Origin of the sequence: Thermoleptolyngbya sp. C42_A2020_037, assembly GCF_015272455.1 — a bacterium.
In the GTDB taxonomy this organism is placed as follows: Bacteria; Cyanobacteriota; Cyanobacteriia; order Elainellales; family Elainellaceae; genus Thermoleptolyngbya.
This window is the reverse complement of sequence record NZ_JACYLP010000056.1, coordinates 57,672-115,342: the sequence shown is the minus strand read 5'-3', so window position 1 is coordinate 115,342 and position 57,671 is coordinate 57,672. Positions and strand designations below refer to the sequence as shown.

Sequence of the window (57,671 nt, the reverse complement as noted above, 5' to 3'; positions counted from 1 at the left end):
ACCGGACGCTCCAGTGGCCCCCACCTGCACTACGGGGTGTATTACAACAATCAGCCCATCGACCCCAAAGACTATCTGGAGTAGGATTTAGCTGGAAGCAGCGCATCTACGTCTTAAACCACCGCGTCAGGGGTTCTTCGGGTATCTCTGGATGTCATGTTGACTTTCTCAATCAGCCAAACGTATCTGCTTTGATAGTGCAAAGCTGGGTCTGCTGTAGAATTCTGCCTAGAGGAGTCAATTTATTTCGTGCAGAAGTAGAGGGCCAACGCAACTCAGTTTGGGGGGTATTGAAAGATGTTTTTTGCACGCAAGCCAGCGGTTTCATCAGGCTCGTTGACCTATCTGGGTGAAAAGTGCGAGGTCAATGGCGATATTCACCTGGAAGGCAACCTGCGGGTTGATGGCATTGTCCACGGCAATGTGGAAGTTCTGGGTGATATGGAAGTGTCGCACACCGGCTTGGTCGAAGGGCTGGAAATTCGCGCCCGCAACCTGATTATTCACGGTGTGGTCAAGGCGCGTCTCATGGTGGATGGCAAGCTATCGGTTAGCAAAACCGCCCGCCTGGAAGGCGACGTGACGGCTGGCGCGATTGACATCGAAGGTGGCGCATTCTACACCGGACACATGGCCACGACGGATGCCAAGTCGCTTCCCGGAACCGGCCGCTTGCCAGAGCTAATTGGGCGAGAGCAGACTGGGGGGCTTGGGGGTTAGGAATCAAGAGCGTTGCCCGACTCTGTTCCTCGTTACCCGATCACCTCGTCACCCGGTCACTGTGCCCGTCAGCGGCGAGCTTGCGCTGGCGTAGCTTTTCACCGGGATGCGGCCCGAGAGATAGGCTAGACGGCCGGCTTGGGTCGCCAAGCCCATTGCATGACCCATGAGGACGGGATCTTGCGCCTGGGCGATCGCCGTATTGATCAACAGCGCATCGGCCCCCATTTCCATCGCCTGAGCGGCCTCGCTGGGCGCACCAATTCCTGCGTCCACGACAACAGGCACGCTGGCATTTTCGATGATGATTTGAATGTTCGCAGCGTTGCGAATACCCTGACCAGAGCCAATCGGGGAACCCAGCGGCATCACCGTCGCGCAGCCCACCTCTTCTAGGCGCTTGGCCAGCAGCGGGTCAGCGTTGATATAGGGCAACACAGCAAAGCCTTCCTTCACCAACTGCTCCGCCGCCTGGAGCGTGCCAATCGGGTCAGGCAGCAGATATTTGGCATCGGGAATCACTTCCAGCTTCACAAAATGATTGTCCTCCTGCCCCAGCAGCTTAGCCATTTCGCGCCCCAAGCGGGCGACGCGGATTGCCTCTTCTGCCGTCTTGCAGCCTGCGGTATTGGGCAACATCCACAGCGTTTTCCAGTCCAGCGCCTCGCCCAAGCCTTCATGCCCTGGCGCGTTGGTCTGCACGCGGCGCACCGCCACTGTCACGATTTCGCTGCCGCTGGCGGCAATGCTGCGGCGCATCAGGTCGAAATTGGCGTATTTGCCTGTACCCGTCATTAACCGCGACCGAAACTCTCGTCCGGCAATGATCAGCGGCTTTGGGTCAGGCGTTGCCGCAGGCGAAAGGGGAGCTTCGGCGGAAATCGGGTCAGCAGGCATGGCAGCTTGGATCATGGCAGCGGAATTTGAGGATGGGGGAGAGGCTTGGGAGGCAGATGGCTGGGGAACTGGAGCAGACAGCGAGCCAGCGACCGCTTGAAATCGCCGCCAAGAGAAGGCAGCCAGCAGCGGGTCAGCCTGCTGATGACACACCCAGTCGGCAATCAGGCGGGCAGTCATCGGCGTGAGCAAAATGCCGTTGCGGTAGTGCCCAACGGCGAGGGTGAGGTTATCGCAGGGGCCAGGGCCGAGGATAGGCATCTCGTCTGGCGTTGCGGGCCGAAAGCCCCACCAGGTTTCTTGAATCGGGAAGTGCTGGAGGGCAGGATAGACGGCGATCGCCCCTGCCAGCAGATCCCTCAACCCCGCAGGCGTGTTTCCAGGCATAAAGCCGACGGGTTCGCTGGTTGCCCCCACCACAATCCGCCCATCCCGCCGGGGCACAATATAGGCTCCGGGCGCATATAGCACCTGCTGGAGTGGCAGTTCGGCCGTTGCGCTGGCCATTGCACTGGGGGGAACCGCAACCGAAAACATCTGCCCTTTGCGCGGCTGCACGGGCACGGGTAGCAGGGCCCGGCTCCAGGCTCCCGTCGCCAGGACATAGTGGGGCGATCGCCACAGTCCCGCACTCGTTTGCACGCCGACCACCTGCTCCCCGCGCTGCTCTAGCCCCAGCACCTCCACGCCTTCGTGCAACTCTACCCCCAGCGACTCCGCCGCCAGCCGCAGCGTCAGCGTTAGCGCCCGATTGTCTACCTGCCCATCTTCCGCATACCACCAGCCGCCCACGACGCGATCGCCCAGCCCCGGCTGAGCCAGGTGGATGGCCGCAGTGTCGAGATAAGGGGAGGAATGAGGAGAGGGCAGATGGGCGCGTTGGCGTGGGGACGAACCCTCAATGGCGAGTTCTAGGGACAAAATGCCACAGGGCCAGTAGCCTGTGGATTGTCCGGTCAAGTCTTCGAGTTTTTGCGTCCAGTCGGGATAGAGGGCGCGGCTTTGCAAACACAGATCGAGCATCGGCCCGTCGAGATGCTCGGCGTAGGGAGCTAGCATCCCGGCGGCGGCATGGCTAGCGGCTTGCTTAAAGTCGCGGCTCAGCAGCACCACCGACATACCACGCAGTCTTAACTCTACGGCGATCGCCAGCCCAATGGCACCGCCGCCAATAATCAGCACATCAGAGGCCGAGTTCATATCCACAGCAGAGGGAAGGGATAAAACAGTCCACTACCCTACCATAGACCCCTTACAGGTGTCTGCGCTGGCGCGGCTGGGGCAGGTTGGGGCTGAAAGGTCGAGTCTGGTTGTGGAAAGCTGCCAGGATCAGGCGAGAAGCTGGCCTCACCGCCGACTGAGGCAGGAGCCTGCTGGACGGGGGTTTCTCCAGCAGGGGTTGTGGCTTCACCCCCAACCGCAGCAGGGCTGGGAGCGGGCTGAGTCTGCTGACTGGTGCGAAAGATATTGGGAAGCCTGGGCAAAGACAGCGTAGCAGAGGGATTCCTAACCGCATTGGACAATAATAATGTGGCAATCACCCCCAGCACTGCAAACGCAATCAGCCGCACCGCTCCAGTTGCCAGCGTGTTGATCAGGGCACCCAACACCAAGATGATGAGAATGAAACCCACGATAGAGATTGTATTCATGCAGTTAGCCCCCTCTAGATTTCACTCGACATACTCGACATAATTGTGCTGCGTTCCTATCTCGCTTTCTCAAGTCTATGCCGGACGACTGGCTTTCGATAGCTTGCGGCATTACGTCAGCCTCAATTTTGTCGAATCACCACAGCGCTCGAACCGGGCCGCGGCCGTCGTCGTAATAGTAGGTTCCGTCGTAGTAATAGCCCCCAGATGGCCCCCCCACGCCGTCGTAGATGGGGCCATCGCCGTAGATCGGACCATCGCCGTAGATCGGACCGCCCGTATCCTGGGTGCTGCGGCTGGGAGGCTGATTGGTAGCCTGAGGAACGGTTTGGGGATTGACCCGAGTCCGGGTTGAGGGCAGGTTAGCAGGAGCCTGAGCCGCAGGAGGCTGGTCTCGCGTTGGACGCAGGGATGGTGGCGTAAACGAGATGGGCCAGCGGGTCTGGAAAATCGTCAGCGCAAAAAACACCAGCAGCCCAAACCCCAGATAGCGATACCAGTCTTTGGCCAAGATGTTGACCAGGGCACCCAGGATGAGGAAGGCAATGATGAATCCGAGAAACTCAGCGGTTAGTACCATAACCTGCTCCCAGAACTATCCCCTCGGACGCGCCCTCTAATATGCAAAGGGGCGGTATCCAAAGGGGCGATATCCAAAGGGGCGATCGCCATCCAAAATCTGTCATCCCCGACTCGCAAACCGCCCAACTCTCGAATCTGGTACGCTAACTGCAAATCCTTCGTGGGAGAATGGGAAAACAGCGACAGACTCATCTGCCCCGGACAGTTGCAGATTTGCCCTGTTCCGTCTGTCTGCCCAGCACAAGTGCCGCAACAGCCTGGCTCGCAACGGTTGATTAAACTCGTGATCAAGTTGAACCAATTGTTAAGCAGGTCAATCCCCTGCTGTAATAGGATTTGACAGAGATGGGTTCTCTCTCCGCACTTAAACAGCGTTTTTCCGGGAGCCTGGACGGGTAGCATAGGCTGGGCACTGGGAGGCAATGATAGACAGAAAAATGACAGACAGAAATCAGAGAGAACTCTGGTTGGAGCGATGCGATGGCACCTCAACGATTGAGGTCTAAGGAACTGAAAATCTGCAAAATCAGCCGAATACACGAATACTGGAATACATCTGTCCATCTGAACTCTAACATTCCTTTTTAACTTGCATTCACCTCCCCAAGAGAGTCTTTTGAAAAATCTTTTCAAGCCTTTGGGAAATGTAAGGTTTATCTCTCCCAACGCCTAATTCCTGACCTCTAACCCCGAACTTCTCGATGACCACTGCCGAACCCATCTGGATCTACGACACCACCCTGCGCGACGGCGCCCAGCGAGAAGGGCTGTCGCTTTCCCTAGAAGACAAGCTGCGAATCGCCCACCAGCTTGACCAGATGGGCATTCCCTTTATCGAAGGCGGCTGGCCGGGAGCCAATCCCAAAGACGTGCAGTTTTTCTGGCAAATCAAGGAAGAACCGCTGTCTCAGGCGGAAATTGTGGCCTTCTGTTCTACTCGCCGACCGGGGCGCACCGCGGCCGAAGACCCGATGCTGCAACCGATTTTGTCGGCGGGGACGCGCTGGGTGACGGTGTTTGGCAAGTCGTGGGATCTGCACGTCGTCGAGGGACTGAAGACGACACTGGACGAAAACCTGGAGATGATCCGCGATACGCTGAGCTATTTCCGCAGCCAGGGGCGGCGCGTGATCTATGATGCAGAGCATTGGTTTGACGGGTATCGGCAAAATCCTGACTATGCGCTGGAAACACTGGGCGCGGCGATCGCCGGAGGGGCAGAATGGCTCGTCCTCTGTGACACCAACGGCGGCACGCTGCCCCAAGATGTGGCCACGATTACCCGCGCTGTTTCAAAATATATTGTCAATCACCGGGCTAGCCACCCGCTCGACCCCGATCGCCCTGCCCCGCAAATCGGCATCCATACCCACAATGACTCTGGCACGGCAGTGGCCAACGCTCTGGCGGCTGTGGGCGAGGGCGCACGCATGGTGCAGGGCACGATCAACGGCTACGGCGAGCGCTGCGGCAATGCCAACTTATGTACGCTAATCCCCAATCTTCAGCTAAAGCTGGGCTATACCTGCGTCCACGAGGAGCAACTCGCTAAGCTGACTGATACCAGCCGTCTGATTAGCGAAATTGTGAACCTGGCCCCAGATGATCACGCGCCGTTTGTGGGACTCTCTGCCTTTGCCCACAAGGGCGGCATCCACGTCAGCGCCGTAGAGCGCAACCCGCTGACCTACGAACACATCCGCCCAGAGCAGGTAGGCAACCGCCGCCGCATTGTGATTTCTGACCAAGCAGGACTGAGCAATGTGCTGGCCAAGGCCCGCAGCTTCGGGATTGAGCTAGAAAAAGACGACCCCACCTGTCGCCATATTTTGCAGCACTTGAAAACGCTGGAAAACGAAGGGTATCAGTTTGAGGCGGCGGAGGCCAGCTTTGAGCTACTAATGCGGGAGGCGCTGGGGCAGCGGCAGCAATTCTTTGAGCTACAGGGTTTTCAGGTGCGATGCGATATGGCTCCGGAGATGAACAATGGTAGCTCCTACGCGCTGGCGACGATTAAGGTTCGCATTCACGGTAAAGACTATCTGGAGGCGGCTGAGGGCAATGGCCCTGTGTCGGCGCTGGATGCAGCCCTGCGGAAGGCGCTGGTAAATGTTTATCCGGCGATCGCCCAATTCCACCTGACGGATTACAAAGTGCGAATTCTCGATGGCGGCGCGGGAACTTCGGCCAAAACCCGTGTGCTGGTAGAGTCGAGCAATGGCCACCAGCGCTGGACGACCGTGGGCGTGTCTACCAACATCATCGAAGCGTCTTATCAGGCGGTGGTGGAGGGGCTGGAATATGGTCTGCTGCTACAAAATCAGGCGGAGGCAGTGCTTAGCACCTGAAGCAGAAACTCGGTCGATCCGGCAGGAATGAGTTCTATTCCTATCAATCTTCGTCATACTGATGAAAAAACGGGGTTTTGCCTCCATGCCCACGTTGATTTCACTCCAGTCCTGTCGCCACGGGGTCGGCAGAACCAATCTGACGGCAAATTTGGCAGCTTGCATTGCCACCCAGGGCTACCGTGTGGGCGTTCTGGATGCTGATGGCGCTGCGCCGGGAATTCATGCCCTGTTTGGTCGAACGGCTGCGTTGGACGATGTTGCAATTAATCAGGACGTGTGGAGCAACTGGACGAGCGATTCTGCATCGGGCGATCGCCCGCTACCCTTTTCAGATACTGCGATTCCCATAGGCCGAGGCACCGTGCTGCTGCTGGGGGGCGATCTGTGCCTAGTGCCGCCCGACCTGCGGGTGCGAGATGTGCAGCGGTGTCTTCAGCAGGGCTATGATCCCGACCCTCTGGGGCAGGGCCTCCGCACCGTGGCAGAGCGACTGGAGCTAGAGTTCCTGCTCATCGACACCTACCCCGAACTGGACGAAGGCACAATGCTCTGGATGGCAATGTCCGATGCAGTCGTTTTGGTGCTGGGGCTGGATGCGACCGAGTTTCAAAACCTGGCCGTGCGGATGGACATTGCCCACACGCTGGAAGTCCCTCAAGTCTGGCTATTGGCTAACCAGGTGCCGCCTGCCTATGGGCTGGGGGAAGTCTGGCGCAAGTTGGAGCATAGCTATGGCAAGGCCCTGATTGGCGTGTTGCCGATGGTAAATGAAATGCTAGCGCTGGGCAGCAGTGGGCTGTTTTACTCGACCTATCCCGACCATCCGCTCAGTCTTGCGTTAGAGGCGATCGCCCAGCAGTTGATCAAAGCGCCCGCGCCCATCGAGCAGTTGCGATCTGTTTCTGCCGATTTGCTGCCAGATCCCAAATTTATAGATTAAGCACTAATAGGCACTAATAGGCACTAATAGGCACTAAACAGAATCCAGCACGAAACGTACTATTGAAGCGCAAGGGCGATCGCAAATGATCCGTCTGCGCTGGGTTGCAGCGGCTCCACACGCACCACGGCATCCAAATTTAGCGGGCCGTAGACGTGGGGAAAGTGGCGGTCAACGGGCACGCCCGCTACCTCGTCATACTGAAGCGGAGACTGGAGGCGATCGCCCTCAATCCACAGCAGCACCAACTCCGTCTGCCCCACAAAGAAAGTATTCGCCACCCAGTTAATTTGCGCTGCGGTGGAGCAGTGCATAAAGCCCTCTGCGTCCAAACTGGGGGCCCGATATTCGCCCAACGCCTGGGCCCGCTGCCATTGGGGTTGAGTCGTAATGTGGAACAGGAGCATAGGCAGGCACTAGAAAACGTGACAGAAAACCACAGGATGGACGAGTGAGATGCCTTCGAGAACCGAACTCCAAGACTCACCCACGCCCGCTTGCCACCTGAATGACCTGAAACAGCGCCGATTCTTCGACCGCGCCAAACGCATCGACGGGGGTCAGCGGTGCCAGACAGGGAAACACCGTCAGCCCTGGCACGCGGTTGGCAGATTGGGTCGTTTCCGGGGTGAGGGTAATCATCGGCACGGTACTCAGCACCGTATGTTCATAGAGATGGTTGAAATAGTCCGTGGGATCGGGCAGGCTGCCTTCTAGCACAACCACATGGGGCTTCCAGACCCGCGCCAGCAAATCTGCCTGGTCGAGATCACTCACCTCCACCACCCGGTAGGGGTAGCTGTGCAGTAGCTCCGACACGCTGGGGCCATCGGCAGCGAGCGCCTGGGGTGACAGACGCAGATGCAGCACAGTCAGGCGATTGGCAGGAATCGGCGACCACTCATCCGGTGTCTGGGTGGCTTCCAGAATGCTCTTGCGAAGAGACTCAGGGTGGATGGGGTAACTCAGGCAAGCGCTGGCCCCGTAGGCGATCGCCCTCGGTTTTTCCTCCGTGCTGCCGCTCCAGATGACGGGCGTGGCGCGAGTGTCGATGCCGGCCTTGAGCAGCGTTAGCACGTCCCAGCCCGACAGCAGCGGCAGATTCGGGTTCAAAATCACCAGCGCAGGCTGGAGCCGCCGCACTTTTTCCAGGGCTTCGGTGCCGCTGCGGGCGATCGCCACCCGATAGCCCAACTGGCGCAAACCAGCATCCAAAACCTCAATTCGGGCCGTGCCCGACTCGGCCACCAGCACAAGCCGCTGCTGAAGTTTTCGGGATGCGTGAAGCGGCAGCTTGGTCGGACAGGGCTGCAAATCTTTGGGCAGCAGCACCGTAAAGCGACTGCCCTTTCCTTCCTCAGAGAGAAAGGTGATGTCGCCACCGTGCAGTCGGGCAATACGCTGCGTCAGCACCAATCCCAGCCCTGTGCCTTCAAACCGCCGCGTTAAGGGATTTTCAAGCTGCTGAAATTTTTGGAAGATGAGGTGCTGCTTGTCCGCCGCGATGCCAATGCCCGTATCCCAGACAGTAAAAGCCACCCAGTCATCCCAGGTGGCAACCTCTAGCCCGACTTTGCCCGTCGTCGGCGTAAACTTGAGCGCGTTGGAGAGCAGGTTGGTCAGCATTTGCCGCAACCGCAGGTCATCCGCTGTCATTTCGCTCAGCCCTGGCTGAATGCTCAGACTAAATTCTGGTTCTTCGAGCGTCTCGGCGGCTTTTCCAGCTTCAGACACAGAGACTTCCTGATGAAGCTGGCGGGCCTGCTCATAGGCCCGATGACAGAGGGAAGCGATCTCGACCGACTCCAGATTTAGCTCAAGCTGCCCGGTTTCGATCCGGGTCAGATCTAGAATGTCGTTCACAATCAGCGTCAGGTGGCGACCGCTCTGATAAATCAGTTGGGCATAGCGGGCCTGGCGATCGTTCAGAGGCCCAACTAGCTGCTCCTTAAGCAGGCTCGATAGACCCAGCACTGCGGTCAGCGGGGTTTTTAGCTCGTGGCTAATGCAGGATAAGAACTCGTCCTTGAGGCGGTTAAGCTGGGCCAGATCAGCGGTTTTTGCGGCCAACTCTCGCGCCATCTGGTGCTGCTCGGTTACGTCTTGAGCCATCACCAGCCAGAGGGGGTGGAGGTCTGGCGTGCTGCTTTTGCCCAACGAGAACCGGGTGAGTTGCCAGACGCAATCAGGAAAATATTCCTCGTCGGGGCTATCAGAAAGGACATCCTGGGGATGAAGATGGCGCGGCCGAGGCGAGGGTGGCAGGGTAGAAACGCGGTTAGGAGGGGTTGATGCTGGCTCTTTGGGGATTCGCTGGTGCAGCGTATGGGCTTTTTGAGTAGGGCTATGGGTGGGACTATGGGCGGGGCTGTGGGTCTGCCACGCTGCCGAGGGTTTTGGCGATCGCCCCGTAGATGGGCCTGCTCCAAGATGGCAAAACGGCGGCAGCCGCACCTCCACCTGGGCAACCCCGGCCGCCTCCATTGCGGCGATCGCCTCCAGCACTCTCGGTTCTTCACCAATGTCCTGCTGCCAGCCCTGGCTACAGGCGACTGTTCCACGATCCGCTTGCCACAAGAGCATGGGTACAGGCAGCCCCTCGACCAGCCCCCTCAGCCCCGTCCCCAGCGATGTTTCACCCTGAGCAAGCGGAGCCGGGTGTCGGGGTCGCCCTGAGGGTGGCGAGACGGCCGTTCCAACCGCAATTCGCCAGGGGCGATGGCCCGCGCCCTTGCCGGTTCCAACTGCGGGCAGTCTGGAAGCATCCAGAGGCGGCGGTTTGTCGGACTGCGATGCTGGAGCGGTCAGAGAGTCGGGAAAGGCAGACGCAGACTGCTCATCGACCTGCGCGGGCAACACGGCAAAATGTCGCCAAAAGGCGATCGCATCCACTGTGCCTAGCACCTTGCCCGCCTCATCCACCAGCACCCAGGGCGGATCGCTGGCATGGAGCCAATGCCATCCCTCGGTCACCGCCCAATCGGCTGGCAGCACCGTCACGGGTTGTAGCAGCGCAGGATGTTCGATCAGCAGGTCTTCCAGGCTCATGTCTGGCGGTGGAGCCAACTCTGCGGGCAAGTCTAGATGCAGGAGCGACAGGATACGGCTGATTTGCAGCCGACCCAATGGCAACCCCTGCTCATCGATGGCGATCGCCTCGCCGGTCTCTTGCTGCTGACAGTGCGCCATCAGCCCAATGAGCGTCTCTTTTATAGAGACTTGCACCGCTGGTTCCAAAAAATCGCGCAATCGAGGAATGGGCATAGCACCAAGCCAGAACGCCGGGTCGGTGAGCGCTGTAAACTGAACCCACTCAACCCCATAGACTCATTATCGTGGTGTCATCCAGGGATTGAAAACGTTTGCTTCGATAACTAGTGTTAAACTTCTAACATTGGTCTAAATGTTGCGTTTCTCGAAGATCTTGTCCTAAGAATCATTACCTTTTTTACAGAGTTCTCTCAAAACTTTTGACATCCTCACTGACCTGCTCATTGCGATCCCTGACTCAAGCCCTTGCTCTCTCTCTGCGCGTTAATCTACCCCCAGAGCCTGCTCCCTTCACTCTTGCAGGCCTGGCAAAGCGATATGATGGTCGGGGGCGATCGCTCTCGATGTCAGGTCACGTCTTTCCACCAACTCGACCTATTTTTAGACCACGTTCAGCGCGAAAAGCGTCAGATCGACTGTCTGCTGTTTGAGAACAACCCCGACCTCAAAACAGCCCTCTCTCAGCTTCGCCAGAGGAGTATCTTTCTACCTGCCATCGTGCTAGAGCCAGAACCCCTCCAGCCCGTGCCTTCTGCCGATGCGATTTTCGACGAGTTGCTGCAAGAATCAGATGCCATCACCTATCACTCGGCGATCCTGCACGTCCCGGTGACTCAGTTTTCCGAGCTAGAACATCTAACCGAAAAGGCGATCAACCAATTTCTCAAGCTATCTGCGACCCCCTCCAGTCCATCTCTGTCCACCACCAGTCGGGTCAGCACGCTTGCGACCCATTCCTCTCTGATTCAGCAGCAGCGTCGTCTCTCTGAGAAGTTGAGCGAACGCCTGGGATACCTGGGGGTCTACTACAAGCGTAATTCCGCAAACTTCCTTCGACACATGCCCCCCCCAGAGCGGCAGGAATTTCTGGAACAACTGAAGGCCGAATACCGAGAGATCATTCTCCGCTACTTTATAGAAGACTCACAGCTCAACGAAAAAATCGATAACTTCGTGAACCTGGCGTTTTTTGCCGACGTGCCAGTGGCGCAGGTCGTTGAGATTCATATGGAGTTAATGGATGAGTTTGCCAAACAGCTCAAACTGGAGGGACGCAACGACGAAATTCTGCTTGACTATCGGCTGACTTTGATTGATGTGATTGCCCATTTGTGTGAGATGTATCGCCGCTCGATTCCTCGCGAAGCCTGAACCCGCTGAACCTTGCTGGCTCGTTGCAAATCTCGCTATCTATCCGCCCAGGTTTATATCAATATTCTTTATTCGATTGCCTTTCCCATCAACCCATGAGTCCCCTAAGAAAAACCTACATCCTCAAGCTCTACGTTGCCGGGAATACTCCGAACTCCGTGCGGGCGCTGAAAACCCTGAACCACATCCTGGAGAATGAGTTTCAGGGGGTCTACGCGCTCAAAGTGATTGATGTGCTGAAGAACCCCCAGCTTGCCGAAGAAGACAAAATTCTGGCAACGCCGACTCTGGCTAAGATTCTGCCGCCCCCCGTCCGCAAGATCATTGGCGATCTGTCTGACCGAGAAAAAGTCTTGATCGGCCTTGACCTTCTGTATGATGAATTGGGTGAAGAGGAAGCAGAAATCTAGAGTGTCTGGGATTTCTGTAGGGTGCTGGCTGCGTTTTTACCAGACTGGCTGCGTTTTTAGACCGCGTGTGGGATGGGGCATCGCCCGTCTACACGGCTACCCGTGTCTTCTAAAGCTGCCTCCTCAGTCCCCATCGATTCCAGCAGCAAACCTCATTGAATCTTCGTTTCGAGTCTTCAAGGTTTCTAAAAGTTTCTAATTTTCTAATTTTTGGTAGATATCTGGGTATGAACGATTCGAGTCAGACTGGACAGCAGCAGAACGGCGCGGCTCTCATGGGTGTCCAGAAGATTCGCACCATGATTGAGGGCTTTGACGACATCAGCAACGGTGGGCTGCCGGTCGGACGCGCCACGCTCGTTAGCGGCACCTCTGGGACTGGCAAAACCCTCTTTGCAGTGCAGTTCCTCTACAACGGCATTACTCACTTCGACGAAGCAGGCATCTTCGTCACCTTTGAAGAAGCCCCTGCCGACATCATTAAAAACGCCTACAGCTTTGGCTGGGATCTGCAAAAGCTGATCGACGACGGCAAGCTGTTCATCCTCGATGCCTCGCCCGATCCCGAAGGGCAAGAAGTCGTCGGCAACTTTGACCTGTCAGCGCTGATCGAACGGATTCAATACGCCATCCGCAAATACAAAGCCAAGCGCGTCTCAATCGACTCGGTAACGGCTGTGTTTCAGCAATATGCCGCTGTCTCGGTCGTGCGGCGCGAAATCTTTCGCCTGGTGGCTCGCCTCAAGCAGGTCGGCGCAACCACCATCATGACGACAGAGCGCGTCGATGAATACGGCCCCGTTGCCCGCTTTGGGGTCGAAGAGTTTGTGTCCGACAACGTGGTCATTGTGCGGAATGTGCTGGAGGGTGAACGCCGTCGCCGCACAATGGAAATCCTGAAACTGCGCGGCACCACCCACATGAAGGGCGAGTATCCCTTCACAATTACTAATCAGGGCATCAATATCTTCCCGCTGGGAGCCATGCGTCTGACTCAGCGCTCCTCCAATGCCCGCGTGTCGTCTGGCGTGGCAACGCTGGATTCGATGTGTGGCGGCGGCTTTTTCAAAGACTCGATCATCCTGGCAACGGGCGCAACGGGGACGGGCAAGACGCTGCTGGTCAGCATGTTTTTGCAAAACGCCTGTCAGAACGGCGAACGCGCCATCCTGTTTGCCTATGAAGAGTCGCGGGCACAGCTTTCGCGCAACGCCTATTCCTGGGGCATTGACTTTGAAGACCTGGAGCAGCGCGGCCTGCTGAAAATCATCTGCGCCTATCCCGAATCGGCAGGTTTGGAAGACCACCTGCAAATCATTAAGTCAGAAATTGCCGAGTTCAAGCCGTCGCGCATTGCCATCGACTCGCTCTCCGCTCTGGCGCGGGGCGTGAGCAATAACGCCTTCCGGCAGTTTGTGATCGGCGTGACGGGCTATGCCAAGCAGGAGGAGATTACGGGCTTCTTTACCAACACCACAGATCAGTTCATGGGGTCGCACTCGATCACCGATTCCCACATTTCCACGATTACAGACACGATTTTGATGCTGCAATATGTGGAGATTCGCGGCGAAATGTCTCGCGCCATTAACGTGTTCAAGATGCGTGGCTCCTGGCATGACAAGGGCATCCGCGAATATATCATCAGCGAGAATGGGCCAGAGATTAAGGACTCGTTCCGCAACTTTGAGCGGATCATCAGCGGCTCGCCGACACGCATCTCGGTAGACGAGAAGAATGAGCTATCGCGGATTGTGCGGGGCTTCCAGGAAAAGAGCGACGGCGAAGTTTAGAGCAGTTTTATGCAGTTTTACGCAGTTTTAGGCTAGGTATTGCGCGTTGAGCAAATCTTGTGAGCAAGGCTGATCCAAACCGGGTGTTGCGCCTGATGCCGCTGGCGGTGGGCGGGCTAGGCGGCACGCTGCTGCTGATTAACCGACTGGCTACGTCAAATCTGACGGATTTTCAGGCTCGGTCGGACGTGGTGGGGGTGATTTTGAGCGCGGTGCTCATTCTCACGGGGCTGCTGTGGCAGCGCATCCAGCCGCGATCGCCCGATGCGGTCATCCTCAACGGCGAAGAAGGGTTTGACCTGGCAGAGGATTTGCCCGATGCTGCCAAGCTGGAGCTAGCCTGGGCTTCGCATCTGCTGCTAACCAATACGGTGACGCGATCGCTCGTCGTCTGGCAAGATGGGCGCGTGCTGCTGCGGCGGGGCGTGTTGGGCCCCAAACTCATGGAAAAACCTGGCCCCATTGTGCAGCGAGCGTTAGATACGCAAAAGCCAATTTATCTGGTGAACCTGCAACTCTATCCCGGCAAGATTGAGTTTGACTATCTACCCGACAATACCCAGGGCGTGATTTGCCAGCCGATGGGCGATCGCAGCGTGATGATTCTGGCCGCCAACGCCCCCCGCAGCTATACCCGCCAAGACGAAATCTGGATCGCCGGAATTGCTGACAAACTGAGCGAGACGCTCCGCCCATAGCCCCATTGCTGTCGCCATCCTGACTCTCAACCTCAAGATGGCTTCAGACGGCTTCGGACGGCTTCAGACGGCTTCAGAAATGTCGGTCAATCGCCAGGGGTTGGCGGATCGTGAATGCTATACACTCAATGCCAGGGACGAGTTCTCTCACCTCCTGCCTTTGCTGCATGACAGATCCGACTGCACCACGGATTGATCCACCTGAAGACACGATTGAGGCGATCGCCGCCGATTTAGAAAGTAGCCTTGGGGTTCAGGTGTTGCGGGCGATCGCCGAAGTGATGCTGGCGGGTGTGATTGGAATCGCGCTCATCAGGTTAGGGCTGAGTGGCGGCGCGTGGATTTTGGGTGGTGTGGCAGCCGGGGCGCTGGTGTTTTATGGCGATCGCACCTGGTTTCACCGGCCTGCCCTGCCCAACAAAACCCTGCGAAAAATTGGTCAGGTGCTCATTGGCCTGGCGATTGGCTTTTCCATCCGGCAATCTACGCTATCCAGCCTGTCGGCGCAAATTCCTGTGTTGGTGCTGCTGGGGCTGGCGCTCCTGGCCAGCGGCGGGGTGATTGGCTATTTCTATTCCCGCTTAGAGAAATTAGACCTGCTCACGGGCGTACTGGCGACGACCCCTGGCAATATCGGCGTGATGGCCAGCATCGCTGCCGACTATAGCAAAAACACCGCATTCGTCTCGCTGGTGCAGCTTTTGCGCTTCACCACGATCATTGCAGTGATTCCGCTGGTGGCGCAGGTGCCCCACACAACCGATTTACGCAGCACCCTGTCAGCGCTATTGCCCGATGCCCACTGGCTGACGCTAGGCAATGGTCTAGAGCTTGCCGCTGTGCTGGCGGCCGCAGCCCTCGCAGCCCAATTGGGCACGCGGCTGAACATTCCGGTCGCCACCTTCTTTTGCCCCATCCTAGTAGGGCTGGGGTTCGAGTCGTTGGGCTTTGCCGACTGGTTTGCCGACTGGTTTGCCGGACTGCCCAGCGGCGCTGATGCCAGCTTTAGCCTGCCGCCACTGCTCAAGGTGTTGGGTCAGATTTTGCTGGGCACGACGATTGGCGAATATTGGGCAAACAGCCCACGCATCACGCTTGGCACGCTAGCGCGGGCCATCATCCCGGTCACACTGACCTTTAGTGCGGGGCTGCTCACGGCGGCGATCGCCAAAGCGCTGACCCCCTGGGACTGGCTCACTTGCTTGCTGATTGCGGCTCCGGGTGGCTCCCCAGAAATGATCTGGATTGCCCTCTCGCTCCAGCACGATGTGGAGCTAGTCACCGCTGCTCATCTGGTACGCCTGTTGGTCATTAATCTGAGCCTGCCAGGGCTAATCTGGCTGGCCAGCCACCTAGACAGCCGTCTAGCTGCTCAGCAGGGCATCGTCGTCCATCCTCAGCAGTGAAGACATTTCTTGCTGTTTGACCCAGTTAATCACTGTGTTGTGATTAATGCCCGTCAACCGCTCAATCTCGTGGAAGTTGATACCAGAGCGATGCATCCGCAGGCAAATCTGGCGGACATCTTCAGAGTAACCCCGCTGGGAATAGAACTCTACAAACTGGCGACCACAGCACTTGCAGAGATAATTCTGCTTGCCTTGGCGATGACCATTCTTCCGAATCTGGTTTGAACCACACTGGGGACATTTCATAGCGCAATTAATCAACTACATAAGCCTGAGCTAGCACCCGAGCTGGGCTAGCCCATGTTTTCAGTACAGCAACACGGCGCTCCATCAGCAGAGCAAGCCAGCACTCGCTTCAATTGCCGACGCTCAGCACTAAGCCTGTACGATGACCCCGTTGGGCTGATGCAAAAACCTGTGTAGGAACAGCACTCTCTCGAGCCTATAGACCTGCGCCACAGTGCTTGAAAGGGAAAAACCCGACGGGCGATCGCAGACTGGCGTTGACACTTGCCCAAAGCAACTACGTGTTTTACTCGTGTATCTCGCTTATGTATCTCGCCTGGTGAAAAGGGTCTAGAAACGCACTAAGCAGCGCACAAATGACCTATGCCTGATTTGAATTCAGAATTCCAAAACGACAAACAAACGCAGGCAGAACCGTGCTGCTTTCTAACTAACCGACATAGAGTTGAGAAACTGCTTACAAGAGCGTCAAAAGACCACTACACAGAGAAGTCAAACCTGCTCAGAAGAACCAATTCTGAAAACAGCCACACCTAAACACGAACCTTGAAATCCGTAAGAACCTACCTGCCCCATTTGCAAGGCGGCTCCAGATCAAATCACCTCCTTAAAATCTCATCTTTAGGCAAAAAAAACCAGAGCAGTTTGGAAAGTTAAGTTGTCCAGCTTGAGCATTGCCGAAAGATGCAATGTCACCTACATAGAAAAATCTCTATGTTACGATAGATGATTAGGTAGAGATGAACCACGATCCGCAAGAAGTCAGAAAGCTCCGATTGAACTTAATAAAGATTGATAAAGGTTGTCAAGTATAGTTGTCTTCTATCTTGCTCCTGAGGCCGGATACCTGTCCTGGCTTCCACAAATACCTGAATATTTAAGACATTTAAGACATTTGCTGAAGAGTTCGATTAGTCATTACACTGGCATAAAACCAGCGTCGCAAAGCAAAACCTGCAAACTGAAGGCACTCTGAAGTTGCTCTCTCTGAGACGGTGTGCCTGTTCTAAAGGCTAGAGACAGGAGAGAGCGCCAGGTCGCTGATGGGCATGGAAATTGAAAATGTAGTGCAATCATCCCCAAAGGCATAGATAAGTCGCCCATAGTGTTGCTCCTCGATGATGCGGCGAGTCGTCACTAGCCCCAGCCCCAGCCCTTTCCCCGCAGGCTTGGTGCTAAAAAATGGCTCAAACAAACGGCTCTGCTTTTCCTGGGGAAGACCGATGCCATTGTCTTGAATCTGAAGCAGGACGCGCCGCTCCGACTCTTGTTGAATCGTGATCACGACCTCTGGCGTGTAGGGAACCTCTGAGGGATGTTTCTCCAGAAGGTCTAGTTTTGCTTCGACAGCATCGACCGCATTGACCAATAGATTAAAAACTGCCTGACTGATTTGCTCGGCATAGCAGTTTACCAAGGGAATCGGCTGATAGTTTTTGCGAATCTGAATGGTCGTGTCTGTGGAGCGGTTTTCCAGACGATAGCGGAGGAGGGTTAAGACCGTTTCGACCGTATCTTGCAGGCTGATGCGCTTGAGGCCGGCTTCGTCCAGATGCGTGAAGCTACGCAGCGCCGACACGACGGTTTTGATGCGGGCTGCGCCTGTTTTCATCGACTGCAAAATATTGTTCAGGTCATCAACAACAAAATCTAGATCAACCTCGGTCTGGAAGTCGCGGATAGCGGCGGGTGGGTCTGGGTAGTGTTGCTGGTAAAGCTGGGCCAACTCCAGGAGGGTTTGCACGTACTGGCGGGCCGGCTCGACGTTGCCAGAAATAAAGTTCAGCGGATTGTTGACTTCATGGGCAACGCCGGCCACGACCTTTTTCAGGGTGGACATTTTTTCCTGTTGGATCAGGGTTGCCTGCGCCCGTTTGAGGTCTTCCAGGGTTTGCCGCAGCTTTTGGTTTTGAATTTTTTGGGATTCCTGGAGCGATCGCAACATGAGTTGGGTCTGAATCCGCACCAGCACTTCTTCCAGCTGGAAGGGCTTGGTAATGTAGTCCGAACCACCAGCCTGGAAAGCCCGAACCTTATCGAGGGCATCGCTGCCTGCACTGAGAAAAATAATCGGGATGTGCTGGGTTGCCGGATCGGTCTTGAGCCGGGTGCAAAGTTCATAGCCGCTCATTTCGCCCATGTTGACATCGAGCAAGATCAGATCTGGCAGCAAGGCGGCGATCGCCCGCAGTGCCATTGCCCCACTGGTGGCTTTGCGGACTTCGTAGCCCTGCGCCATCAGAAATTTTGACAAAAAGCGGATGTTGTCAGGGATGTCGTCCACGATCAGCAGATCGGGCTGGGGCGAGTCCAGTGGTTGCTCCGACGCTGAGATGAACGACGGGTCTACAGTGGAATCGGGCATAGAGTCTGGCATACTGGTGTGCTGAGCCGTCTCAGCCATCAGGGGATTAGGATTCGGCATTGGGAAGAAGCGGCTGAGTCGCCGCCAAAATTTTGTCGAATTGGAATTCTTGGGCCAGGTGAGACAAGGTTTGATGCAGTTCGGCTTGATCGGAAGAAAGTTCGCCCAGCAGGTCTAAAATCCGCAGATCGTTCCCCTGAAGAGCGGCCTGGTGGAGACTGACAATCCAGGAGACTGGAATCGACTGAAACTGCTCTGGCTCTAGCTGCATGGGGAGGGTGGTGCTGGCACTACCCGCTGCATATTCTGACGGAACATCGTCGTAGACATAGCGCACAGAGAGATGGCGGGCGATCGCCTCAAAAATTTGCTCTCGCCTAAAGGGCTTGCTGATAAAGTCGTCACAGCCTATATTCAGGATTTCCTGGCGCTGCTCTCGAAAGGCGCTGGCCGTGAGGGCGATAATGCAGGTGCGCCCGGCGGTGGGGTCAGTGTCTAACAGTTTCTCTTCTTCCTGGCGAATCTGCCGCGTTGCCTCGTAGCCGTTCATCACGGGCATTCGCATATCCATCAGGATGAGGTGGGGCCGCCAGGCTTTCCAGAGGGCGATCGCCTCTTGCCCATTGGTCGCCTGCTGCACCTCAAATCCATAAATACTAAGCAAGCGGATCAACAAATCTCGATTCACCGGATGATCTTCTACCACCAGCAGGCGGCAGGTGGGCTGATCCGTCGCCAACCCCAAAACCCGTCCTTTCGGCTCCATCGTTTCTGGGGCGCAGAGGGATTCATCCACCGCGTCTGCCTGGATGCAGAAGGTAAACACGCTGCCTCGCCCTAGCTTGCTGTGAGCCGTGATGTCGCCCCCCAGCATTTGCACATACTTGCGGCTGATAGTCAGCCCCAGACCGGTTCCTTCTGAGGCGCTCATGCCGCTGCGAGTCTGCTTGAAGGGCTTGAAGAGCTGGTCTAACTCGTCTTCAGCGATGCCATAGCCTGTGTCTTCTACTTCAAACACCAGATACATAGGCGTGTACTTCTGAGCAACAGCGTTGCCTGATTCGAGATCGGACGGCAAGTGGGATGCTGTTGGGCTGAGTCCGGATTGCGTTGCCAGCTTCGCCGCTCCTTCGGAATGGGCTTCAGTATGGGCTGTAGAATGAGCCGCTGCATCAAGGGAATCTAGATACAAGTCGGTAGGTGAACGGTAGAACGCCAGCAAATCCGAGGCTGTCAAATCGCTGGAATGCAGGACTGCACGAACTCGTAGCGTTACGCTGCCTTCTTCTGTAAATTTGATCGCGTTGCCCAGCAGGTTGATGAGAACCTGGCGCAGCTTGCCTTCATCGGTGGCGATCGCCACTGGCAGATCCGCATCTAGCTCAAACACGAGCCGTAGCCCTTTCGCATTTGCCCGGACTTGCAGCATACTTTGCAAACTGTTGAGCAAATCCTGGAGGTTCACCACGCTCTCCTGAATGGTGAGTCGTCCTGCCTCAATCTTCGACATCTCTAGCACGTCGTTGATCAAGTGAAGCAGGTGTTCCCCGCTGGCTTGAATGGTATCCAAGTCATTTCGATAGTCCTGATGAAGACTGTGATCCAGGCTGAGCAATTGGCTAAGACCCAGGATGGCATTCAGCGGAGTCCGCAGTTCGTGGCTCATGTTGGCCAAAAACTCGCTCTTTGCGCGGTTTGCAGCATCGGCCTGATCTTTGGCCCGCTGCAAGTCATCTGCCTGGGTCTGCGTTTGGGCCAGCAGTTCTGCCTGCTGCACCGCAACCCCTAGCTGGCTACCAACTTGCAGAATCATCTGCACTTCGTTCTTTTGCCACTGGCGCGGAGCGCTGTTTTGATAGGCGGCAAGTAGCCCCCAAAGCTGATTGCGACAAAAGATGGGGACGATCGTATACGCACGAGCCTGCAAGGTTTCTAAAACATTGAGGTAGCAGGGAGAAAAGCCAGCCGTGTAGATATCCGGAACGCAGCAGTAAGCGCCGGTCTTGTGCCGATAGATGCCGCCTTCGGTATTTTGCAGGTACGTATCCTGGATCAGGGTTTCGGTGCCATCAAATTGCTTGACGGTGCAGCTTGCCTGGTTGACTAGCGTGCTGGCCTCCGGAGGCTGATTTATACCCCCTGGGCTGGATAGATCTAAAGAGTTGCGAGAGGCGTTGTGAGAGTGGGGTGAATTCGTGTTTGTCGGGCTGGAAGAAAGCGACGAAGCGTAGTCGGTCACTTCTGATGGCACGACAATCTTGCTCCAGCCGTCGGCGACCGATTCGGCGACCACCACGCCGCTCCAGTCTGGATTGAATCGATAGATGAGGGTGCGATCGCACGCCAGCGTTTGCCGCAGTTCGTGGGTGGTCGTTTCAAAAATGTGGCTGAGGCTGAGGCTCTGGCGCATCCGCTGCACAATACGGGCGATCGCCTGTTCCCGATTAATTGACTGCTGTAGCTTGCGTTCGGCAATGGTGCGCTCTTCGATCTCTTGGCGCATGGCCTCGTTGGTTTTCAGCAGTTCGCGGGTGCGCTCCTGCACGCGCTCCTCCAGCAGGGACTCTGCCTGCTTGCGCTGCTCCACTTCGGCAGCAAGCTGATGGTTTAGCCGCTCTAGCTGCTCAGGGCTTTTGAGGGCCAAAAATTGCGGCACCAGTTCCACCAGTTGCAGCGCCGTATAGCAAGACACCAGTGCAGTTAGCGCCCGTTCCAACCCCGAAAGCCAGTAGTCCGGATGCCACAACGTCCAGATGTCGAACAGGTGCCCAATGCCACACAGCACGATAAACGCGCTGAACAGGAAAAACACCCTGGAAAAGGGCAAGTCTTCGCGCTTGCGGACGAAGTAAATCAGAATCGCTGGAATGGAGAAATAGGCGATCGCCACCAAGGCATCACTGACCACATGCAGGCCAACCAGCGGCGTTTGCCAGAGATAGCAATGCCCGTGGGGTATATATTGCCGGGGTGATAAAAAAGTCGTTAACTGACTAAGCATACTGTCAATATGAAACTAAGCGAATTGGAGATGCATCAACTGCAGAGCCTCAAGGGTGGCAGGAGAGTGGACATCCTAACTCACGATTAAGGCAAGTAGCCCAGGCAATCGAAGTCGCACAGAACGGTAAACGAACGGAGTGAATACCTAACAAACCAGCAAAAAATCCTAGAAAATTCAGCCTTACGGAGGATGAATTTGGTGAAAGGTTGCTAAAACGTGATTTAAGTTACTAAAAAGGCTATCTTTTAGGGATTATTCCCAAAAACCAGGGTACATACAACTTCTAGCACCAGCTTGGATCAAGGGGGGCTTTTACAGAAGAAAGAAGTAAAGCTTTGGAAGGATGAACTAGAGACATGAGCCACTATGCAGAAGCGCTGCACAGGTATCTGACAGGTATCTAAACAGTCTTCAGAATGAATCGTCTTTAGAGATGAACTCTATTGCAAGCGTTTTTTTTGGCGCTTGCCCTCTAGCGATGTTAATTGTTAGAGCAATTGCAAAGGGCAAAGTGAGTTTGCCTATTTGGACAAAAAAACTTACCCTATCATTTAAGACAATTAAGGTAGGGCAGTTAGGAAACTTATGCAGTCAGGTTATGTAGTCAGGAAACTTACCAGGACGGTTCTGAGCTTTTTATATGAGCCTTTCCCAAAGAACTTGCAGGTATCATCAGTATGGGGAAACGACGCGGGGAGCTTGCAACCCCTTGTATGTAGGCGTATGTGTGTATGCGCGTAAGCTTGTGCCAATGTTCATAGGGGTGTAAGTGGAGATGCGGATAGGGTAAGCAATCGCTCACCTACCTTCCGGGTGTCGCCTAAAGATGCTTGAGGGTCATACTTGAAAAACGTAGACCAACAACCTTATGTACTGCTAGCGTTGCGTGAGAGGGCGAAGTAGGGTAGGCCAGAGTAATGAGCATAGATGCAGCAGCGGCTCAAGTAATAGATGCAGCGAAGCAGTCGAAAATGAAACGACGGCGAGGAGTGGTACTGACCCATGCAGGGCTGAAGCGATTGCAGGCGGCGATCGCTGCTGTAGAAATTGCAGAAAATAATGGTGAACGCTTTACCTTAGAAGAATTGGGCGATCGGATTCGGGTGTCTACCAAAACCCTGAGCCGCCTTTGGTCTCTAAACTCCGGACTCGATCGAAGAACGCTGCACCTCTGCTTTACTAGCTTTAACTTAGATTTGCAGCCTGGGGATTATGTTGTCGTCGACGATTTGGCGGAACCTGAGACCCCTGTCAACGCTGTCAACGCTGTCAACGAGCCAAATCGCCTTAGCGCTTCTCCGTTGCCCAGCACCGAAACTAGACAAGTTCCTCAGCCAGCTCCCAGTTCGCCTAGTTCTGCTGTAGCCCCCGCCCCACTGCCATCAGGAGCGCTGCCCTACCCCGACGGGCCCGTACCGCTCGACTCACCGTTCTATATCGATCGCCCGCCCATTGAGGCGCTGGCCTACCAGGAAATTTCTCAACCCGGTTGCGTGGTTCGGATTCGTGCGCCACGCGGCATGGGCAAGACCTCGCTGACGCTGCGCCTGCTGACGGTGGCCGAAGCGCAGGGCTATCGAACGGTGACGCTAGATTGCAATGAGTTTGACTCGGTGCTGCTGGACGACCTGAATAAGTTCTTGCGGAGCTTTTGTCTGCGGCTGGCGCAGGCGCTCCATATTCCGCCCAACCTAGAAGACTATTGGGATGAGGAAATTGGCAGCAAGCTAAGCTGTAGCTTTTATCTGAAAACCTATCTGCTCAAGCAGATCGACGCGCCCGTTGTGCTGGTGCTGAATGAGATCGATCGATTTTTTGAGCATACGACCTTTGCCCAGGACTTTTTTCCGCTGTTGCGCTCGTGGTATGAGGAGTCGCGGCGAGATCTAGCCCTGCAAAAGCTGCGCTTGGTGGTGGTCTATTCTACCGAAGAGTATGTGGCGCTGGATATCAACCAATCACCCTTTAATATCGGCTTGCCGCTGCGGTTGCCGGAGTTTACTGCTGAGCAAGTGCTGGATCTGGCGCAGCGGCACGGGCTGCCCTGGAGCATGAGTGAAGTGGAGCAACTGATTGATCTCATTGGGGGCCATCCGGCGCTGGTGCGGATGGCGCTATATCACGTCTGTATCTATGGACTGTCGCTGTCGCAACTGGTGCAGGGGGCGATCGCCACAGGCGGCATTTTTCGTCCCCACCTCTGGCGACACTGGGTAACAATACAGCAGCATCCAGACCTGCTGGCGGCGCTGCGAACCGTTGCACTGGCCGAGTGTGGGCAGAGCGTGTTGCTAGACCCACTCCAGGCCTATCGGCTGGAGAGCCGGGGCTTGCTGCGCTACGAGGGCGATTCGCGAAACGATCCCTGCGGGAATCGCGTGCTGTCCCGCTGTCGGCTGTACCATCAATACTTCCGGCAGCAGTTTATGTCTGAGTCGCCCTTGCTATGAGATATCAGGTCGGCGGCAGTCTCCGCGCCAGCGACCCGACCTATGTGGTGCGCCAGGCCGACGAACACCTTTATCAGGCGCTGTGTCGGGGCGAGTTTTGCTATGTGCTGAATTCGCGGCAGATGGGCAAGTCGTCGCTGCTCCAGCGCACCAGCGCCCGTCTTCAAAAAGCGGGCTATCTCTGCATCTATCTCGACATTACGCAACTGGGCAGCGAAAACCTGACACCGCTCCAGTGGTATCGCGGCATTATCACGATCCTGCACCACGGCTTAGGTCTGGATGGCCAGCTTAGCTTGAAGCAGTGGCGGGATGACCACGCCGACCTCTCGCCCGTGCAGCAGTTGCACCAGTTTGTAGAAGATGTTCTAGCAGCTCGGTCGGGGCAGCAGCCCATCGTAGTTTTGATTGACGAAATCGACAGCCTGCTGAGCCTGCCCTTTGGCGTGAGCGATTTCTTTGCCTGGATTCGGCATTGCTATAATCAGCGATCGCACAATCCGCTGTTTCAGCAGTTGAGCTTCGCGCTGTTTGGCGTGGCCACGCCCTCTGACCTGATCGACGACAAGCGCCGCACCCCGTTCAACATTGGCACGGCGATCGAGCTATTTGGGTTTCAGCCAGATGAAGTTGACCCGCTAATCGAAGGGCTGGTGGGGATTGTCAGCCAGCCGTCTGCTGTGGTGCGGGCGATTTTGGGTTGGACGAATGGGCAGCCGTTTTTGACCCAAAAGCTGTGCCATCTGGTGGTGCAGACTGCGCTGGAGGCTCCATCGGGCAAGCTCGTGCTGCCACCGGGCACTGAAGCGCTGTGGATTGATCAACTGGTGCGATCGCGCATCCTCCAACACTGGGAATCGCAAGACGAGCCAGAACATCTGAAGACGATCCGCGATCGCCTCCTGATTAACGAGCATTGCGCCAGCCGTCTCCTCGGCCTCTACCAGCAGCTTTTGCAGCAAGAAACTGCCGATACGACTATTCCATTGCTCTCGCCTGTTGCAGAAACGCCCCGCGAACCGGCCATCCCCCAAAATCCAAAACCTAAAATCCAAACTCTACCCGACTCTCCCGAACAAACCTATCTCCTTCTGTCTGGACTGGTGGAAAAGCACAACGGCATCCTGCGCGTCAAAAACCGCATTTACAGAGCCGTGTTTGACGAAACCTGGGTGAATACGCAGCTTGATCGGTTGCGCCCCTACGCCCAATCCCTCAATGCCTGGGTAGAGTCTGGCTTTCAGGACGAATCGCGGCTGCTGCGGGGGCAGGCGCTCCAGGCGGCCGTAGATTGGGCTCAGGGTAAACGTCTAAGCGATTTAGATTATCAATTTTTGGCAGCGAGTCAGGGGCTAGATCGGCGCATTATGCAACAGCAGCTCGAAGCCGAGCGGCTGCAAGAAGTGGAAGCGCGGCTAGCGCTAGAGCGCCAGAGTTCTCGCAGCCAGCGGCAATTGTTGGTGGGCATGAGTATGGCGCTATGCGCTGCGGTGATGTCTAGTTTGGCGGCGCTGAGTGCCTATCAGCGGTCGGCAGTGAGCGAGGTGCGGGCGATCGCCTCGGCGTCTCAGGGCAACTACGCCTCACACCAGCGGCTCGATGCGCTGCTCCAGGCGATTCAGGCGCGTCACAAATTTCACTCGCTGCTATTTCTCGACCCGACCCTGCGCCAAGGCCTGGATGAGAAAACTGACAAGGTTTTGGCGCAAGCGGTTCAAGGTGCGGATGAAACGAATCGCCTGGTTGGTCATCAGGGGGGAGTCCTGGCAGTCGATCAGAGTGCCGATGGCAAGTGGATTGCATCGGGGGGCACCGATCGCACGGTCAAGCTCTGGAAGCCCGACGGAACCCTGGTTCACACCCTGTCTACCAGCGCCACGCCCCACGGCGTTAGCATTAGCCCCAACAGCCAGTTGGTGGCGGCGGCCAATGTGGACGGCACAGTTCAACTGTGGACGCTGGATGGCTCCGTTGGCTTAACGCTGAAAGGGCACACTGCCCCGGTGTGGAACATTTCGTTTAGCCCGGATAGTCGCCTTTTGGTGTCTGCGAGTGGCGATCGCACGCTCAAGCTCTGGCGCGTTGCCGACGGTAGCCTGGTTCGCACCCTGACGGGCTACGATGCGGCCACCTGGCAGGCCGTGTTTAGCCCCGATGGGCAGCAAATTGTGTCGGGCAGCACCGACGGAAAACTGACTTTCTGGACGGTGGATGGCACCTTGATTCGTACCATCCAGGTCAACGATGCGCCTGTCTGGAGCGTTGCCTACAGCCCGAATGGGCAAGTGATTGCCACGGGCAGCGGGGATAGTCAAATCCGGCTTTGGAGTCGGACCGGTCGCCTCTCCAAAACGTTAGACGGTCACGAAGCCGAAGTGTTGCAAGTCCGCTTTAGCGCCGACGGCAGAACCCTCGCCTCTGCCAGCGCCGACCGGACAGTCAAGCTCTGGCGGAGCAACGGAACCCCGTTGAGAACGTTTCAAGGCCATCAGGCAGTTGTTCGGAGTGTGGCGATCGCGGCTGACAACCAAACCATTGCTTCCGCATCAGAAGATGGACAAGTCAAGCTATGGAAACCGTCGTCTCTTTCAATCCCCCTGAGTGGGCTACCAGAAGTGGTGAGTCAAGTTGCCTATCAGCCTCAAGCACCTGGAGAGCCACTTTTGTTTGCGACTATCTCTGGAACGCAGGTTCGCTTCTGGCGATCGGATGGGGCATTAGTCAATCAATTTAGATTGCCAGAGCGGCTGAATGCTGGCGCATTTGCCCCGGATGGCAAAACCCTGGCTCTGGGCAGTGCAGATACCAATCTTTACTTACTTGACCTACAAAGCCGCACCACGACCCAACTCTCAGGCCATACGGCTGCGATTATGAGCGTGCAATATAGCCCGGATGGTCAGTTTATTGCCTCCGTCGGAGACGACGGCACCCTGCGGATCTGGACGCGCCAGACAAGTGGTTCGTTTCAGTCATACCAGTCGATCCTGGCGCATCCAGCATCGCGGATTTGGAGCGTCGCCTTTAGCCCCGACGGTCAGCAGGTGGCGACGGCGGCTATAGACCGCACGGTTAAAGTTTGGGGTTTGGAGCCGGATGGGCAACTAACCCCTGAACCACAGTTAACTCTGGAAGACCACAAGGGAGCCGTATGGGGGGTGGCCTTTAGCCCGGATGGAAATTGGCTGGTGTCTACGGGGCGCGATCGCAAGATTAGGCGATGGAGTCGTGCTGGAGATTTACTAGAAACGGTTGAGATAGATGGGCTAGGACTATCGCGAGTGGCCGTTAGTCCAGACGGTCAGCAAGTGGCGGTCGGCAACATGGACAACACCGTGATCCTGTGGAATCGAGCGACTGGTCGCTTGCTGAAGCTGCAAGGGCACAATTCGGGCGTGCGATCAATTGCCTTTAGCCCCGATGGCAAAACGGTGACATCGGGTGGAGAAGACCGGGTGGCCATTATCTGGAAAATGGATTCTCTGCTGGATCTAGACTTGATGCGCTACGGCTGCACTTGGCTTCGGGATTACTTTAGAACCTATCCAAACTTAGAGCAGGGCGATCGCCAGCTTTGCCGCCAGTTTTTTTGAGTGCCTGTCCAGCACAACTGATTCGGGGCGATTCGTCAAATCTGCTGCATTCACCGTAACTACGTCATGCTCGGCTGCCTGAAGAAGATTGACCAGATACTTTGCCTGCGAATCCTCGTCAAGCAGCATTCGTAGAGGATTACTTTCAGTTCACACACCGATGCCAGTTTTGTATAAGGAGCGATATTGCTTTGCAAGGCTTCGCCAATGCCATTCGTGATGCTAGAGGGGCGATCGCACTCTCCCAACTGCATCTGCATTCGGTAAAACTATAAAAGAAGATGGAACTGGGCACACTCTATGACTCCTCGAGAAGCGGCGATCGCCAAATTGCAGCAGCTTTCTGAGCCACTCCTCCGAGAGGTGAGTGACTTCATCGACTTCATCATTCAAAAACATCGAAACCCCAACTCTGCCCCTCAGCCCAATGAATCTACTTCGCAATCTAGAGAATTGCCTTTGGAATGCTGGGAACGTTGGTTTGCCGCTGTAGATCGTCTAGAAATTACAACTTCAGAGCCTTCTAGCGACTATCAGCGGCTGTTGCTGTCCAAATATCGGCAGCAGGGGCTGAATTTGTGATTCTCTGCGATGCGGGGGTGCTGTTTTGTTTGGTAGATCGCACTCAGACTCAGCACGCTGCCTACAGAAGCGTCGTCTCACGAGCTGCGAAGCCTCTCCTTACAACCTGGCCCTGCCTCACTGAGGCGATGTATCTTGCGCTCCATCGGGGTGGTTGGCAAATGCAAAACCATTTGGGATTGCTGCTTTTAGAAGGTCTGTTGACTCCCTATGAAATCCAGCAAAGCGACTATGGGCGCTTGCTGACATTAATGGAACAGTACCGCGATCGCCCGATGGATTTGGCAGATGCAACGCTGGTTCTAACAGCAGAAAAAACTGGATATCGTCAAATTCTGACTCTCGATTCTGATTTTTTATTCTACCGAATTATTGACCGAGATAGCTTTGAGGTTATTCAAGCGCCATAACGTGTGTGCGATCGCCTTCAAGATCTGACTGACTGGCTAACTGCCTGGCTGGTGATTTGACCAATCGCCTTGAGCCAGTAGATATGCAATTGCCATTCGTGATGCTAGAGGGGCGATCGCGCTTTGCCTTAAATTAACGTCTACTGAATCTGGATTTGAAATGCCTTACACCTTCGACTATCCAGACCCTACGCCAGCACAAATGCTGCATCACCTGCGGCGGGCAAATGCGATCGCCATTCGGGCCAGGGGCTTTGGGCATCATCCCTTTGGCGCAATTCTGGTTGCGCCGGATCACGAAACCGTGCTGCTAGAGCAGGGCAACGTCAACGCGGTGAACCACGCCGAGTCGGTGCTGGTGCGGGTTGCCAGCACCAATTTCAGCCCAGAGTATCTGTGGAACTGCACACTTTACACCACCGCCGAACCCTGCGTCATGTGTGCGGGAACCCAGTATTGGGGCAACATTGGGCGCTTGGTCTATGGCATTGCCGAAACCAGCCTGCTGGCGCTGACGGGCAGCGACGCGCAAAACCCGACGCTGAGCCTGCCCTGTCGCCAGGTGTTTGCTGCTGGCCAAAAGCCGATTCGCGTTTGGGGGCCGTTCGATGCGCTGGAGGATGAAATCGTAGCGGTGCATCGAGACTTTTGGCGATCGCCCTGAAGCCTCCTGTCAAGGACTCACAAAACCTAGCGCTTACGCCGGAAAGCATCGACCGAATGCCTGGAGCAGCCGGGGCGAACCCTGGATGCGAATTTTTCGGAGCAGCAGGGCCCAAATGAGATTCTGCTCTTTTGCAATGAATCGGAGCCAGGTTTTGCTATCAGCAACGACTGAAAGATTGGCATTGCCCACCAGACCTGGCTGTACCTGTACAGTCTTATTTTGAATAATGACAGTGGCTTGACTAGGTTCTGCACCAGTAAACGTGAAGTGGTAGGTTGCGTTTAACCCTTCAGCGCGATCGCGCTGAAACAAAAGCGACAATCCAAACAAAAACCCCCGAATCGATGCAGGACGAATTCCGCTGCTAATGCGCTTAATTTTCTTGTTTGGAAATCGCTTGGGCACGTAGCGTTCGGCATCAGAACCAGGCACGACGTAGATTGTTTCAACCTTGTCTTGCAGAGGTTTGATCACCTCCTGCACATAGGCTTTTCGATTGCTGAGAAACTGGCCAATTACATCTTCACCAGCCGGACACGCCGCCATGCAATAAGCTGCTTTATAGCTGGACTTAAACGACAAACTTTGCCACATTGAAGCCGATTCTGAATCGTTTACCTTTTGACGGTAATCTTTGGCATTTTTGCTGTCTGCAATGGTCTGCACCCAGTCCGTAAAGCCGCTCATAAACTCACGGTAGTTGTGGGTATAGCAGGCAGAAAAGTTGAAATAACCATCTGCGCCGATCGCCCCCACTGGACAAGCTGATACGCAAAGTTTGCACTCCAGACAAGGATTATAGTCAATGGGATAGGTATACTCATTCACGTTGGCATCCAGCAGAATGGTTCCCAAAGCAATGAAATTACCAAACTTGGGATGAATCACCAGTCGATGAATGCCCATATGCCCCAAACCTGCGGCGATCGCCACGGGCTTGTGAGACACGACCCAAACTTTGCCGGGGAATTTGTCCATTTCCATCGGGAAGCTCGCCCCCGGAACCAAGCCGCGTATGCCGATTGGCTCTAGCGCTTTGACAATGCGTCGCGCTACTTCATTGGCGTGGTCATAATTGGCATGAAATTCCATATTGGCTGCTGAGCGAACGGGCGTGCGAATGTTTTCTCGATTCATGCGACAAACAAAGCTAATAAGCATTTTGGTCGGTGGGAAAGCCGCTAGGATTTCTGCACGCTGATCGGCGATCGCCGGGCGATCAATTTCTACAAATCCGACATCATCGGCTCCTGCATCTAGACAGAGCGATCGCAACACATCGGCATTCAGCAAAACAGGCTGATCTGGCAGTTGGGCATTCATTTTTTCACGCCACCGAACCACAGTTGGATGCTGATCGAAGCTGGGCATTTTGCCTCCTAAATGACTGGAATTGAAACGACAAGAATTACTAGAACTGAAACGATAAAACCAGTTGTATGTATATACATGTTTTGGGAAGCATGAGCTTATCCAATGTGCTGAACATCGGACAAAAGCGAGAGCAATATTTGCCAGTTTTGCGGTTCAAACTGCTGCATGACTTCGGCTTGAGCCTGCTTCCACAATGGCATTGCCTGCGCCAGGATGGCTCTTCCCTCTGCGGTCAGAGAGACTAGCTTGACTCGTCGATCGGTGCTGGGGGCGATCGCCACCAATCCCCGCTTTTCTAACAGCTTGACATTGCGAGTCAGGGTTGTTTGGTCGGCAAACAAATCTGCTGCTAGTTGAGTGATCGATCTCGCCCCCGCCAGGTGAATGGCAACGAGCAGCGTAAATTGATTGAGTACCAGACCGACTGGCCGCAGCGCAGCATCATAAATCTGCGTCAAAATGCGCGATGCCCGACGAATGTGCATTCCCATGCAGACATCCGGCACTTGGCTGAGTTCACTGAAATCCAGGTTTGAGTCGTTGAAGTTTGAAGGCACGTTTGAATGATCTAAGCCTGAATCGGTCTGCGAACTGGAAGAAGGTGAAATCTAATTCATAAAATATGTATATACATGTAATTTCGATTTGTCAACGGGTAGCTGCGTAAAAACAGCATCGAGAGAATGCAAATCTAGCAGCCTAAGTCCAAAGCAAGAGAAGAGTCTGTAGGAAAGCGCCTGCCTGGGAAACTGCCCTCACTCGTGCAGACATTCCCTCCTACAATTGGGGGGAAGACGATTTTCACGGGTCGAGAGCTGTGGCATTCAAGATTGGGCTGTTGGGCTTGGGAACGGTCGGCGCAGGGACGGCGGAGATTCTGCTAAATCCGGAACTGCGTCATCCGCTGGTGCAGGAAATCGAGATTGGCAAAGTGGGCGTGCGATCGCTCGACAAGCCGCGCCCGGTGGCTCTGCCGGCCGACCTGCTGACCACTGATCTGGAAGCCATCGTCACCGATCCAGAGATCGACATCGTGGTGGAAGTGATTGGCGGGCTGGAGCCAGCGCGATCGCTCATTCTAAAGGCGATCGCCCACGGCAAGCACGTCGTCACCGCCAACAAAGCCGTCATCGCCCGCTACAGTGACGAAATCTTCGACGCAGCCAGTGCTGCCGGGGTGTACGTGATGATCGAGGCGGCCGTGGCGGGCGGCATTCCGGTCATTCAGCCCTTGAAACAATCCCTCAGTGTCAACCGCATCCACCGCGTCATGGGCATCGTCAACGGCACGACCAACTACATCTTGACGCGCATGGCCCGCGAAGGCGCAGACTTTGACGGGGTGCTGGCGGACGCGCAACGCCTGGGCTACGCCGAAGCCGACCCCACCGCCGACGTAGACGGCCTTGATGCCGCCGACAAAATCGCCATCCTCGCATCCCTCGCCTTTGGCGGCCGCATCAAGCTGCCCGAAGTCTACTGCGAAGGCATCCGCAGCATCAGCGCCGCCGACATCGCCTATGCCGATCGCCTGGGGTTTGTAATCAAGCTGCTGGCCACAGCCCTGCGGGAACCCAGCGCCCCCGACGACGCGACCGATCATCTGCAAGTGCGCGTCCACCCAACGCTGTTGCCCAAGAGCCATCCCCTCGCCAGCGTCAACGACGTTTACAACGCCATCTTATTTGAAGGCGATCCGGTGGGGCAGGTGATGCTGTTTGGTCGCGGCGCGGGGTCTGGGCCCACCGCCAGCGCCGTCGTGTCGGATATCCAAAACATTGTGGCGATTTTGAAAACCTCTTTGAAAACCTCAGGCGAAACGTCGCCCCATTCTGCCGCCGAACTGCACCCGCTGCTGGCCTGCATTCACCAGCATTACTGCACCATTAGCCCGATGGATGAAGTCGTCAGCCGCTTCTACGCCCGCTTCCTCACCCGCGATATGCCGGGTGTGATTGGGCGGCTGGGCACCTGCTTTGGCGATCACGAGGTCAGCCTGGAATCCGTGGTACAAATCGGCTTTCAGGACGATTTGGCGGAAATTGTCGTTGTCACCCATGACGTGCGCGAGGGCAACTTCCGCAAAGCCCTGGCGGAGATTCGCGGCTTTGAGGGCGTGGCGGAGATTCCTAGTGTGCTGCGGGTGCTGTAGAAAAACGAAAAACGAAAAACGAAGAACGAAAACCCCATTCTTCCCTCTTCGTTCTTCCCTCTTCGTTCTTCCCTCTTCCCTCTTCGTTCTTCCCTCTTCCCTCTTCCCTCACCCCCCTCTTTCTCTCCCTCCCAACAGTCCCGCCCAGTGCCACCAGATCATCACCATTGCGGCGGTGTCAAGCTGACAATATTGCAGCAGCAGGTCTTTCCACTGGTCGCGGGTGGCGGGGTCGCAGATGCCTTCTGTTTGGTGAACCATCGCGCGATAGGCGCGGACGGCGGCAGTGCCTTCAGTGACGGCGATCGCCCCTCCGTTAATCAACTGAGTGGGTAGTGCTTTGTAGGGACTGAGCAGGCGGCCGGTTTCGTCATAGCAGACATATTCTGGAAAGCGATCGCGCAGGGCTGGATTAGTGCGCCAGACAGCTTCTAGCACGACTTTAATAGAGGTGCTGCCGCGCATCTGGGGATGGAGGTAGTGCTTTTCGGTTAGCTGGCAGAGATCGACCAGACGGCCGCGATCGCCCCCGTTGAGCTTGACGGTGTGGCCAAGCCAGTCACGCAGAGCAGGATTGTCGTAGCCGCGCCGCCCCGTTTGTTCCAAAATTTCGCGCAGCACGGTGTTTTCGTGGTTGCTCCACATGAAGGGGGTGCCCGTGGTGCCGAGGCGCTGCATCAGCGATTCGGCAAAGGCAAAGTTGGGAAATTCGTCTTCTGTGCAAATCCAGCACTCGTGCTGCGGTTCGGCATCCGGTGCGGTCAGCGTGTGGCAACTCCACTGAAAGGCGATCGTTTCGTAGGAGCGCATCCCGCTATAGCAGGGAATGGCGGGCGCGCAGGTTTCCATATCGATGAAATGCAGCGGATAGTCAAAACGGTCCAAAATATCCGCCAGTTCCTCAGACACCCATTCGGTGTCTTCGCAGGTGTGGTGGAGCTGGCGCAGTTGGCGATCGCTGTAGGCGCTCCTGGAGCCGTCTTTTTTGACCAGCAGATCTGGCGTTACGTCGTACAGGCTGACTTTTCTTTGCCGAATTAGCTCGTTGGCGCGATCGCCCAGGCTGCCGACGCGATAGAGGTCGAGCAGGTGCGGCGACACGTCGGCCAGGTCGCCCCAGCAGTGGCGAAAGCCGTTGAGTGGCTCCTCGTCTTCGAGCCAATATTCACAGTCGCGGCAGCTTATAGACAATGCGGGTTCGGCCCGTTGCAAGCTGGGCCAGAGCAGCGCTGTATATTGCTGAATGCCTGCACGAACCTTCGGCAGCGTCGCCTCAACTTCGGCGGTGATGTCGATCTGGGTCAGGAAGTTTGCGGACTTTAGCGCCGCTACATCGCCCGAAAACTCGACCTGAATCTGCGAAAAGCCCGCGTCTATTGGAAATCGGCGCACCTGAAATTGGCGATGCAGTTGGTCGATGGCGGAGTATTTGGTTTTGTCGGGCAGCATCAAAAAGGCGCGAATCTCGAAATCGGGAAAGTGCGATCGCAGCAGATGGGTTTGAAACGCCACATCTTCAATGGTGTCGCGCCATCCCGCCAGCGAAAACAGGCTGGACTTGCCTTCGTTGATGCGCCGCTGATACTCAGACTGGTCAAACGATCGCGCTTTGACTTCGATCAGGTCGAGGCGCTGCCCCTGCTTTAGCAAAATGTCTGCCCGGGCCAGTGCCCGCTCGTGCAGCAGCGTCGCCTCAAACAGCGTAATATTTTCGGCGCTATTCAGCAGCGCCAGGGTTTCTGCGTTTGCGGCTTCTGGGTCTGCCTCGGTTTGCACGCGCACCCCGTCGGGAAATAGCAGCTTGGCGATCGCCTCCACGATGTATCCGCCCTCTGCCAGCAGTTCCAGAAACTCGCTGCCTTCTTGCACCGAAGGATAGCCCAGCTTTCGATAGTAAAGTTTTGTGGGGCAAGAGCGGGCCAGCTTGAAATCAGATTTTGACAGATACATGCGAAGTGTAAATGCGGAGAGTGCCGATAAGAGAACAGGACAGATAGGACAAACAGGGCAAACAGGGTAACAGGGAAATACAAAGAAATAGGGGCGATCGCCTAGACGCAACTGCATCGTGCTGTTCTATCTTTGACATTTTGATTGGGCGATCGTCAATAGACTCAGCACTGCCCAATCCATTGATAGAAACCTATTTCACGATCGCTACTGCACCAAACGCTACTGCACCAAAAGAGATGTAAAAGAAACAGAGAATGCGAAAGAGATTGTGCCATGATGGCAGTTTGTCTTTGGTAAAGATTGCGGCTCTTAAGGAAATTTTTCTCTATTTTTTGAAGTGACTTTGGGCAAATCTGGTAGAGTTTAAGCGTTTAGGATCAGCTTCAGGTTTATCAAGCCGCTTATCAAACACAAGAGTTGGCTTGCATCACGCAGGACGTTCACGCAGCGTATGTGCTGGTGTAAAAGTGTTGTGTAACAAGCGTTGTGTAACAAGCGCTGATTTTGGGTGAATTCTACTGCGCTTTTATCGAACCGTTAGCGTTCGTTTTGTTGTGTTCTCAAAAACAGGAATTGATGATTCATATGCGTGTAAAACACTGGATTGCAGGTGGTCTTGCAGCCTGCTCAGCCCTGGTCATTGCAGCAACGGCTGCGCTGGCCCAAGTTGCGACAGTGACGGTCAATGATCTAAACGTTCGCAGCGGCCCAGGTACCAGCTTCCCAGTCACCTTCGTTCTCCGTCGTGGCGATCGCGTCGAGATCATCCGTCGCCAGGGCAGTTGGGCTTTTGTGGTGGGCGAGCGGGGCGGCGAAGGCTGGGTCTTTGGTCAATACCTCTCCACCACTGCCCCCTCTCCTGCCCCCTCCCCCACGCCCACAAACGATGTATTTCGCGGCACGGGCACTATCGACAACGCCCGCTACAACGGCTCTGGCGATGCTCAACTTGTGATTGGTCGCCAAAACCGCGACGGTTCCTTTAGCCTCACGGGTGGGCGCTTCAACGTCGAGTACATTGGCACGGTGCGAAGCAACTTTGAGGGTGCAGTGGAACTTCAGATTAACCAATTCCGCTCGTCTGAGATGGGCTATCGCACGGTTTCTGCGTCTGGCACTTGCAACATCCAGACCAGCGGCGGCACGTCGGTCAGCCGCAGTTTTTGCAGCGTGACTGGCTCCGGCATTGACCACGGTCGCAGCAACTTTAGCGGCCGGTAGGGGCAGGTTCGTCGCTAATCGACTTTGACAAACAAACCAGGGGGCTGGGACGGGTCACTACAGGCTCACCCAGCCTCCTTTTTGATGGGATTCGTGGGTGCGGTCGATTAGCCGCTGCGAATAGACCCCATCGGCCAGCGTGGGCATGGGTGAGGGTTCCTGGGCGATCGCCCGCACCCAGCTATCCACCACCCGCAGAAACGGCGCAAGCCGACCATCTGGGTAGGTTTGGGGAAACGCGAGGCGATCGGGAATTTCGACCTCCTGGAGCGACTGCCCCGCCGGAGCAGCCCAGAGCTTGAAGCCGTGGACATAATCGGTCTGATGATCGCTGCCGAGAATCAGCGTGCCGCGATCGCCATACACCTCCACCCAATGCCCACGGCCCTGAAACGTGACGGTGCTGAGGGTGACTTGCACGGGCGTTCCGTCCGCCAGATCCAGCCAGACGCGGCAGGTGTCGTCCGAATCGACGGGTTTCGGCTCGCCCGTGATCGGGTCGGGTCGGGTGGGAATGGTAGTGCTGAGGGAGCCGCAGAGCCGCGTCGCCGGGCCAAAGAGCCAGCGCAAATAGTCGAACGTATGGGAACCGAGCGCCCCCAGCGCCCCACCGCCCTGGTCTTTGCAGGCATACCAGTTCCAGGGGCGATTGGCATCGGCGCGACCACTCACCAGCCAGTCCACTTTTACCAGCCGCTTTTGCCCTACAAAACCTTCCGCTAGCAGTTCTGCCAGCCGCATCCAGGTGGGCACAAAACGGAACTCAAAATCCAGCGCCGCAACGAGTCCTTTGGACTGGGCCAGATTCTGCAATTCCTCCGCCTCGGCCAGCGACAGAGCCGTGGGCTTTTCCAGCAGCAAATGCTTGCCTGCATTCAGCACGATTTTCGCCTGCTCGTAGTGCAAGAACGGCGGCGTGGTGACGCTGACTGCCTGCACCTCTGGTAGGGCTACTAATTCTTCCACCGTTTGGCAAGCGTGGGGAATGCCGTGTGCCTGGGCGATCGCCTCTGCCTTGGGGCGATCGCGGTGCTGCACCGCCACCAATTTCGTTTGATGATGAATCTGGAAACCGGGAATGTGGATCTTTTGCCCAAACCCAGTGCCCACGACGGCTACGCCAATTTCTGATAGTGTCATGCGAGGTGTGTCCGCTCGTCTGCCTTTTTCACGATATAGCAGAAGGGGGAGAGGGAAGAAGGAAGAGCGAAGAACGAAGAGGGAAGAATGAAGAGCGAAGAACGAAGAGGGAAGAACGAAGAGGGAAGAACGAAGAGGGAAGAACGAAGAGGGAAGAATGGGGTTTTCGTTTTTCGTTTTTCGTTTTTCGTTCTTCGTTTTTCGTTTTTTCCTTCCTCACTCAAACCGCAGCGCCTGCCCTCGCACTGCCGTATTCAGCGTGCCGTGGTCAAACACCACCTGACCGCCGACGATCGTGACTACGGGCCAGCCCGTCAGATCCCAGCCTTCAAAGGGACTCCAGCCGCATTTGGTTTTCAGCGTTTCTCGCTGCACCGGGCGGTAGGTGCTAAGGTCTACCAGCACTAGGTCGGCATCGTAGCCGGGGGCGATCGCCCCTTTGTTGGGGATTTTGTAGGCTTTGGCGACGGCGGTAGACATCCAGTTCACGACCTGGGCGACGGTGCAGCGCCCTTTGGCCGCCTGGGTCAGCATCAGCGGCAGCGAGGTTTCCACACCGGGCATTCCAGAGGGGGTGTTGGGATAGGTCTGGGCTTTTTCCTCCAGCGTGTGGGGCGCGTGATCGGTGGCGATGAAGTCCAGTACGCCGTCTATCAGCGCTTGCCAGAGGATGGCATTGTCCTGGGGCGATCGCAGCGGCGGGTTCATCTGTGCCAGCGTACCGATGGTTTCGTAGGCGTAGGTATTCAGCAGCAAGTGCTGGGGCGTAACTTCGGCCGTCACCCAAGCGGGCTTGTCTTGCCGCAGCAGTTCCGCCTCCTCCCCCGTAGACAGGTGCAGAATATGCAGCCGCCGCTGATATTTTTTGGACAGCGCCAGCGCCCGCTTTGTGGCGATCAGCGCCGCCTCGTTATCTTGAATCACGGAATGAATCGCCGGATCGCTCACCCCAGCATACTTTTCGCGCCGCTGGAGGATTCTCGCCATGTCTTCGGCATGGACGGCGATCAGCCGATTTTCGTAATTTGGGTCGCTCAGGTCGCGGTAGAAAATTCGCTCCAGCGCCTCGTCATCGTTCACCAGCAGCGGCCCATGCATCGACCCCATAAACACTTTGATGCCGCAGACCGGGTTCGCCGTCCGCAGGTCGGGCAGATTTTCCGGCGTTGCGCCGATAAAAAAGCCGTAGTTGACCAGACACTTCTCCGAAGCGCGGCGCAGTTTGTCGTCCAATGCGTCTTGAGTAATGGTCAGCGGGCGCGTGTTGGGCATTTCCAGAAACGACGTGATGCCGCCCTGGGCGCAGGCACAACTGGCGGTAAACAGGTCTTCTTTATGCTCCAGCCCCGGCTCGCGAAAATGCACCTGCGGATCGATCGCCCCTGGCAACAAGGTCAGCCCTGCTGCGTCGATGAGGGTGTCGTCCGGCGTTGGGGGAATGTCTGGAGAAATTTGGGCGATCGCCCCATTCTCGACACGCACATCCCGCAGCGCCATTGCTCCATCCGGCAGCAAGACCTGCGCCTGACGGATGACCAGTGGAGCAGTTGTTAAACTTGCCATAGGCTACCTGCTATCCCTCGATGTCTCCTTCCAAGCCGTGAAACGATTCTATCGGTGCAGTCCCAATTTTGTGAGCGGCTGTCTGAAAAGTTGACTTTAATACACCTGCGTTAGACTCTGGTGGAGCTAAAAGGTACATTTGCTCCTCGGATAAACTGAGTTAAAGAAAGGGGTGTCGTCTGCTGGAAAGTGGTCTATCGTGATGATTGTGCATGAACCCACATAAACCGTAACGGTTGTACTTAACGGCTACACGTCTGAAATTATGGCTGACTTGGGTTACAGCCTTAGCCTTAGACCGTCTCCAGATTTCTAGGCACACCCGATTCTGAGTTCACCTCATCCTTTACCTCATCAAGTACATCAACTACTAACTACATAGACTCGCAGATGTCCAGTCAATCTGATTCCCCCACCCCTCAAACGCCTCCTGCTGAGCCTGCTGCCCCCAAGCCCAAGGCCGACAGCCCCCTCATGGAAGGGATCAAAACGATTGGCCTGAGCGTGGTGCTGGCATTGGGCATTCGCACTTTTGTTGCAGAGGCCCGCTATATCCCCTCTGAGTCCATGCTGCCAACGCTGGAGGTGAATGATCGCCTGATTGTGGAAAAAATCAGCTATCACTTCAACCCACCCCGACGCGGCGACATCATCGTGTTTCACCCCACTGAGGCGCTCAAGCAGCAAAACCCCAGCCTCAACGAGGCCTTTATTAAGCGGGTGATTGGGCTGCCGGGTGAAACAGTGCAGGTGACGGGCGGGCGCGTGTTGATCAACGGCCAGCCCATCGAAGAAAACTACATCCAGTCACCGCCCGATTATCAGTGGGGCCCGGAAAAAGTGCCTGCTGATTCCTTCCTGGTGCTGGGCGACAACCGCAACAACAGCTACGATAGCCACTTCTGGGGTTATGTGCCTCGCCAGAATATTATTGGACGGGCGGTGGTGCGCTTTTGGCCGGTTGATCGTTTGGGTGAACTGGGGCCGCAGCCCAATTATTAAGGCGTATCCCAGTTCTGCAAGTTTGCCCTCATCCCCCAGCCCCTTCTCCCTATTTTGGGAGAAGGGGAGCCGAATTATTTTGGGAGAAGGGGAGCCGAATTAGAAGTCCCTTTCCCAAAGCGGGAGAGAAATTTAGGGTGAGGATTACAAGAGAGGGATGCACCCAACTATTAGCCAGCAATTTTCCTGGAACTCAATCTCGTTCAGTCTCGTTCAGTCTCAGCCGCTGGCTTTCCGCTAAGCGGTTGCTTCAACCCAGTACATGAGGTGCAGCGTTGCCCAGCGCGTCACGTCCAAGGCGTAGGAGTCGCCTGGAAAATTGCTCAAGGAATTGCTGTCCGTAGAAGTGGCATCGTGCAGGTCTTGCAGGATGGACTGGGCTACATCGAGGGCATTGGGGAGGGCGATCGCCTGTCGAGGGGTCGCTCCGGGGGCGATGGGCAGCCCGGCCAGTGTCCGGCGAAAGGGAGCCACGCTGAGAATGAGAAAGATCTCCACCAGTCCGGGTACATTGGGGACGACCCAGCCCGGAGACGCTTCAGCGGGCAGCGTCAGGTTCGCTCCGGGCAACAGCGGCGGCTGCTCCGTGTTGGTGGACAGCGGCAGGGCGATCGCCTGGCCCGTGTTATCCAGCCCCATCAACATGCCATAAAGCGGCTGGTCGCCTGCGTTTTGTAGCCGATATCGGAGGGTGCTGCCTGCGGGAACAGATGCGCCCACTTCGACCGCCGCTCCCACGCGCTTGTTGTCCAGGCGACTGGGAATGCTGACGGTTTCTTGCTGCACGATAGGTAGGGCACGAGCGGTAGTGGAACCGGGCCCGACCTGTTCCAGAATCGCCCGCACGCTTAGGCGCGAAGAGGACGCATTCACCGTCAACCGCAGCAGTTTCATGGCAAAGAGCGATCGCAGTTGGGGGGTGAGGCGATTCACCGCTGTTTTCACCGCCTCATCTGCTGTGGATAGCTCGATGCCCAGAGGCACGCGCCCTGGATAAAACAGACCATACTTTCCATCCAGGTTCGCAGGCGAACTGGGCATCTCCAGCACAGGCTGGGCCGGGGGCACGTCCGTCTGCACGGCTGGATTGGGCAACGCTGACAGCGATACTGCTGCTACCGTCGTTTCCACCGCCCGACGCTTGCCAAAGAGATAGTCGGCCGACTGTTCGCCCGCGTTGACCAGCGACACCTTCGCCGCTGTAAACGCGCTGGTGGCATCCACTCGCTCGATTCGATCCAGGCTGCTGTCGAGGGCAATGGTCAGCCCCACGCTACGCGGCAGCAGGCGCACCCGCTCCTGCACGGGCTGCCCTGGCTCTAGGGATGCGCCCTCGATCACGGGTAAAACCTTCAGCGTCAACCCGTCTCGACCCTGCACCCGCAGCAGTTGCGGCTCACTGCCGAGGGTTTCCCACAGCGAACCGGGGCTGTAAGCGCTAAGGGCAGACGGCGGCAAGCCCCCGGCCCACAGGCGTAGCGTCCTGGCAGAGTCCGGCGCGACCAGGATCACCCCATCGGCTCCGGCTGCCGCAGGCACGAGCGGATAGGCGCTGGTGCCGTCGCGACTGAAAGTGCCGCCTGCCTGTGGCTCCTGGTTTGCGCCCGACAGCCGCTTGATGCTGGTGCTGGTTTGAGCCAGCACCGTGGAGAGGGCTGTGCCTGCGGTGGCATCCCAGAGATATTGCGTCAGGGCGTAGGTGAGCAGACCTGCGCTAAAGCCGCTCCAACGACCTTCTAGTGCCGCCTGTCCAGAAGCCGCAGCAGTGAGGAATAGCCCCGGCAGCGGAGCCGAGAGATTTGCCTTGGCAGCCCGGAGGCGATCGCCCAAGGTTTCTTGCAGCGCAATTTCCCGGGGATGCAGGTCACCCGTAGGGGCGTTGGGGCGGGCACGAATCCGGAGGTTGCCCTGGAGCGAGGTGCCCAGGTTCGAGAAGCCCAGATCCAGCAGCGTTACCACCTGCGATGTGGGGAGCGATCGCACCAACTGTTCCAGCGTTGCGCGGGTGAGGTCGGCAATCAGGGGGCGATCGCTCGTGGGCAGACCGCCATCGATCGGCACGATGCTGTCCCAAAGTTGCTCCGGATTGGTTGCTGAGCGTACCCGGCTGCCCAGCCCGCTGAGGTGAACCACCACCACATCGCCGGGTTTCGCCTGCTCCAGCAAATGCGCCTGAAATGCGTCCGTAATGCCTGCCCAGGTGGCCTGCTCATCCGTCAGCGTCAAAATATCCGCAGGTCGGAACCCAAAGCGATGCTGCAATACCTGCCGCTGCATTTCCACATCCGTCAGCGCTCCTGGCAGCAGCCCGCCTTTCACAGGGGGAATATCGCTCACGGCTTCGGGATATTGGCTGATGCCGATCAGTAGGGCCAGCTTGCGCGAGGTCGGCGCGGCTAGCACTTTCCCAGCGCGATCGCCCCACACCCACAGCCCGCTACCGAGCGCCCCACCGATGGCGATCGCCCCACTACTCCGCTGCAAAAATTCGCGCCGTGTCAGCCCCATGCTTCTATTTCAGCATCAAAGCCTCCCTTTGTTGAGCAGGCAGGAGGACAAAGTTGGGGATTTTGGATTTTGGGTTTTGGATTTTGGATTGTCAGTCAACCGTCTGCGGAATTTGCAGAAATTTCGCTCGTAGTGTCATTCAGAGGAATAGATATGACTCCTGATTTCAGGAGCTTTGCGGGTTTGCCAATGGCGCAGAAGGGCTAACCACTTCGGGATGTCGCGCCAGCCATTCATCTATGTCTTGCAGCATTTGCTGAGGGATTTCCCACGGAAACAGGTGGGCCGCCTGGGCGTAGCAGCGCCAGTCGCAGTTGGGCAGTTTGCGGGCGGTTTCCTCGCTGGAAAGCGCCGTGATATGGCGATCGCCCTCTGCCGCCAGCATCAGCGATGGAACTCGAATGTTGGGCAAATCCGGCACGCGGTTGTAACCTGCGCGAATGGCCTGGTTGAGGGCACGAGTCGCCGCCTGCGACGTGTTTAGGTAGGCAGACACGGCATCGGCGGCAATGTACTCGTAGGCCGTGCGCGTGTGCTGCTGGATCAGGTGGCGAAACAGCGATCGCTTGGCAAATAGCTCAATATTCCAGCGGTTTCCCGGCTGCCAGGAATTAATCAGCGCCGCCACCCCCGTCAGCAGATTGTCCTGCCAGGAAATCGTCGGATGGCTGCTGCGGGGATGGGCCGCCGTCGCCACCAGGATCAGCCCGCTAACCCGTTCGGGCAGCCGCAGCGCCAGTTCCATTGCCAAAATGCCCCCCAGCGACCAGCCCAGCACCAGACAGCGCTGAATCTGGAGCCGATCCAGCAGCGCTTCCAAATCGGTGAGATGATCCGCCATCACAAACGGCTGCGTCACCTTGCTCTGGCCATAGCCGCGCAGATCAGGGGCGATCGCCCAAAATCGCTGCCCCAAATGCTGGGTAAACACGCCCATGCTGCTGCCTGCGCCGGGATGTCCGTGCAGACAAAGCACCGGGTAGCCACTGCCGGAGGCATGAATGGTCAGCGGATGGGGCATAGACATGGGCATTGGGAGCAGCAGGGTTCCTGGCTGGTAGAACGGGGAGCGCGATTCGCGAAGCATTTGCGCCAGCAGTGTGGCGCACTTTCCCGACGGGAATCGCCCTCCGATTCTTAGACCATCTGAGCGATGCGGTAGGGGCTGGTGAGCTTGCTCAACTGCTGGTTCAGCAAGCTGAGGAACAGGCCCACATCCGTCACCACGCCGACTGATTCCACCGAGCCGCGATCGCTCAGCTTCGTCACCACGGCCGGGTTGATGTCTACACAGACCATCTTCACCCCTGCGGGGGTCATGTTGCCCGCGCCGATAGAGTGCAGCATGGAGGACAGCATCAGGATCAGGTCTGCGCCGCGAATTAGCTCAGCATATTCTGCCTGAGCTTTGATCAAGTCCATCTGCGTGTCGGGCAGGGGGCCGTCGTCGCGAATCGACCCCGCCAGCGAAAAAGGAACCTGGTGCTTGATGCACTCGTAGAAGATACCGCTGGTCAGCACGCCCTGGTCTACCGCGTTGGCAATGCTGCCGCAGCGACGGATGGTGTTGATGGCTTTCAGGTGGTGGCGATGGCCGCCGCGCACCGACACGCCGCGCTTCATGTCCATGCCGAGGGACGTGCCCATCATTGCCTGTTCAATATCGTGAACGGCGATCGCATTTCCGCCCAGCAGCGCTTGCACATAGCCCTCGCGGATTAATCGCGCCAAGTGTTCGCCGCCGCCCGTGTGAATCACCACGGGGCCAGCCACCACCACGACCTTGCCGCCTTGGTCGCGAATCCGGCGCAGATCCCAGGCGATTTGCTCGACCACCAGCTCGACACGGCGCTCGCTCGACACGCCCGACCCCATAAAGCTGAATTCCTTGTCGCTGGAGCCACTGCCGTTGCGACTGTCGCGGGCATCGGGCTTGCGAACCGTGCGGATGCCCTCGACCCCCACCACGACGCGATCGCCCACCCGCAGATCTCGCAGCAGCTTGCACTCTGCCCTCGGACCCTCCGGCGTTTGCGACACCACAATCGCCCCGTCCATGCGCTGGTTTTGCACGCGCACCCATTCGCAATTGACCCGCACCTCCGTGGGGTAAATCGTGGTGACGTAGAAATCATCGGGCGCAACGCCGTCCTGCGTCACGGTTTCTAGCGGGTTGTCGCAAACTTCTTGGGGTTGAGGCACTGCGCCCATGTCGATCAAGCCCGACATGATGCTCTCCATCACGTCGTGGGAGGGAGCCGACACCTTCACCTCCGCCGCCGACGTACTCTGGCGCTGTTCACCCAGGCGGAAGTTCAGCACCTGGAAGCTGCCGCCGCTCTCCACGATTAGATCTAGCGCGTTGTTAATCAGGCCAGAATCGAGCAGGTGTCCTTCTAGCTGAATCACGCGGCTCTCCACAGCGGCGATCGCCTGGTGCAGCGGCTCCAGCGGCTCCGTCACCCGCAGCGTCAGACACTTGGCCGCACCGCCCGCCTTCATAAACTCCGTCAGCGGCGTTTCCAACAGCACAAAGCCCAGATCTTGCATCCGCTGGCGCAGACCGTCGCTGGCCTTGTTCATAATGACGACCCGGTCGATGTTGACCGCGTTGCAGGCAAAGTTCACCGCGTCGGCTTCCTCAATAGCGATCCGCTTGTGGGCGGGCACGCGCATCTCAATCAGGCGGTTGGAATAGGCATCAAACGCAGGCGGATAATAGAGCAGATAGCCGTCCGTCAGCGGGCAAAAGCAGGTGTCGAGGTGATAGAAGCGCTCGTCCATCAGCCGCAGCGACAGCACTTCGATATCCAGCCATTTCGCCAAGAACGGGTGGGAATCTAGCTCCGAGCGGAAGCCATAGCCCGCCCACAGCCAGCGTCCTTCCCGATCCAGCAGGGCATCGCCCGCCCCCTCAAAGGGCAAGTCCTTGGGTAGTTCATAAACCGTGTAGCCCTGTTCTTCAAACCAGGCCTTGAAAAACGGCTCCTCGCCCTGGCGCTCTTTATGATAAAAGCGGCTGAGGACGACCTTATCTTCTAGCACCAGCCCTGCGTTGGCGGTGAATACCATGTCGGGAACCCCGACCTGGGGCTTCACCAGATCCACCGTTGCCCGGTCTTTGATCAGGTGGTACAGCCCGTGCCACTGCTCCACAGCGCGATCGCGCGAGGATTTGTGGATATTGCCCTCCATCCAAGGATTAATCACATAATCCACGTCGTAGTGGTCGGGCGGGCACATTAAAAACCGAATGGCAGAGTTCATGGTAGGTCAGGGGTTAAGGATTAAGGATTGGGGGTTAGGGGATAGAAATTAGCTGGCGTGGATGATGTCTGCCATGACTGGTGGCAAAGTCCTGGCAAAAATCGGAATCGGTCGAAAGGGCGATCGCCCAAGCAACCTCTAAAAGTGGGATCTAAATGCTTTGCGGGGCTAACTGGCGCTGTTCAACGGCTACTTTCGGGGGCTATTTCACGGCCTCAGTCATTACACAAAGTCGATCTAACATTTTAGTACGCTTGGTGAGGGGCACTGGCTATTGTCAAGATGTGTAGATATTCTTAGCGATTTCTTTGAAGCATGTCATGTTTAGACAGAATTAATGCCCAGGATTCATGCCTCAGAATTCGGATTGCGACGTTTTATCCGGCAAATTATTCGGCAAATTATTCGGCAAAAACTTATGCATCGGAATGTTCCGAATCGGGCGGCAAGAAGCCAGCCTGAGCAATTTCATACAGATGACGATTGTTGTCGCGCAGCGCTTCAATATCCTGTTCCGAAATCTGGCGAACGTAGCTAATCTTGATTTCTTCCAGCAGATCGGCCAGCAGGTTTTCTAGCTCGCGGGAGGTGTCGCCTTCGTGGAGCTGTTGCCGCAGGGTTTTACCCGCCCGATCAACCAGGTTACGAGTTAGCTCTACGCCTTTGGGGTCGTCGAGCGCCGTCACCAAGCTGCCATAGGCCGTTTGGGTCGCATTTGACACGAGGCGTTCGCTCATCTGGTGAGGCAGCGCATTGACCCCTGGCATCCGGCTAAGACCCCGATAGACCGGCGATTGCTCCAAGACGCTGGTCAGCGTGTAGTGCAGCAGCGCTTCGATGTCTGGGCGCAGGGCAGGCAAGACCTGATGCACGGTGAGATGGGTGATTTGGCGGGCGATTTCTTCGACTTCATTTACACCTGTCACGTCTATGTAGCGCATCCGCGTGTCGGGGTTGAGCAGCAGCTTTGTCAATCCGCCCTGCCGCAAAAACTCTTGCGCCTGCTCGATGATCCGCAGCACGACGACTTCTGTAAGCTGCACGGCAAAGTAGCTGGCGATCGCCAGACTGACGCGACTTTGGAGCGATCGCATCGGCAACAGCCCCGACTGATCTAGCCGAACCACCGTCGGAACCACGCGCAGCCACCGCCAAATCGGGAAAAAAAGCAGCAGATCATACCAGCGCCAGAGAATAACATCAAACCAGTTGGTGCGGCGATAGCGATGGTAGAGATGCCACAGCCGGAGGCCCAGATCCACCGCAAATAGCCCCATAAACCAGAGGTCAATGCGCCAAAAGCGGTCGATGGGTCGCCCGTTTTCGCCAACACCGCGATAGTAGTTGGACTTGAGCAATGGCTCGATTTCGCGGTCAAAAAAGGCGATCGCCCGGTCTTCGCCAATCTGCTCCAGATAGGCACGACTCCAAAAGGTGCGAAACGCCTGCCGCGACGAGTCCGTCCCCACAAACCGCCGCATCCGGTGCTTCAGGCGCTCCAGTTGCCCCGTTTTTCCCGCCAGGTTGAAGGGGTTTTCGTCGATTAGCTCATCGCTGCGATCGCGCAAATCTCGCAGCAGCGCGTCCGACTCGGGCGAACCCAAGTCTGCGTCCCATAGCTTGGCCGCCTGCTCTAAATAGCCCTCGGTGACCCGATGCGGCTCAATACCCTTATAGGTTTCGCCATACCAGGCTGTGAACTGCGGAAAAAATCGCAGGTAATAGTCGCGTAGCGGAATATAGCTCGTATCCACTAAGACCAGCAGCAGGTTCAGCAGCACCACCAGCGCCATTGCGCGATCCAGCCAGCGCACCAGCGGCCGCGACTGTTTTTTTGCTCTAGAAGATGTTCTGGAAGGGTTGACCATGCCTGCCCTACGCCTTACCGTCCTGCACTCGATTCCTACCCTATTGAAGTACGAAATGCACGGGTTGTCCTCTAGCAAAAGCAGCGTTTTGGGCTGACGGTGACCCTTTTACTGCAAGGGCTAAAGAACCAGGCAGCAGGCTTGTCTCTTTAAAGAAGAAACCCTGTGAAACGGCAGTCTAGTTCGGGAATGATAAACCTGTCGAGGTACACCCCCCAACCTGTTGCGGTCTGAATCATCAAATCATCAACAGTCAGGTCATCAACAGTCAGGCTTGACCTCGTACAGAGCAACGAATAGGGCGATCGCCCGCCCTGATAATCGTCACGCACGATATCCATATTCACTCTCTAAGTTTCTATGCCCAAAAGAGCAATGAGTCACCTACAATCTGGTCTTGCGATTCTGTTTGCTGGAACTCTGTGTATCGGGGGAATGGATTTACTCAAGCTGACGGCCCCTGCAACTGCTGCTCCTGTTCAAGTCGAAGCAACCAAACGAGAGCGGCAGCGGGTCGTGGTTCTAGATTTCGACTATTCTGCGACCAGCGACACTAACTATTATTGGTCTTACTGGAGACGGGGAAATGCATCGGGCATCAGCGATTTGATTGTCGATGCCCTGGTAAACCAAGGAGACTACATCGTTCTAGACAACAGCATGGTCGGTGGAAGACAGCAAGGCTTTGTTACTGACGTGTCTACAGCCGTTGCCATCGGCCGCGAACTCGGCGTTGACTATGTGATTATGGGTTCGGTCACAGAGTTCAATCTGTCCACCGAAAGATCAGGGGGTGGATTTTTAGGAATCGGCGTAGGGCAGCGGGAAACCACTGCCAATGTCGCGCTGACGGCTCGTGTGATCAGTACAGCAGATGGCGCTATCGTTGACACAATGCGTGGAAGAGGCTCGGCGGGCGATCGCTCTTCTAGTGTTTCCATTGTCGGCATTGGCGGCGGCTCTGATAGAAACCGCGAGGATGAATTGATGAGTCAGGCTGTAGAACAGGCGATCACCGCTCTCATCGCAGACATGCGCCGCTGATCCCGTTAGCATCTACGCAATTGAAGGATTTCTTGCGAATGCAACCCGCGAGAAATCCTTCAACGCTAGGAAGATGCATTACGAGTGCGTCCGTTCTGTCGTAGTTGACTGCTAGTGTCATTGACTCCTAACAACGGTTCTAAATTCTAAATCTTTAGATCTCTGACTGCGCGCGCTGAGATCCCTTGTTCGACGAGAGTTCACCATACCCGTCCCAAGCCTTGCAATCTCGATTCTCTCTACCTTATTGGAGGATGAAACAGGCTTGCCATCGGCAATTGCTGTATCAGCATTGACTGTATCAACATTGTTGAATATTTTGGCTTCTCCAAAATACTTTATGGGACATTAAAAGCAACCTGCCAGAAGAGGCATTCCTAATGAACACACTGTATGAAAAACTAGGCGGCGCGGCGGCGGTCGATTTAGCGGTCGAGAAGTTTTACGAGAAGGTTTTGGCCGATGAGCGAGTCCAACACTTCTTTGCTCACACAGACATGGCACAGCAAAAGCGCCATCAAAAAGCGTTTATGACCTACGCCTTTGGGGGGGCTAATCACTGGAACGGTCGGCCGATGAGAGATGCCCACAGCAGCCTGGTTGCGGAGATGGGGCTAACGGATCACCATTTTGATGCGATCGCCGAAGATCTGGTCGCCACGCTGGTCGAACTAGACGTTCCTCAAGCCTTAATTGATGAGGTGGTAGAAATTGTCGGGTCTATCGCTCACCGCAACGATGTGTTGAATCGCTAAAAGTTTTGAATCACTAGGGCCAAGAAATCGATGACTTGGCGATGAATTTGGCAAAATTGGGGTGCAACAGCAGGGTGAACTGGTTTTACTCTGTAGTGGTGTTTTGTGTCCTCTTTCCCTATGCCCATCATGCGCCCCAAATGGCAACCTTGGAATTTCCCGTGGGATGTTTTTCAGAACACTTTTCGGAACGCTTTTTGGAACGCTTTGAGAAATACTTCCCGAAGTATTCACTGGAATGCGGGATGGAACTCGGTTGGGCAGTGGCGATCGCCCTTTCTCATCCTGCTCGTCCTGACGCTGACCTATGGCTGTGTCGCCGCCAATCGCCCCGCTGCCCCGCTGCTAACTGACCCGTTTTTGCAACTGCCCACACCGACCAGCGTGCGCGTTGTCTGGTTTACCGAGTTTGAGGGCGGCGAGCATCGGGTGGAGTATGGCGACGGCTTCCAGCAGCGGGCGATCGCCACCACCACAAAGCTATCCCGCGTGCGCGAAGACCAGCGATCGCGCGTCGGCCAGCAGACCGAACCTGGCCAGGTTTATCAGCAGCCCACCCCCCGCGACATCTGGCGGCATGAAGCCGAAGTGACGGGACTAACGCCGGGGCAGCGCGTTCCCTATCGCGTCGCCAGCCTGCGGGCCAATGGGCTATTCACACGGGCGATCGCCAGCCGCCCCTTCACCCTCGCTCCTCTGCCGCCGCCCGGTACGCCGCTCAAAATCCTGCTCACCTCCGACCACCAGAGTATGCCCATGACCGCCACCAACCTGCAAAAGGTTGTGGAGACAGTGGGGCAGGTCGATGCAGTCTTTTTGGCAGGCGACACAGTGAACATTCCCGACCGCGCCTCCGAATGGTTTGACGACAATCGCGGCGGCGCGTTTTTCCCCTGCCTCCAGGGTCGCGCCAGCTATGCCCTGGAGCGCAACGGCACCACGCGAGTTTACACGGGCGGGGAAATCATCCAGCACGCGCCGATGTACGTGGCGATCGGCAACCACGAAATCATGGGGCGCTACGGCCGCCTCGACAACTTGAATGGTGAATTTGAAGATGCCATTCCCCGCGAGGTAGCGCTGCGGCTCTACGGCCCTGACGGGCTAAACAATACCGCCTTCAGCACCGACACCTACGAGGAAATCTTCAGCCTGCCCCAGAGTCCAGAGGGCGGCGAAACCTACTACGCCACCACCATCGGCGATGTGCGGCTGGTGTCGCTGTTTGCCACCAACCTGTGGCGCGTGCCTAGCCTGGAACCCTCTGCCAAGGGGCGCTTCCGCGAACCCGAAGCCAAGCTCAATAGCCGTGAAGACTGGGGGTATGGGCAAATTATCTTTGAACCAATCCGCAAGGGCAGCCCACAATACAACTGGCTCAAGCAGGAACTCAGCAGCCCAGAGTTTCGGCAGGCTCGCTACAAAATCGTAATGCTGCACCACCCAACCCATACCCTGGGCGATAACGTCGTGCCGCCCTATACCGACCCCATTCGCATCGTGGAGCGCAACGCCGAGGGCAGCCCTGCGGTGATTCGCTATGACTATCCCAAGTCGGATGACTATTTGCTGAGAGATGTGATGCCGCTGCTGGAGGCGGCGCAGGTGCAACTGGTGCTGTACGGGCATTCTCACGTTTGGAACCGCTTCCGCACGCCTGCGGGATTGCACTTGCTGGAAACCTCCAATGTGGGCAATACCTACGGAGCCTATTGGGAACAGCAACCCCGGAAGTTACCCGACCTGAACCCGCAGTTCTACAACCTGGAGAATTACGTAACGGTGGGCGATCCGGGTGGATTGGAACCCATCATGCCAACTCTTGCGCCTGTAACCGGAGACAACGGGCAGCCGCTGCCATTTCTCTCCAGCAACGACATCACCGCCTTCACCATTTTCGACACAGGCACGGGCACCATCAGCAGCTACCGCTTTGACACGCGCACCCCCGATGCGCCTGTGGTCAAGTTCGACGAGTTTCAGCTGGGTGTGGGATAGAAACGCGAAACCAGGGCGATCGCCCCCGGTTACCCTATTCCAGGGATTAGACTAAGTTCAGTAAAAAGGAATGCTTCGAGGGCGAACGATGGGACTCGAACCCACGAATGGCGGAACCACAATCCGCTGCCTTAACCACTTGGCTACGCTCGCCGTATAGCGCCCTCTATAGGCGAATACTAGTATAGCATTGGGCTAATGGGCCTTGTCACAAATTTTGCGCCTTTTGATCTAGTGTGTGGAAATATCTGTGACCCCGACTTCTGAGTCAGCGATCCAGTCCGCTATACTGGGAGAGGCGACAAATCGCTTCGGGATGTAGCGCAGCTTGGTAGCGCGCCTGCTTTGGGAGCAGGATGCCGCAGGTTCAAATCCTGTCATCCCGATTTTTCGATTTGAATGGAACTGCAAATCGCTGAAGGCGGGTAGTGGTGCAAACGGACTGGATTTATCCCTATCCGCCTCTTTTGTCTGGCGTGTTGGTCAGGCGCTACAAGCGGTTTTTCGCGGACATTGAGCTAGAGAGCGGCGAGGTCGTCACGGCACACTGTCCCAATACCGGGCCGATGACCGGGGTGAATTGCCCTGGCAATCGCGTGATGGTGTCGCGCAGCAATAACCCAAAGCGATCGCTCGCCTACACCTGGGAACTGATTGAAGTACACGACAACGGGCCGACGTGGGTAGGGGTAAATACAGCGCTGCCCAACCGCATCGTGCGATCGGCGCTGGAGGCACGGCTGTTTCCACAACTGGGCAGCTATCAGCAGATTCAGAGCGAAGTGCCCTATGGACAGGATCAGAAAAGCCGGGTCGATTTTTTACTGACGGGTGCCGCCGATGGGCGACCCGTTTATATCGAAGTCAAAAACACAACTTGGGCGCTGGGCGACTTGGCGCTGTTTCCTGACACGGTGACAGAACGGGGGCAAAAGCATCTGCGAGAGTTGACGGTGCTGCTGCCCCAGGCGCGACCGGTGATGCTGTATTTCATTAATCGAGGCGACTGCACTCGGTTTTCGCCGGGCGATCGCGCTGATCCGGTCTATGGACAACTGCTGCGGAGGGCGATCGCCCAGGGGTTAGAGGTACTGCCCTGTCGATTCGAGATTTCGCCCACTGGCATCCGCTATTTGGGGTTGGCCGAGCTTTGCCTCGAGACAGCGCAACCCATAGAAGTTCAAACGCCTCAAGGCAAACGGCGAAACGCGCCATAAACCGAATCGAAAAGCAAAAAATTGAGTGGCGAAACGCACCATAAACCGAATCGAAAAGCAAAAAAATCGAGTCATTTAACGGGACAAAACGGTAGCAATTGACACGATTGATTGCCTTATTAGTATTTGTAATGAGCTCCGTCAAAATGCGTCCAGCGAGGCTGTTTGAGTTCAATGCGACTGCTCAGAAGCCTCTTTGCAGAAGGCTTTCAGAGATTTGGTTTCTATTAAAACAAAATTGCAGGGCGATCGCCCGATTCGGACATCCGTATTCGCAGCGGTAGAGATATCCGCCTTGCCTCAAAGGTAAATATATCTTAAATTCTGTTCTACGCCTCCAGGAACTTCTCAATCCTCCTTAGGGGGCGTAGATCTGCCGTATACATCTGATAAAGTTGCGACACAAGACGAGACATTATGTTGACCGTTAAAAAAGAACCATCCGTTGTTGTTGCGGTTCGTCAAAGAGTGGGTGATTAATCTTGCCTAAGGTTTGCGATTCAGGGTTCCTTGCATCTACTCACGCCGATCAACTTCTACGGAAAGCGGTTTTTTAACTGGCATCACGCTGGCGGCCGATGCTGCCGACTCGCTTGCTTCTATCGCGCACTGCAGACACAAATTCCTGAGAATTCTTGCTAAATTCCTGCGAATTTCCTAGACCGAATAGCCCAATCAAAACGGCTAGCCATGTTCGTGAAAGGAGAGACAAATTATGCGTATTGCACAAATTGCCCCGCTTTGGGAACGAGTACCTCCTACGACCTACGGTGGTACGGAGTTGGTAGTGAGTTTGCTAACCGATGAATTAGTCCGGCGGGGCCATGAAGTCACCCTGTTTGCGTCAGGAGATTCGATTACGCTGGCGGATCTGGAATCGGTTCACCCCCGTGCGCTGCGACTCGACAACACGGTGAAAGAATACGGCATTTACGAAATGTTGGAACTGGCTCAGGTTTACGAACGGGCTGATGAATTCGATATCATTCATTCCCATGTGGGCTGTGCCGCGCTGCCCTATGTAAATCTGGTCAAAACGCCGACCGTTCACACGCTGCATGGCATCTTTACACCCGACAATGAAAAGATGTTCACCTATGCCCGACGGCAGCCCTACGTGAGCATTTCCAACACGCAGCGAGAGCCGCGCCTGGGGCTGAACTATGTTGCTACGGTCTACAACGGCATCGATGTAGAAAGCCACAAGTTTCATCCCGTGCCGAGCGATCCCCCTTACCTAGCATTTTTAGGGCGGCTCTCGCCCGAAAAGGGCACCCATCACGCCATCGAAATTGCCAAGAAAGCGGGCTATCCACTGAAGATGGCAGGCAAGATCGACACGGTGGATCGGGAATACTATGAGCAGCAGATTAAGCCCCACATCGATGGCGAACAGATCCAGTATCTCGGCGAGGCCAATCATCAGCAGAAAAATGCGCTGATGGGCGGGGCGATCGCCACGCTGTTCCCCATTACTTGGCGCGAACCGTTTGGGCTGGTGATGGTGGAGTCAATGGCGGCGGGTACGCCCGTCGTGGCGATGGAACTGGGGTCCACGTCTGAAGTGATTGTCCACGGCAAGACGGGCTTTCTCTGCCATTCGGTGGAGGAGTGTGTGGCGGCGATCGCCCAGGTGCCGCAGATCGATCGCCAGGCCTGTCGAGATCACGTCCAGGCAAACTTCAGTGTGCAGCGCATGACTGATGGCTATGAGCAGGTCTATCGCCAACTGGTGGGCGATCGCACGTTGACCAGTCCGGCCATTTTCAGCCTGCCCCAGCCAAAGCTGGCCGGGTAACCCTTGACCAATAGCAAGGGTTGAGGGACGAACTCTTCCCTAAGGTCGAAGCCTCAACCCTTCAAACGTGCGACGCTTTAGAGTTGTAGCTCTGTTATAACCCTGAAGTGGTGCAATAGTGCAAGGCGCGGGTAGCCCGCATCGGCTTCTGGTTTTGTAAATTGCAGAGCAAGTTTTGTAAAGCGTCGTGCTTTCTTTGCACTTTAGTCCGGGAACGCAATTCCCGCGCTTGAAGTAGTCTGAGTTCCCCTGATAATGGCGCTCTAACTGATGACGCTTTGACGTGTTTCCCTTCGTGCTACAGACATTTTGCCTTGCAGATGTATTGCAAGGTGATACGCCGGCTCCAGGCGGTTCATCCCTCGCGTGTTCCTGATTTTTTCGTTCACCCCTTCCGAGACATCGCTCATGTCATGACCTAGCACACCGTTGGCGTAGCTCTGCTCTATACAATGCCCCTGGAGAAAAATTTAAAAAGCGGCACGCTCGATACAGCGTTTAATCGCTCCACACGGCACAATATGGCAGTGTAAAGGAACCCTAACGAACATCACGGCTTATTTCAGGATTGTTAGCGGTTCGCCGATGGTTCACTGGTGAGGTCAGTCCAACCGGACAGGAAGATCCTGTCCTAGCTAGAGGGTTGGCTCGGCTGCGGTGTCCGGTACGATATCCAAGTCTACGAGGTTAGCAATGTCCCAGACCCCTCCCGTATCCCAATCGCGTCATCCCAGGGCAACGTTTTCTGCTGGGCCCCAGCGGCAGGCGATCGCCCTCATTCTGGTTCACAATGATCCGGCGCTGGAATTTCAGCGCGAGGAAGCCAGCGGCAGCCGGGTATACGTAAACCAAATCAGCGAGGCGCTGGCCAAACTCGGTTGGCAGGTAGACGTGTTTACCCGCAAGACAAATCCCGACGATCCAACGATCGTGCAGCATTCGCCCCACCATCGCACGATTCGTCTGGTGGCTGGCCCGCAGGAGTTTATTCCGCGCGATCGCCTGTTGGAGCATATGCCCGCCTTTGTCGAAGCTTTTCGCAAGTTTCAGACCAAGGACGGATTTCACTATCCGCTGGTGCATACCCACTACTGGCTCGCGGGCTGGGTGGGGCTGCAACTGAAGCAAGAGAGCAATATTCAACTGGTTCATACTTACCACTCCCTAGCGGCGGTTAAATACGCAGGCATGGCGCAAAAGCCGCTGGTTGCCGACCACCGCATGGCCGTAGAGCGGCATACGCTCGTCGGCGCAAACTGCGTCGTGGCGACCAGCCCCCAAGAGCAAGAAACCCTGCGGGAATTGGTGGCCACTCCCGGCAACGTGCAGGTGATTCCCGGTGGCACTGACTTGGACGTGTTCCACCAGATGTCGCGCAGCGATGCCCGCGCCCAGTTGGGCCTGTCGCCCTCGGAAAATGTGGTGCTGCATGTAGGACGGTTTGACCCGCGCAAGGGAATTGAGACACTGGTGCGAGCCTGTGCCCAAATCCAGCAAATGGATACCCTGGCAGGAGAACCGCTGCGGCTGCTGCTGGTGGGCGCGGCCGACGATGCTGAGAGCCTGGCCGAGCGCGATCGCATCCAGTCGCTTGTAACCGAACTGGGGCTATACGCCGTCACGGAGTTTGTCGGTCAGGTCGGACACGATCGCCTGCCGCTGTATTACACCGCCGCAGATGTGTGCGTGGTGCCCAGCCAGTTTGAACCTTTTGGGCTGGTGGCGCTGGAGTCGATGGCTTGCGGCACGCCCGTAGTCGCGTCGGATGTTGGCGGGTTAAAGTTTGCCGTCGTGCCGGAGGAAACGGGGCTGCTGGTGGCTCCGCAGGATGTGGACGGCTTTGCAGGGGCGATCGCCCGCATTCTCAGCGACGACCTTTGGGCCCACCGTCTGCGTCGTCAGGCCTCTCTGCGAGTCCAGCAAAACTTTAGCTGGAGCGCAGTGGCCGCTCGCCTCAGCGACCTCTATCGCAGGCTGCTGGCACAATCGCTCACGGGCGATCTGCTGTCGGTTCCGATGGCTTCAAGCACCGCAGCCGCCCTCAGTTCACTGCCCGCCGAGCCACTGGAGCAGCCGCTAGTGAACGTGTCTTAGCGACTGGTTAGAATGCCAGAACGTAGATAGGATGCACAACAAAACTGGCTGTCTTCTGCGCTGGGCTGGCTGACCCATCTACGGAATCAAAGGAATCAAAAGGAGTGTGGGTATGCCTGCGCTCCTTTTGAGTTTTGTCGTGGGGACTACTGGCTGCCGCAAATACAGCGCGATCGCCTGCGTTCTCAAACAAACTCCAAGCTTAAGCAAAACTTCTGTGTTTTTTACGAGCTAAATTTTTCATAAAACTTGATCGACACTTACAGTGTTTAACCCTGCCAAATAGGGCTAATTGAAAAGTCTTGAAACTGCTATTAAATTAAGTTGAAATATTGCTACAACTGATGGCTTCAAAATCTTTTATTGAGGATTTAGCGTAACTTTAAGAAAGTCGTGGCACACTAAAATGAGTGTCCAGTGCTACTTTTTGGCGACCGAACGCAGGAGATTCGGCAAGCATCCCTTCATCAGGACTTGCTAGGGTCTCTTGCTGCTGGATATGGCGCAGCGTTGGGTTGATTTCCGGGGATTCATTTCAGATTGAACCTTTTCGGGTGAAATCCTACCCAGGTTCTCCTCCTGCATCGTGATGAATTTGAGAGCAGAATGCACTCTCGATGCCATGACAATGTCATGACATTCGCCATCGCCACGCGGCGCTCTTGATCTGATTCAAATCTGGCATGAAAACCGTTCAAATCAGATTTGAGATGATCGATTTTTTGACGACTTTCTCAAAGTGATCTGCAAGCGCGTTGAACCGCTACTGGCTGCCACGAAAGCGACTACTGGAAAGTGTGTTATGACTCTGAATCTGCCGGAACTGTCCCCTCCGGCGCTAATTATTTCGGTTCGATGGTTCGTAAATCGCCTGCTTAAATCACCTGCTTATACAGCATTTTCTTGCGGGGTGAGGCACATGCTGCCCTCACGAGGCAAGGGCTTATTGACCATCCGTGTGCCTCACTAGCTTAAAAAACGCTGTAGACGGATCGCCTTGGAGATTGATCACTTTGAGATTGATCACTTTATTGATCACTTTACAGATCACTTCAATTCTCACTCATTAACCAGTCGAGACCAGCGCATCCCAAATTGGGCGAATTAGAACTGCTCAAGCTTCGATCTGCCGTGCGTTTTGACCTGCCTCTTGACCCACAGTTCCTTGAATCCTGACTTTTCCAGAGACTATGCCCGACGTAATTGAACTCAATGGACGTACCTTTGTGCCGGTGACTCAAGCCCCCGTGGCCGAGTGGGCCTGCGTGGCGAGCGATCGCCCCCAGCCGACGCTAACGCTTAAAGACGATGACCTGTTTCTGATTATCGATACGCTGGGCAACATTTCGGGACGGCTAGACGATAGCACCGTCGCCAGCTTGGGTCTATTTTGCCGGGATACACGATTTCTCAGCCGTCTGGAACTGCAAATCGAGGGGCGATCGCCCGTGTTGCTAAGCAGCAATGCCACCAAGGGATTTGCCTTTTCTGCCCTGTGTACCAACCCGCTGATCGACGATAACCTG

41 protein-coding genes, 2 tRNA genes and 1 pseudogene (2 of these 44 cut by a window edge) are annotated in these 57,671 nt (G+C 56.1%); 25 read left to right on the top strand and 19 right to left on the bottom strand.

Annotated features, from left to right (window positions below):
• Together IGS16_RS20200 and IGS16_RS20195 are read left to right on the top strand one after the other, a co-directional pair.
• Positions 1-84, top strand: the final stretch of a protein-coding gene (locus tag IGS16_RS20200) for a peptidoglycan DD-metalloendopeptidase family protein (RefSeq protein WP_297088556.1). It extends 813 nt beyond the left edge of the window; 84 of the gene's 897 nt are visible here — the last part of the coding sequence; its start codon lies off the left edge, out of view; it ends in the stop codon at positions 82-84.
• Positions 85-297: 213 nt separating this feature from the next.
• Positions 298-720 (top strand): polymer-forming cytoskeletal protein, encoded by a 423-nt coding sequence (locus IGS16_RS20195; RefSeq protein WP_297088554.1) that lies wholly within the window; start codon positions 298-300, stop codon positions 718-720.
• 48 nt (positions 721-768) lie between these two features.
• On the opposite strand, the gene thiO is transcribed toward IGS16_RS20195, so the two are convergent.
• From thiO to IGS16_RS20175, 3 genes are all read right to left on the bottom strand, one after another.
• The gene (thiO, locus tag IGS16_RS22405) at positions 769-2,817 is read right to left on the bottom strand and encodes a glycine oxidase ThiO (protein WP_367185834.1); all 2,049 of its coding nucleotides are present in this window, start codon (positions 2,815-2,817) and stop codon (positions 769-771) included.
• A 38-nt stretch (positions 2,818-2,855) separates the two neighbouring features.
• Positions 2,856-3,269 carry a hypothetical protein gene (locus IGS16_RS20180; RefSeq protein WP_297088552.1) on the bottom strand — a complete coding sequence of 138 codons (414 nt, stop codon included), beginning with the start codon at positions 3,267-3,269 and terminating at the stop codon, positions 2,856-2,858.
• Between the two features lie 136 nt (positions 3,270-3,405).
• Positions 3,406-3,849 (bottom strand): hypothetical protein, encoded by a 444-nt coding sequence (locus IGS16_RS20175; RefSeq protein ID WP_297088551.1) that lies wholly within the window; start codon positions 3,847-3,849, stop codon positions 3,406-3,408.
• A gap of 703 nt (positions 3,850-4,552) precedes the next feature.
• Here IGS16_RS20175 and cimA point away from each other — a divergent pair.
• Both cimA and IGS16_RS20165 read left to right on the top strand, forming a co-directional pair.
• Positions 4,553-6,199 carry a citramalate synthase gene (gene cimA / locus IGS16_RS20170; RefSeq protein WP_297088548.1) on the top strand — a complete coding sequence of 549 codons (1,647 nt, stop codon included), beginning with the start codon at positions 4,553-4,555 and terminating at the stop codon, positions 6,197-6,199.
• Between the two features lie 85 nt (positions 6,200-6,284).
• The gene (locus IGS16_RS20165) at positions 6,285-7,142 is read left to right on the top strand and encodes a P-loop NTPase (RefSeq protein ID WP_297088546.1); all 858 of its coding nucleotides are present in this window, start codon (positions 6,285-6,287) and stop codon (positions 7,140-7,142) included.
• 59 nt (positions 7,143-7,201) lie between these two features.
• On the opposite strand, the gene IGS16_RS20160 is transcribed toward IGS16_RS20165, so the two are convergent.
• Positions 7,202-7,549 (bottom strand): DUF952 domain-containing protein, encoded by a 348-nt coding sequence (locus IGS16_RS20160; RefSeq protein ID WP_297088544.1) that lies wholly within the window; start codon positions 7,547-7,549, stop codon positions 7,202-7,204.
• Between the two features lie 76 nt (positions 7,550-7,625).
• Positions 7,626-10,406: an ATP-binding protein gene (locus IGS16_RS20155; RefSeq protein ID WP_297088542.1), complete on the bottom strand. Its 2,781-nt coding sequence runs from the start codon at positions 10,404-10,406 to the stop codon at positions 7,626-7,628.
• A gap of 303 nt (positions 10,407-10,709) precedes the next feature.
• Here IGS16_RS20155 and IGS16_RS20150 point away from each other — a divergent pair, with 303 nt between their 5' ends.
• The 5 genes from IGS16_RS20150 to IGS16_RS20130 all read left to right on the top strand — a co-directional run bounded on the left by IGS16_RS20150 (position 10,710) and on the right by IGS16_RS20130 (position 15,871).
• Positions 10,710-11,564, top strand: a complete 855-nt coding sequence (locus tag IGS16_RS20150; protein ID WP_297088540.1) for a circadian clock protein KaiA — start codon at positions 10,710-10,712, stop codon at positions 11,562-11,564.
• A gap of 95 nt (positions 11,565-11,659) precedes the next feature.
• Positions 11,660-11,974, top strand: a complete 315-nt coding sequence (kaiB, locus tag IGS16_RS20145) for a circadian clock protein KaiB (RefSeq protein WP_068507005.1) — start codon at positions 11,660-11,662, stop codon at positions 11,972-11,974.
• A gap of 227 nt (positions 11,975-12,201) precedes the next feature.
• Positions 12,202-13,767 carry a circadian clock protein KaiC gene (kaiC, locus tag IGS16_RS20140; RefSeq protein ID WP_172356476.1) on the top strand — a complete coding sequence of 522 codons (1,566 nt, stop codon included), beginning with the start codon at positions 12,202-12,204 and terminating at the stop codon, positions 13,765-13,767.
• A 59-nt stretch (positions 13,768-13,826) separates the two neighbouring features.
• Entirely contained in the window at positions 13,827-14,465 is a 639-nt protein-coding gene (locus IGS16_RS20135; protein WP_297088538.1) for a cofactor assembly of complex C subunit B, read from the top strand.
• A gap of 167 nt (positions 14,466-14,632) precedes the next feature.
• Complete coding sequence (locus IGS16_RS20130; RefSeq protein WP_297088536.1) at positions 14,633-15,871, top strand: AbrB family transcriptional regulator; 1,239 nt, start codon at positions 14,633-14,635, stop codon at positions 15,869-15,871.
• Positions 15,872-15,883: 12 nt separating this feature from the next.
• On the opposite strand, the pseudogene IGS16_RS20125 reads toward IGS16_RS20130, so the two are convergent.
• The 3 genes and pseudogenes from IGS16_RS20125 to IGS16_RS20115 all read right to left on the bottom strand — a co-directional run.
• Positions 15,884-16,120: pseudogene (locus IGS16_RS20125) on the bottom strand (IS1 family transposase); the annotation flags it as partial.
• A 1,006-nt stretch (positions 16,121-17,126) separates the two neighbouring features.
• Positions 17,127-18,545 carry a response regulator gene (locus tag IGS16_RS20120; protein ID WP_297088533.1) on the bottom strand — a complete coding sequence of 473 codons (1,419 nt, stop codon included), beginning with the start codon at positions 18,543-18,545 and terminating at the stop codon, positions 17,127-17,129.
• Positions 18,532-21,486: a response regulator gene (locus IGS16_RS20115; RefSeq protein ID WP_297088531.1), complete on the bottom strand. Its 2,955-nt coding sequence runs from the start codon at positions 21,484-21,486 to the stop codon at positions 18,532-18,534. The genes IGS16_RS20120 and IGS16_RS20115 overlap by 14 nt, the downstream gene beginning before the upstream one ends.
• 974 nt (positions 21,487-22,460) lie before the next feature.
• Between IGS16_RS20115 and IGS16_RS20110 the strand changes: the two genes are divergently transcribed.
• A complete protein-coding gene (locus IGS16_RS20110) occupies positions 22,461-23,939 on the top strand; it encodes an AAA-like domain-containing protein (RefSeq protein WP_297088529.1) in 1,479 nt (492 codons plus the stop codon).
• Positions 23,936-27,532, top strand: a complete 3,597-nt coding sequence (locus IGS16_RS20105) for an AAA-like domain-containing protein (RefSeq protein WP_297088527.1) — start codon at positions 23,936-23,938, stop codon at positions 27,530-27,532. The genes IGS16_RS20110 and IGS16_RS20105 overlap by 4 nt, the downstream gene beginning before the upstream one ends.
• Here the strand turns inward: IGS16_RS20105 and IGS16_RS20100 are convergent.
• Positions 27,491-27,661, bottom strand: coding sequence for a hypothetical protein (locus tag IGS16_RS20100; RefSeq protein WP_297088525.1), 171 nt, complete (start codon positions 27,659-27,661; stop codon positions 27,491-27,493). The two genes, IGS16_RS20105 and IGS16_RS20100, sit on opposite strands and share 42 nt — an antisense overlap.
• A 171-nt stretch (positions 27,662-27,832) precedes the next feature.
• On the opposite strand from IGS16_RS20100, the gene IGS16_RS20095 reads away from it, so the two are divergent.
• The 3 genes from IGS16_RS20095 to IGS16_RS20085 all read left to right on the top strand — a co-directional run bounded on the left by IGS16_RS20095 (position 27,833) and on the right by IGS16_RS20085 (position 29,188).
• Entirely contained in the window at positions 27,833-28,114 is a 282-nt protein-coding gene (locus IGS16_RS20095) for a hypothetical protein (protein ID WP_297088523.1), read from the top strand.
• Positions 28,111-28,524, top strand: coding sequence for a type II toxin-antitoxin system VapC family toxin (locus IGS16_RS20090; RefSeq protein WP_297088521.1), 414 nt, complete (start codon positions 28,111-28,113; stop codon positions 28,522-28,524). Before IGS16_RS20095 ends, IGS16_RS20090 begins: the two co-directional genes overlap by 4 nt.
• 160 nt (positions 28,525-28,684) lie before the next feature.
• Positions 28,685-29,188: a nucleoside deaminase gene (locus tag IGS16_RS20085; protein WP_297088519.1), complete on the top strand. Its 504-nt coding sequence runs from the start codon at positions 28,685-28,687 to the stop codon at positions 29,186-29,188.
• Positions 29,189-29,221: 33 nt separating this feature from the next.
• Here the strand turns inward: IGS16_RS20085 and IGS16_RS20080 are convergent, their stop codons facing one another.
• A complete protein-coding gene (locus IGS16_RS20080; RefSeq protein WP_297088517.1) occupies positions 29,222-30,562 on the bottom strand; it encodes an SCP2 sterol-binding domain-containing protein in 1,341 nt (446 codons plus the stop codon).
• A gap of 98 nt (positions 30,563-30,660) precedes the next feature.
• Positions 30,661-31,122, bottom strand: coding sequence for a MarR family winged helix-turn-helix transcriptional regulator (locus IGS16_RS20075; RefSeq protein ID WP_297088515.1), 462 nt, complete (start codon positions 31,120-31,122; stop codon positions 30,661-30,663).
• A gap of 260 nt (positions 31,123-31,382) precedes the next feature.
• On the opposite strand from IGS16_RS20075, the gene IGS16_RS20070 reads away from it, so the two are divergent.
• Positions 31,383-32,717 carry a homoserine dehydrogenase gene (locus tag IGS16_RS20070; RefSeq protein ID WP_297088514.1) on the top strand — a complete coding sequence of 445 codons (1,335 nt, stop codon included), beginning with the start codon at positions 31,383-31,385 and terminating at the stop codon, positions 32,715-32,717.
• Between the two features lie 108 nt (positions 32,718-32,825).
• Here the strand turns inward: IGS16_RS20070 and IGS16_RS20065 are convergent, their stop codons facing one another.
• A complete protein-coding gene (locus tag IGS16_RS20065; protein WP_297088511.1) occupies positions 32,826-34,667 on the bottom strand; it encodes a DUF2779 domain-containing protein in 1,842 nt (613 codons plus the stop codon).
• 579 nt (positions 34,668-35,246) lie between these two features.
• Here IGS16_RS20065 and IGS16_RS20060 point away from each other — a divergent pair.
• On the top strand, positions 35,247-35,891 hold the full coding sequence (locus tag IGS16_RS20060) for an SH3 domain-containing protein (RefSeq protein WP_297088509.1): 645 nt from the start codon (positions 35,247-35,249) through the stop codon (positions 35,889-35,891).
• A 57-nt stretch (positions 35,892-35,948) separates the two neighbouring features.
• Here the strand turns inward: IGS16_RS20060 and IGS16_RS20055 are convergent, their stop codons facing one another.
• Together IGS16_RS20055 and IGS16_RS20050 are read right to left on the bottom strand one after the other, a co-directional pair.
• Positions 35,949-37,031, bottom strand: coding sequence for a Gfo/Idh/MocA family oxidoreductase (locus IGS16_RS20055; RefSeq protein WP_297088507.1), 1,083 nt, complete (start codon positions 37,029-37,031; stop codon positions 35,949-35,951).
• Positions 37,032-37,247: 216 nt separating this feature from the next.
• Positions 37,248-38,594, bottom strand: a complete 1,347-nt coding sequence (locus IGS16_RS20050; protein WP_297088505.1) for a dihydroorotase — start codon at positions 38,592-38,594, stop codon at positions 37,248-37,250.
• Positions 38,595-38,984: 390 nt separating this feature from the next.
• Here IGS16_RS20050 and lepB point away from each other — a divergent pair, with 390 nt between their 5' ends.
• The gene (lepB, locus tag IGS16_RS20045) at positions 38,985-39,596 is read left to right on the top strand and encodes a signal peptidase I (RefSeq protein WP_367185833.1); all 612 of its coding nucleotides are present in this window, start codon (positions 38,985-38,987) and stop codon (positions 39,594-39,596) included.
• A 237-nt stretch (positions 39,597-39,833) separates the two neighbouring features.
• Here lepB and IGS16_RS20040 read toward each other — a convergent pair whose 3' ends face one another.
• From IGS16_RS20040 to IGS16_RS20025, 4 genes are all read right to left on the bottom strand, one after another.
• Entirely contained in the window at positions 39,834-42,104 is a 2,271-nt protein-coding gene (locus IGS16_RS20040) for a caspase family protein (RefSeq protein ID WP_297088504.1), read from the bottom strand.
• A 166-nt stretch (positions 42,105-42,270) separates the two neighbouring features.
• On the bottom strand, positions 42,271-43,137 hold the full coding sequence (locus IGS16_RS20035; protein ID WP_367185839.1) for an alpha/beta fold hydrolase: 867 nt from the start codon (positions 43,135-43,137) through the stop codon (positions 42,271-42,273).
• 104 nt (positions 43,138-43,241) lie between these two features.
• On the bottom strand, positions 43,242-45,371 hold the full coding sequence (locus IGS16_RS20030) for a TIGR00300 family protein (RefSeq protein ID WP_297088500.1): 2,130 nt from the start codon (positions 45,369-45,371) through the stop codon (positions 43,242-43,244).
• Between the two features lie 416 nt (positions 45,372-45,787).
• Positions 45,788-47,239, bottom strand: a complete 1,452-nt coding sequence (locus IGS16_RS20025) for a hypothetical protein (protein WP_297088498.1) — start codon at positions 47,237-47,239, stop codon at positions 45,788-45,790.
• 375 nt (positions 47,240-47,614) lie between these two features.
• Here IGS16_RS20025 and IGS16_RS20020 point away from each other — a divergent pair, with 375 nt between their 5' ends.
• The 3 genes from IGS16_RS20020 to IGS16_RS20010 all read left to right on the top strand — a co-directional run bounded on the left by IGS16_RS20020 (position 47,615) and on the right by IGS16_RS20010 (position 51,036).
• Positions 47,615-48,283, top strand: a complete 669-nt coding sequence (locus IGS16_RS20020; protein ID WP_297088496.1) for a CsgG/HfaB family protein — start codon at positions 47,615-47,617, stop codon at positions 48,281-48,283.
• Positions 48,284-48,663: 380 nt separating this feature from the next.
• Entirely contained in the window at positions 48,664-49,038 is a 375-nt protein-coding gene (locus IGS16_RS20015; protein ID WP_297088494.1) for a group 1 truncated hemoglobin, read from the top strand.
• Between the two features lie 282 nt (positions 49,039-49,320).
• Positions 49,321-51,036, top strand: coding sequence for a metallophosphoesterase (locus tag IGS16_RS20010; RefSeq protein ID WP_367185838.1), 1,716 nt, complete (start codon positions 49,321-49,323; stop codon positions 51,034-51,036).
• A gap of 80 nt (positions 51,037-51,116) precedes the next feature.
• Here IGS16_RS20010 and IGS16_RS20005 read toward each other — a convergent pair.
• Positions 51,117-51,189, bottom strand: a tRNA-His gene (locus IGS16_RS20005).
• 159 nt (positions 51,190-51,348) lie between these two features.
• Between IGS16_RS20005 and IGS16_RS20000 the strand changes: the two genes are divergently transcribed.
• From IGS16_RS20000 to IGS16_RS19980, 5 genes are all read left to right on the top strand, one after another.
• Positions 51,349-51,422: transfer RNA gene (locus IGS16_RS20000), tRNA-Pro, on the top strand.
• 45 nt (positions 51,423-51,467) lie between these two features.
• Positions 51,468-52,253, top strand: coding sequence for a DNA/RNA nuclease SfsA (gene sfsA / locus IGS16_RS19995; protein WP_297088801.1), 786 nt, complete (start codon positions 51,468-51,470; stop codon positions 52,251-52,253).
• 715 nt (positions 52,254-52,968) lie between these two features.
• On the top strand, positions 52,969-54,051 hold the full coding sequence (locus IGS16_RS19990) for a glycosyltransferase family 4 protein (protein WP_297088489.1): 1,083 nt from the start codon (positions 52,969-52,971) through the stop codon (positions 54,049-54,051).
• Positions 54,052-54,744: 693 nt separating this feature from the next.
• The gene (locus IGS16_RS19985) at positions 54,745-56,145 is read left to right on the top strand and encodes a glycosyltransferase (protein WP_297088488.1); all 1,401 of its coding nucleotides are present in this window, start codon (positions 54,745-54,747) and stop codon (positions 56,143-56,145) included.
• A gap of 1,190 nt (positions 56,146-57,335) precedes the next feature.
• Positions 57,336-57,671, top strand: partial view of an amylo-alpha-1,6-glucosidase gene (locus IGS16_RS19980; protein WP_297088486.1) — the 5' end (the start) only. The gene runs 1,929 nt beyond the window's last position; the window shows 336 of its 2,265 coding nt (coding positions 1-336); the start codon lies at positions 57,336-57,338; its stop codon lies off the right edge, out of view.

What these genes read in the sequence shown, in the direction of transcription:
- lepB (WP_367185833.1), top strand. Translation starts at nt 38,985, where the DNA reads ATGTCCAGTCAATCTGATTCCCCCACCCCTCAAACGCCTCCTGCTGAG.
- IGS16_RS20080 (WP_297088517.1), bottom strand. Translation starts at nt 30,562, where the DNA reads ATGCCCAGCTTCGATCAGCATCCAACTGTGGTTCGGTGGCGTGAAAAA.
- IGS16_RS20095 (WP_297088523.1), top strand. Translation starts at nt 27,833, where the DNA reads ATGACTCCTCGAGAAGCGGCGATCGCCAAATTGCAGCAGCTTTCTGAG.
- IGS16_RS20165 (WP_297088546.1), top strand. Translation starts at nt 6,285, where the DNA reads ATGCCCACGTTGATTTCACTCCAGTCCTGTCGCCACGGGGTCGGCAGA.
- IGS16_RS20120 (WP_297088533.1), bottom strand. Translation starts at nt 18,545, where the DNA reads ATGCCGAATCCTAATCCCCTGATGGCTGAGACGGCTCAGCACACCAGT.
- IGS16_RS20130 (WP_297088536.1), top strand. Translation starts at nt 14,633, where the DNA reads ATGACAGATCCGACTGCACCACGGATTGATCCACCTGAAGACACGATT.
- IGS16_RS20115 (WP_297088531.1), bottom strand. Translation starts at nt 21,486, where the DNA reads ATGCTTAGTCAGTTAACGACTTTTTTATCACCCCGGCAATATATACCC.
- IGS16_RS19985 (WP_297088488.1), top strand. Translation starts at nt 54,745, where the DNA reads ATGTCCCAGACCCCTCCCGTATCCCAATCGCGTCATCCCAGGGCAACG.
- IGS16_RS20105 (WP_297088527.1), top strand. Translation starts at nt 23,936, where the DNA reads ATGAGATATCAGGTCGGCGGCAGTCTCCGCGCCAGCGACCCGACCTAT.
- IGS16_RS20060 (WP_297088509.1), top strand. Translation starts at nt 35,247, where the DNA reads ATGATTCATATGCGTGTAAAACACTGGATTGCAGGTGGTCTTGCAGCC.
- IGS16_RS20160 (WP_297088544.1), bottom strand. Translation starts at nt 7,549, where the DNA reads ATGCTCCTGTTCCACATTACGACTCAACCCCAATGGCAGCGGGCCCAG.
- IGS16_RS20030 (WP_297088500.1), bottom strand. Translation starts at nt 45,371, where the DNA reads ATGAACTCTGCCATTCGGTTTTTAATGTGCCCGCCCGACCACTACGAC.
- IGS16_RS20065 (WP_297088511.1), bottom strand. Translation starts at nt 34,667, where the DNA reads ATGTATCTGTCAAAATCTGATTTCAAGCTGGCCCGCTCTTGCCCCACA.
- IGS16_RS20040 (WP_297088504.1), bottom strand. Translation starts at nt 42,104, where the DNA reads ATGGGGCTGACACGGCGCGAATTTTTGCAGCGGAGTAGTGGGGCGATC.
- kaiB (WP_068507005.1), top strand. Translation starts at nt 11,660, where the DNA reads ATGAGTCCCCTAAGAAAAACCTACATCCTCAAGCTCTACGTTGCCGGG.
- IGS16_RS20020 (WP_297088496.1), top strand. Translation starts at nt 47,615, where the DNA reads ATGAGTCACCTACAATCTGGTCTTGCGATTCTGTTTGCTGGAACTCTG.
- cimA (WP_297088548.1), top strand. Translation starts at nt 4,553, where the DNA reads ATGACCACTGCCGAACCCATCTGGATCTACGACACCACCCTGCGCGAC.
- IGS16_RS20155 (WP_297088542.1), bottom strand. Translation starts at nt 10,406, where the DNA reads ATGCCCATTCCTCGATTGCGCGATTTTTTGGAACCAGCGGTGCAAGTC.
- kaiC (WP_172356476.1), top strand. Translation starts at nt 12,202, where the DNA reads ATGAACGATTCGAGTCAGACTGGACAGCAGCAGAACGGCGCGGCTCTC.
- IGS16_RS20180 (WP_297088552.1), bottom strand. Translation starts at nt 3,269, where the DNA reads ATGAATACAATCTCTATCGTGGGTTTCATTCTCATCATCTTGGTGTTG.
- IGS16_RS20025 (WP_297088498.1), bottom strand. Translation starts at nt 47,239, where the DNA reads ATGGTCAACCCTTCCAGAACATCTTCTAGAGCAAAAAAACAGTCGCGG.
- IGS16_RS20085 (WP_297088519.1), top strand. Translation starts at nt 28,685, where the DNA reads ATGCCTTACACCTTCGACTATCCAGACCCTACGCCAGCACAAATGCTG.
- IGS16_RS20175 (WP_297088551.1), bottom strand. Translation starts at nt 3,849, where the DNA reads ATGGTACTAACCGCTGAGTTTCTCGGATTCATCATTGCCTTCCTCATC.
- IGS16_RS20195 (WP_297088554.1), top strand. Translation starts at nt 298, where the DNA reads ATGTTTTTTGCACGCAAGCCAGCGGTTTCATCAGGCTCGTTGACCTAT.
- thiO (WP_367185834.1), bottom strand. Translation starts at nt 2,817, where the DNA reads ATGAACTCGGCCTCTGATGTGCTGATTATTGGCGGCGGTGCCATTGGG.
- IGS16_RS19990 (WP_297088489.1), top strand. Translation starts at nt 52,969, where the DNA reads ATGCGTATTGCACAAATTGCCCCGCTTTGGGAACGAGTACCTCCTACG.
- IGS16_RS20110 (WP_297088529.1), top strand. Translation starts at nt 22,461, where the DNA reads ATGAAACGACGGCGAGGAGTGGTACTGACCCATGCAGGGCTGAAGCGA.
- IGS16_RS20050 (WP_297088505.1), bottom strand. Translation starts at nt 38,594, where the DNA reads ATGGCAAGTTTAACAACTGCTCCACTGGTCATCCGTCAGGCGCAGGTC.
- IGS16_RS20015 (WP_297088494.1), top strand. Translation starts at nt 48,664, where the DNA reads ATGAACACACTGTATGAAAAACTAGGCGGCGCGGCGGCGGTCGATTTA.
- IGS16_RS20100 (WP_297088525.1), bottom strand. Translation starts at nt 27,661, where the DNA reads ATGCTGCTTGACGAGGATTCGCAGGCAAAGTATCTGGTCAATCTTCTT.
- IGS16_RS20055 (WP_297088507.1), bottom strand. Translation starts at nt 37,031, where the DNA reads ATGACACTATCAGAAATTGGCGTAGCCGTCGTGGGCACTGGGTTTGGG.
- IGS16_RS20035 (WP_367185839.1), bottom strand. Translation starts at nt 43,137, where the DNA reads ATGCCCATGTCTATGCCCCATCCGCTGACCATTCATGCCTCCGGCAGT.